Here is a 57,671-nt window from a genome sequence, read left to right as displayed (position 1 = left end):
TCTTAAGAATCAGCCTTTAACTAGAGAACAAAAGGATGAGCTGTTTTCTGAAAAATTCAGTTATGTCCGTAAGTATTTTGATAGTCTGGAATCAGAAAATCGAAATACTACCAAGCAGGATGAGTTATTATACAGTATTTGTAGGCCAGAGCGTTTCTTAGACCTCATTAGAAACTTTACCTTGTATGATGACGGTATCAAAAAGATAGCTCGTTACCAGCAGTATTTCGCAGTCAAACATACATTGAATCGTGTTACTGGATTTGATAATACTGGAAAAAGACGTGGTGGTGTTATATGGCATACTCAGGGTTCAGGAAAATCTTTAACCATGGTAATGCTAGCTCAACTGATAGCTTCCAATGATAAGATATCCAATCCTAAAATATTATTAGTTACTGATAGGATTGACCTTGATGACCAGATTTCAGATACCTTCAAAAAATGTCAGAAGGAAGTGAAACAAGCAAGAACTGGTTCGCATCTTACCGAGCTTATTCATGATAATAGTGATGCCATTATCACCACAATTATTAATAAGTTTGAGGCTGCAGTAAAGCAATCAAAAAAACCATTTGAATCTCCTAATATCTTTATATTGATTGATGAGGGTCACAGAACTCAGTATGGTACTTTCAACGTTAGCATGGAGCGAGTTTTTCCAAATGCTTGTTTTTTAGCATTTACGGGTACACCACTAATGAAGAAGGAAAGAAGCACAGCTAATAAGTTTGGTGGTTACATTGGCACTCCTTATACCGTACAAGATGCAGTTGAAGATGGTGCAGTTGTTCCTTTACTCTATGAGGGTAGACATAATATAATTAAGTTAAACGAAGACCCCATAAATAGATATTTTGATAAGGTATCGGAGCCATTGAGTGATTATGGTAAGGCATCCTTAAAGCGAAAGTTTAATACCGTAGACCAATTAAACAAAGCGGAGCAAGTAATCTATGCTAGAGCTTGGGATATCAGTGAACATTACAACGAATTCTTTCAGACAAGTGGTGATAAGTATAAACCAAAGGCACAATTAGTTGCACCATCTGTAAAGGCCGCCCTCCTATATAAAGAGTACCTTGATGATATTGGAAAAGTTTCCAGTGAGGTAATTGTAACCAGGACCGACCAACGTGAAGGAACTGAGGATGGTTTCCATAATGTTAATCCCGAAAAGGAACGTGAAGACAAGTACTTCGATGCCATGACTGACAAATATGGTGATTTGGATAACTTTGAAAAGAGTGTTATCAGTCAGTTTAAAAAGCGAGAGCATCCCGAAATAATTATTGTTGTAATGAAATTACTCACAGGTTTCGATGCCCCAAATAACACCATTTTGTATCTATGTAGGTCGTTAAGAGAACATACATTACTTCAAGCTGTGGCGAGAGTGAACCGTGTATTTCCTGGTAAAGATTATGGATATATTATCGATTATTATGGGAATCTCGAGAATTTAGATAATGCTCTTAGTACGTATTCTGGATTATCAGACTTCAATGAACAGGACCTAGAAGGAGCTCTTACACAAATGGGGGAAGAAGTAAAGAAATTACCTCAGGCCCATTCCGAATTGTGGGATATTTTTCGGAATCTTAAAGATAAGAATTTGGAACCTACAGCTTATGAAGAATTACTTCAACCAGATGATATCAGGAACAAGTTTTATGAGAAGCTGAGTTATTTTTCACGTATTCTGAAAATGGCCCTTTCGTCAATAGATTTTGTACGTAACACTGAGGAAACGAAGATTAATAAATATAAAGCTGATGCGAATTTCTTTTTGAAATTACGAGTTGATGTCAAAAGAAGATATAATGATGAATTATCATACCGAGAATTTGAACCACAAATTCAGAAACTAATTAATAAACACATTTCCACTGAAGGTGATATTATGAAGGTGACCGAACTGGTGAATATATTTGATAAAGAGGAACGACAAGCAGAAATAGAGAAAATTACGGGTAAAGCAGCCCAAGCAGACCATATAGCTAGTAGAACCATTAAGGCTATCAATGTGAAGATGCAAGAGGACCCAGTATATTACAAAAAGTTGGCAGATTTGATTAAGGATACCATAGCAGAATATCACCATAAGCGTATCACAGAGTCAGAGTTCTTAAAACGTACTCAAAACTATGAAGATAAATTTTTCAATGGTCGTTCTGAAGATGCTCCTGAAGCTATAGCCAACAACGATGCTGCGATGGCTTTTTACAATTTCAGCAAATCCATTTATGATAATGGCACTGAAGCATCAGAAGCATTCCATATCGAGATAAGCCTAGCTACAGATAAAACAGTGAAGGACAATATTTACATCAATGGTAAGAAAATGGTTGAGTGGCACAGGGACAATGATGTTGTTGGAAAAATCAATATAACTTTGGGTGAAGTTTTCTACGAAATAGTTCAGAAGTATGACATGGACTCAGATTGGGACAAAATGGATAACCTAATTGAGGAGAATATTAAAGTTGCAATATTGAAGTATAAGTAATGGTAAAAGAACAAATCCAATATGGACAGTCAACCATTGAATATGACCTTGACTTTTCCGAACGTAAGACTTTGGGTATAAAGGTGCATCCAGATAAAAGTGTTCACGTAATTGCTCCGATAGATTCAGATAAGAATAGCATCAAAGAAAAAGTCCGCACCAAGGCAGCTTGGATTTTGAGGCAACAAGATTTCTTTTTATCGTTCCACCCGTTAACACCTTCACGCAAGTATGTGAGCGGTGAGACTCATATGTATTTGGGTAAACAATACCGCTTGAAACTAATAGAAGATAATACGGAATCAGTAAAGCTGAGTGCTGGTTGGATTAAAGTTTCCTTGAAGGATAAAACCAACCAGGTGCGTATCAAAGGTTTGCTTAGGGCCTGGTATAAGTCCAAAGCTGAAGTCCACTTTAACCAGCTATTCCAAGAAAAATTACACTTAACGGAAAAGCTTACGGAAGAATCACCATCACTTAAATATCGATGGATGGACAAACGTTGGGGAAGTTGTGACCACAACGGAACTGTGCACTTAAACCTCGAGCTTATCAAGGCTCCGAAGGTTTGTATTGAGTACGTTATCGTTCATGAAATATGTCATCTTGCTCATCTTAATCATAGCTCAGCCTTTTACGAGTTGTTGAGCAAGTTATATCCTAATTGGAGGGAGACTAAGGATAGGTTGGAGAAGTTGATGGTGTAATATCATACTTTTAAAGAGAGGAGATTTTTAATAAAATATGAGAGTAGTCCTAAAACACTTTGGGCCTCTTAGCAATAAAGCAGATAATAAGCATTTCAGAAATATTTAAAAGTTATAATTTCATGATTAATAGTCTTAGTTTTTCACAGAGAATGGGATATACTCCCAAGGCCAAAGAGATTCAAATCAATTCTATTGATGAAGATTTACGAAATAGGCTCTGGAATACAGTCAAATTTTATTATTGGGATGTAATCGAAGATATCCAAGTTAGAAAACGTGTAAATGTACTTCCTAAAATTTCCAACCTAATATGGCATCATTTCTTAAAACTTCCAGTTGATTCAAAACCGCAATATCCTATTATAGACCTAAGGAATCAATTTTTTAATGATTTCACTTGGAATAAAATATACGATTTCATTGAGTTCCTCCTTAAAGTTGATTTTGAATTTCTTTGTAAAGAAGACATTATGGAGGCAGTGAATATTGTTTTGGAAGAGGAATTTGCTGGTTACAGGTTGAACGAGGGGATATTTGTTCCCATAACTAATGAAATTGAATTGGGAGAAGTTAAAGAGGTATCCACCATGGTAATAAATTTTCCTCAATTTCATTCCGTAGGATTGCACATGTCAAGTGCACTTGAGAAATTATCCGATAGGGATAACCCTGATTACAGAAATTCTATCAAGGAATCTATATCTGCTGTAGAGGCTTTGTGCAGGCAATTGACCTCGGAAAACACCCTAGGAAAAGCTCTCTCAAAACTGGAATCGAAAGGAGTGAATATTAACAACGAATTTAAAAAAGGCTTAGAGAAATTATATGGATACACGAATACTAAAGAAAGTGGAATCAGACACGCAATTATTGGAAATCATATCGAACCAAAATTTGAAGAAGCTAAATTTATGCTGGTGAGTTGCAGTGCATTTGTAAATTACCTAATCGGCATTTCAAGAGAAAACAATATTTAAGCAAAATAATTATGGAAAATAAAATTATAAAAATTGATTTAAAGGAGTTTGAAGGTAAAACAATTTACGATTTCAAAATAAAAATAGCCGAAATATTAGGGAATATGAAAATCCATTATACAATTCCTTCACCTAATGGACCACGAAAAGATTATGTACAACCTTATTCCAGTTTTGATGTAACAGGTAATGAAAATCATTATTTAATTGAAAAAATAGAGAATTAGTATTTTCTATGTTCAAAATTAGATTAAAGTCATAATGTGTAACAGTTGTTGTTTTGTTTTGTAGTGTAAATCCTCACTTTATAATGTTCAAAAATAACTATCCTAAATTTGTACAATAAATTATAATTATCTATCTTTGATGGAAACGACCTCCAATGAAAAAAGCACGTTATAACCGTATCTCTTCACCAAACCAAAATCTTGAACGTCAATTAGTCCGTAATCATCCAGATGAATTAATCTTTAACGATGTTGTAAGTGGTGCCGTTGCATTTAATGAACGGGATAAGGGGAAGGAATTAGTAAAAGCTATTAAAGATGGTACAATCAATTTTGTAAGTGTTACAGCTGTTGACCGTCTTGGAAGAAATCTTTACGATGTATTAACTACGTTAGAATATTTTACGGAAAATAATGTAATACTTCGAGTTGATAATTTAGGTCTCGAATCCATGGCTAATGGTAAGCCTAATCCAGTTTTTAAATTAATACTTAGCGTGTTAGCGAATGTTTCTGAGATGGAGCGCACTAACCTAAGAGAGCGTCAGTTAGAAGGTATTTCTATCGCCAAAGCTAAAGGTGTCTACAAGGGTCGTGAACGTGGTAGTTCCATGAGTAAGGACGAATTCCTAACCAAACATAAACATGTCGTAAAAGAGGTGGTATCTCATCCTGAGTTATCCATTCGTAAATTGGCCAAGATAACTGGAGCCAGTATAGGAACTGTACAGAATGTAAAGAAGATGATGATAGTGTGATTTTAGAAAACAAAGATTTTATAAGTTTAAGTCTTAATAAACTTGTAAATTATTAAAAGTTAGATGTCAGAAATACAGAGAATTACATTAAATTTAATAAGTTTTTCTAAAATTATTCAAAATGAAATGTAAATCTTTTTTTTTGACCTTCCTCTTAGTTAGTTTAACTAGTTCAATAGTTGCCCAAATGATTTGCCAAGAGCAATCAATGTGGTGTTGGGCTGCTTGTATCCAAAGCTCTCTTTCGCAAGCTAATGTTTACAAGACCCAAAGTGATATTGTATCAAGATTGGTAGGTTGGCCTCAAGATAGACCCGCAAACAATGAGGATGTTATCGCAGTATTACGCTCATTCAATTTCAGAGCTTGGGAAGTGCAACGACCAGCTAATCCTTTAGAATTATATAATACCTTAAATGAAGGATGGAAGATTATTGCTTTCGTAAATCCTAGTAGAAATCCACAATTAGGACATTATATAATGCTCCAAGGCATTGCTCAAGATGGAAGTATTATGGTTAGCGACCCTGCTCCGACTCCAGGATGTCAGAGTTATAATCAGAATATTAGCGATTTATATGAAAGATGGAATTGGGGAGCTTCAATTGTAGTAGGCACTCCGTCATATTAATTTTATTAGAAGTATTTGGGAAATTTAAGGATTTACAACATCACCAAAATCTTATATTTTTGATATATCGACCATCTCAACAAAGTCATGAATAGTATACAAAACACCAATCTTTTCACCATTCTTTAATAAAGACTTTGCACTGGTAATAATTTTTTCAAGCTTACTAATATCACTAATTTTAAAAAACTTATTTTTAATGTATAAAATTTCTTTATGGTCTCTTTTAGGACTAACTCCGAAAAAAGTAAATAAGGTTCCAAACAATATTCTTTTTTGGATTTTAATTTCCTTTTTCTTCTTTTTTGAAAGCTCAGCTTTTCTTTTAGCTTCGATTCTATCCTTATAAAATATCGATATATTTGAACTATGTGCTTTGGATAATCCCCAGGATTTTCCTAAAAATTTATGCGCTGATTTACTACCATTATTACTCATATTTCTATTTGAAATTTATGGAATTTAGGAAAAACGGAATATCTAATATAATTAATCATTAGAATTTCTCAAAAACACCCAAACCAAATAAAGCAAAAACGTATTTTACGGGGTCATCTTGGTCGAGTTGCCTTAAAGCCTTATCGAGTTCTATTACTGCCTTAGCACCATTCTGTTTTCGGTTAAGTAATCCTAATTTCCTTGCTACATTACCAGAATGAACATCCAAAGGACATTATAATGCGCTAGTAGGTATGGAAGACCATAACCCGAAATCTACACCAGCATCATCTTTCCTGATTAACCACCTCAAAAACATATTAATCCTCTTGGCGGAAGAACCTTTTAATGGGTTACTGATATGTTTTTGTGTGCGGGGAAGGTGGTCCGCTTCAAAAATTAGTTATTTGAGTTTGGTTATCGCAGGTTGAAGAGTTCCTGGTTCTTGGTACTTAGTAAAAATTCATACTAAACCATTTTGAGATGAGTAAACATATTTTAAACCATTTATGAAACCTATGAAATCATCTCCATTGAAGGTGCGGTGAGCAAAATACAATAGCGATTCCAACTGGCATTCTGTATGGTGCAACACTTAGAAGAGCTGCTCGATTGGTGGTTGCAGTCTTGGTGTCGCTCAAAATGTTGATGTTGGACCCAGTTACTTAGGTAAAAATTCAAATGCAAATCTTGTAATAATTTTTTAATGCAAAATAAAAATGTAGCACACACTTATGTACTACATTTTTAAACTTAAGAATTACCAAGTTGTATTACGCAGCATCATTTTTATGAATCAAAATTTCCAGAACTCTTAACCAAGTTTTTTTATCAATTTCTGGCTGCTGCTTCAATCCTAACAGTTTGCGCTTAATCGCTAAGGCTGAAATTAAATCTCGAGTGTTCTCTTTATTACCCCAATCTTTCATCGCAATATGTTCAACATAATCCCAAACAATATCATTATTCCAGACTGATTCTGCATTAATCACGTCATTGCTTATTTGTGCATGTCTGTTGCTCCATTCTGAACAACTTATACCACCTTCTCCAATAATCCATATACCTATGGTCATTTTATTTACTAATTATTCCTCCATTAGTCACATCTTTTATAATCCTTGAAAATGTATTCTATTTCCTGACGATTCATTGTATATTCCATTTGGAAATCTATTTGAATGTACTCATCATCTATGCAGTAAAAATCGCAGTTGTGTAAAAAATCATCCACATCTAAACCTTCAAAATTCACGCAATAAAACCCTGTGATATAATTAAAATTTATAGTATCAATAAAACTATCTTGTGTTAATTTCTTACCAACAAATTTTAATTGAACATACCTGTTCGCCTGCCTTATAATATTTATTGATTTACTTGTAAAATCCAAATTAATACTAAATTCTGTTTGGATATTAACTTCATCCTTCCCTATTTCAAAGTTCATGATGTTCTCATCCAAATCATTAGGACAATTGTTGAAATAATCCATTAACAACGCTTTTAAATTTTCTTCGTTTAACCTTTTTGACATTTATTTATGTTTAAAAAATATATCAACCCATTGGAATTGATTTCTAATCCTAAAGCTACTACACATTTTTTCAAATAACAACCATACATTATTGTGGTACAGGAAGTTAGCATGTTTTCATTACTACCAAATATTATTTAAAATATATAACTAATTGAATGTTAGCTAATTGTCAATTTTGGATATCTTCGTTTTAGCAATAAAAAATTAATAAATATTTATTTCTTGCTAATTTAAAAAGGTTTATAGTATTAAATGCAGTTCAAAATGGTCCGAAGTCGGACTAAAATTTTTCAAAAACACCCAAACCAAATAAAGCGAAATCATATTTCACAGGGTCATCTGGGTCCAGCTGCCTTAAAGCCTTATCGAGTTCTATTACTGCCTTAGCATCATTCTGTTTTCGGTTAAGTAACCCTAATTTCCGTGCTACGTTACCAGAATGCACATCCAAAGGACAAGATAATGCGCTAGTAGGTATGGAAGACCATAACCCAAAATCTACACCAGCATCATCTTTTCGAATAAGCCACCTCAAAAACATATTAATCCTCTTGGCGGCAGAACCTTTTAATGGGTTACTGATATGTTTTTGTGTGCGGGGAAGTTGGTCCGCTTCAAAAAAGAGCTCCTTGAATTTAGTGATGGTGGGTTGTAATGTATCTGTTTCTTGGTAATCGGTGAATACCCCTTCTAAACCTCCATGATTAATATAAATGTGTTGTAACCCCTTTATAAAACCAATAAAATCATTACCGTTAAAGGTTCGATGAACAAATCCAGTTAACGATTCAAGCTGTTGGTCCGTGTGTCCCATTACGAAATCGTGAGGTGAAGAACCCATCAATTCAACCATTCGATTAGCATTCTTGATTATGCTCTTGCGGTTACCCCAAGCTATAGTTGCAGCCAAGAAACCAGAAATTTCGATATCTTCTTTAAGACTAAACTGGTGCGGTATCGATATCGGGTCAGAATCAATAAAGCTTGGGTTATTATATTCAACAACTTTTGAATCTAAAAATTGTTTTAATTCGTGTTGATTCATCGTTCTACTATTGCAATAATGGTTAGCACAAATTATTTTACCTTAATTATTAATACTTATGATGAACAATTTCTATTATGACCTTTTCTTCAATTTAAATTTAAATTTATATTTATATTCAACTTTTTAAAGTTTTAATATACTTAATTAATTGTTATGAATAATCAAAACCAGATGCTTCAAAGAGTCCACGAATCTAAATTAAAGATTGTTCCAGATTTTCGGCTTCAAGTAACTACCGTTTATTTTGAAGGGAAACTTTTTAATGGAATTTCATTTGAAAATTATCCGAACGGTAAAATAAAATTTGAAACCTATTATGTAAATGGTAAAAAAAACGGGAAAGATATTTCTTGGTTCAATGAGGGAACGTTAAAATCTGAATCAATAAATAAAAACGGGCATCCAAATGGTATTTGTAAAGGTTGGCATAAAAATGGGATTTTAGCATACAGCTGGCCATATAAACAAAATATCCCAGATGGTATTTGGAAATCGTGGTATGAGAATGGGCTTTTAAAATATGAAAGGTCATACCTGAATGCTAAAGCTCATGGTACCTGGAAAGAATGGCAAAATGATGGAAGTTTAGTATCTGAAGAAGCATGGAGTTTTGGTGAAAGAATCGGCAAAACAAAGTGGTACAACCAAGAAAGGAAGGAAGAGTCAGATATCTGGGATGATGCTATAGAAGAGGCTATGGAAGATGCTTTAGAAGATGATATAGAAGATGGAATAGAAAATGAATATTTTGAGGATGGTAATATAAAATCCGAAGTAATATGGAAGGAAGAAAAGATAGTTTCTTATAAAGAATGGTTCCAAAATGGCCAAATCTATTCGCATACTAATTATAAATATGATGAATTAGGCGGATTATTTCAACAATGGTTTTCAAGTGGACAGTTGGCAGTAGAATGCAGAATCAAGCATGATTTTCGCGACGGCTACTATAAAGAATGGCATGAAAACGGTCAAATATATCAGGAAACTTCATATACAATGGATAAATTGGAAGGAATATTTAGGGAATGGTACAAAGGGGGAAGTATAATGTTAGAGTTAACTTTCATAAATGGTGAAAAAAACGGTATTTATAAAAAATATTATGAGAATGGTTTATTAGAGAGAGAAGGATTTTTAAAAAATGATAAACCACATGGAGTATTTACATTATATAATGAAATGGGAGAACAGGTAAAGAAAAAGATTTATGACCAAGGAGAAATCACTTATGAGAAAATTTATTAAAGCATATTATTTGAGTTAAATATTAATCACCCTGTTTACCCTCAAGAACATGTTCTTAAGGTGGATGATACGCGAAGATAATACAGGAGTAGATTTTGGGATTTGGAAAAATATTTCACCTTCCTTATTATCCTGCCCTTTAGATGTGCATTCTGGTAATGTAGCAAGAAAACTAGGCTTGTTAAGTAGGAAACAGAACGATGCAAAAGCTGTTCGAGAACTCGATCTTTCCTTGAGGGTATTGGATAAAAAAGACCCTGTGAAATACGATTTTGCCTTATTTGGACTAGGAGTTTTCGAAAAATTCTAGTTTCAAACTAGATTCCCGTAACTATTTCTCCATCCACCATCGTCAATTTTCTATCGGCCATGTTAGCCAATTCTTCATTGTGTGTAACTATTACAAAGGTTTGGTGAAATTCTTCTCTAAGTTGAAAAAACAGCTTATGTAAATTTTCGGCAGACTCACTGTCTAAGTTACCAGAAGGTTCATCGGCATAGATTACAGCAGGATTATTAATTAAAGATCGCGCAACAGCAATCCTTTGTTGTTCCCCACCACTTAATTCAGAAGGCTTATGATGCGCTCTAGGAGATAAATTTAAGAATTCCAACAACTCGTAAGCTCGCTTCTCTGCAGTGGCTTTAGAAGTTCCTTTTATAAAAGCAGGAATACAAATATTTTCTAAAGCGGTGAATTCTGGTAATAACTGATGAAATTGAAAAATAAAACCTACTTGTTCATTTCTAAATTTAGAGAGCATTTTAGAATTCTGCGAATAAATATCTATACCATTCACTTTTAAAGTGCTGTCAGGTTTTTTGTCTGGTTGATCTAATGTGCCTAAAATATGCAAAAGAGTTGTTTTACCAGCTCCAGAAGCCCCTACAATAGACACTATTTCGCTTTTTGCAATATGCAGATTAACCCCTTTGAGGACGTGAAGGTCCCCATAGTATTTATGAATGTTGTTTGCGTATATCATGAATTTTTAAAACTAATAATTCGTTGATCTTTAAAGTATATAAAATTGAGTATTTATCCTTTAAAAATATTTTTCACATTGTTATAATCTATAAAATAAACGAGTCTCAAAGATAAATTTTGTCTAAGATCTTGATTGAATAAATTTTGTGAACTTTCAGTAAACTCTATATCACTCTGCTTATCAAAATTAAATATTGAGTTTCTATATAATAGAATAGCCTCACTTCCCGGAGCAAATTGCCAACTATAACTTAGATCTAAATTCCAAATATTGAAATTTGCGTTAGGGTTATTGTTTTGTGTAACTTGATATTCTATTGGTGCTAAATCCCCATTATCCAAAAGCGAACTGAATTTGCTGTCTTCAAAATTTGCTACAGACCAAAAATTTCTAAAACTTAAATTCAAAGCTTGTTTGGTGCTAAAATTATAACTTGCCTGGATAGCATTTTCTATGCTTTTCACATCTCTAAGCCCAAATATTTCACGCCTAGGCTCTAAAGTCACAAAACTATTTCTATTTGTTGATGTGGAATATCTAAAGTTATAAATCATAGAAAATTGATCACTAAATCTAAATCTCGGACTTACATTAATTCTGAAATTTTCTCTGTCAGAATCAAAAAAGCTTACATAATTCATACTCACATCATAAGCAAATTTCTGTCTATAATCTGAAGATATAAAGCCATCTATTACTGTATAACCAGGATAATTTACAAATTTTCCTTCTCTTCTGGGTTCAAAGAAGTCTTTAGACTCCGTATTTAATTTTATAAAACTTCCAAAGGCAAACCTGCTTAAGGTAACTGCGAAAAAGTTGGTTCCAATTGCGCTTTCTGTTTCAATATTAGGTTTGTATCTTCTTCGATGATCTCCAAAAAGCCTAATACTAAATTTATTAAGGATCTTAGTAGGTTCAAAAATTTCGTAGGAGATATTAGTTCCAAAATTATTATAGTTATTTCTAAAATTTAGACCAAGATCATTGATGTCGTAGGTCTCATTGGCAAAATCATGATCTATTCCATATCTAAAATTTCCTTTTGTTCTATCAAAAGAAAATTCAGAAGCAAAACCAGTTATATTTTGTCCAGGGTTATTTACGTTACTCATTTTCGCCTCACCGGCATAATTGAAGGAGTTGGTTTTATTATTGATATCAAATAAAAATCCGGTTACATTTCCATCTCTAGCATGTCCATTCCTGGTTACATTTGTATTTATAAGGGTGATAGATGAATTTTGATTGTATTGTTGGTCTAGGACTATAATATTATAATTAGCAAAAGGCTCGGTAATAATTGTTCTATTTAAACCAGTTAAAGTATCTCCAATTATTGCTTCAGTTTCACTGGTAATGGCATTAAAAAATCCCACTCCCAATCCATTCTCTGTTCTTCCAGATATTTTTATAGCATTCAACAAATCCGTATTTTCAGGATTCTCAACCAAGATTTCATTTTCTAATATCGCGGCTTGGGCATTATTAAAACCAAGTGGAGTATCTCCAATACGTCTGGAATAAAATAAATTCCCTTTTGTAAATAGTTCGGTTCCTTCAGTAAAAAACGCTCTGTTTTCACCAAAAGCTTGCTCAAACGGTCCTAAGTTTAACTCTACGGCATCAAAGGCTGTCTGCCCAAAATCTGGAATTAAGGTTGCATCGAGAGTAAAAGCATCAGAAATACCATATTTAATATCTAATCCGGCACTAAAATTACTAATTGTATTATTCTGAAAATTGTCTACTTCAGCAGAGGCATAGGGGTAAAAGCTTAATCTAACAGGGGGGTCAATGTTCTTTATCCCTTTTAGAAGCCCATTGTATTGAGTGTCTTTCCCAATAGATTTATCTATATAATTCCAGGTATATACTTCATTTAAATGCAAAATATTCCTCAGAAACTGAATGCTCCAAAGTTGCTCATCTTTTTTAGGAAATCTTAATGCGGCATACGGGATTTTTAACTCTGCATACCAACCTTTATCATTAAAGGAAATTTCACCTTCCCAAACTACATTATAACTGTAATCTTCATTATTACCAGACATTTTAGCATCGGCAATAGCGCCGGCAGAAGTAATTAAAAAACGTGTCTGGTTTTCTCCATCGTTATAAGTATTAATATCTATTAGAAAAAAATCAGATTGTTCTACGTTATCACGTTGAGTGAATTGTCGTAATATTCTATTTGGCTCATTATCCAACATCGTCGCTGCAACATAAATAGCTTCGTCATCGTAGGCTAATTTTACAAAAGTTTTGTGAGTTTCTCTTATGGGTGTTCCATCACCAGGTTGTACCATTACAAAGTTACTTGCCTCCGGAAGTTCCTCCCAAATGGAATCGTCCAAGATTCCGTCTATTTTTGGAGCATTAAAAATTCTTTGGGCATTATAACTTTTTTTAGAAATTTTATCTTGCTTACTGTTTTGGGCTTGTAATTTTATGAAGGATAAACAGACGAATAGTATAAAAATTGTTCTAAGAAACATAAATTAAATCTAATAAATAAAAAGAACCGTTGGGGTTACAAGATTACAAAAGAAATGGAATTAATTTTCAACAGAACCCAATTAATCGTTAAAAAATCTTGTTTTTTTATTAATTCACTAATTTTAATTAACATTTGTAAAGTATGGAAAATATAGAATCTAAAATAGCTACTCTTGCGGGAGGATGTTTTTGGTGTACAGAAGCTGTTTTTGAAAGAATAGAAGGAGTAAGCACTGTAATTCCTGGTTTTACTGGGGGGCAAATAAAAAATCCAGCTTATAGAGAAATTATATCTGGGAGAACTGGACATGCGGAAGCTATTGAAGTTCATTTTGATCCAGCAGTTATTTCTTTTAAAGAGCTATTGCTAATATTCTTTAGCACACACGATCCAACTACTTTAAATAGACAACAGTATGATAAGGGCACTCAATATAGAAGTGCTATATTTTATCATTCTGAAGATCAAAAACAGGAGGCTGAGGCAATTGTTAAGACACTTGAGGATCAGGAGGTTTTTAAAGATCCTATAGTAACCGAAATCACCCAAGCTTCCCCATTTTATGAAGCTGAAGCTGAACATAAAGAATATTACTCCAAGCATAGACAACAACAATACTGTCAGGTTATTATAGATCCAAAGATCAAAAAACTAAGACAATTATTTTCTGATAAATTAAAAAAGGCCAAAATATAGTATGTATCGATTTTTTGAAGAATATAACGAAGAAGTTACTGAGGGACTTACTGATAACTTCAAACAAATTATCCATGGGCTAGGGGAGGATACTTCTCGTGAGGGTATTCTTAAAACTCCAGAGAGAGCTGCGAAAGCTATGCAGTTTTTAACTCAAGGCTATGATGCAGATCCTGTGAAGATTTTGAATGATGCCATGTTTAATGAAAGCTATGACGAGATGGTTGTTGTAAAGGATATAGAGTTGTATTCCTTATGTGAACACCATATGTTGCCATTTTTCGGAAAAGCGCATATTGCGTATATCCCAAATGGTAAAATTGTAGGCTTGAGTAAAATACCAAGGGTAGTAGATGTTTTTGCCAGAAGATTGCAAGTGCAGGAACGTCTTACACATGATATTTTAGAATGTATCAATAATACCTTACAACCACAGGGTGTTGCGGTTGTTATAGAGGCGCAGCATATGTGTATGATGATGCGCGGAGTGCAAAAACAAAACAGCGTTACAACTACTTCAGGATTTAGAGGACAATTCAAAAAAATTGAAACCCGTAATGAGTTTTTAAAACTCATAAGTTCCGATCTTAAATAATTGGCATTTTTTTTGCTTTATTCTATGTATAAAACTTAAAACTGATGAAGACCTTAAAAAATAAATTATTAATAAAAGGATTAATGTACGATGCTATTGGGATGGTAACCATGGCAATTCCATTAGTAGGTCCTTTTTTAGATATAGCTTGGGCACCGTTTGCTGCAAATAAAATGTCTGAAATGTACCCAGGTAAAAAAGGGAAAATAGCTTCTGTGCTTGTATTTATAGAAGAGATATTGCCTTTTACAGATGTAATTCCAACTTTCACACTCATGTGGTTCTATACTTTTGTTTGGAAGAAGGAATCAATTCAAGAGGAGTACGTAATGGAAGCAGAAATTGTGCAATAAACAAACTTAAAAAAGATGAAATATAAGCCTCCAAAGAGTTAATCTTGGAGGCTTTTATGTTGTTAAAATTTGGTTTGAATTCCAATAGAGATGTTTCTGCCCATATTCGCAATTCCGTCTGTCTTTAATCTGGAAAGGTGGGAAACATAATTTTTGTCGAATAGATTATTTCCACTAATTCTTATTTCCAAAGGGACTTTCTCAATCATAATAGTACCACCAAACCCTGCACTAACTAAAGTGTATCCTGATGTGCTGGTTTCAAAATCACTAATCTTATTTTGTGCTCCGGTACTTTTCACAGTAATAAATGAATAATTATTGGAGAACCATTTAAAGGAATCAAATTCTGTTCTTAATGTGTTAGTGATAGAAGTAGCAGGAATAAAAGGCAGACTTTCCCCATTATCTTTTTCACCGATCACAAGAGCCAAACTACTTTCTAAATGCAACCAATCTATGGGGTGTGGATGTAGGTGAAAACCGGCCTCACCTCCATATAATTTAGCATCGTCTTGTGTATAAACAAATACGCTACTTTCGTCTATAAGTTCATTGGTGGGAGCGATAAAAATATACTGGTTGATTTTATTGTAAAATGCATTTCCAAAGAGTTCAAAATGCTCGTTACGATATTCTAATGATAAATCCAACTGAATATTTTGCTCATTTTCCAAATTAGCATTTCCAATTTCAAACCTATTAGTTCCTTCATGAACCCCGTTAGAACTAAGCTCAGCAAGATTAGGTGCTCTAAAACCAGAAGCAGCATTAATTCTTGTTGTCAAATTTTCAAACAAATCGAATTTGATTCCCAAGGAACCATTATAACTTGTGAAATCACGATCTATAGCTTGAAAATATCCAGGCTCTCCAACAGTTCCGTTTTCTTGAGTGTTGATATTTCTGGTGTCAAATCTTAAGCCAGCTTGAATATCTATTTTCTCCAAATGATAATGAGTAGTTCCCAGAACTCCAAAATCGCGAATGGAAGCATCTGGAATCAATAACTCTTCTCCAAAATTCTCATTAGTCTGAAATAATCCCTGTACACCAAAAATAGTTTCAAAATTACCCCAAACTGGCGCATTATATTTAAGGTCGTAATTTAAGGTCTCTAAGTGCATTTCTAATGCGGGATCTGGAGACTCTTCTTCAAATTCTTTCCTATTATTAAACAAATAACCAACTTTAAGATCTATACTAGACTCTGGAAGAAATATCTTATTACTAAGACTTACAATATGATTGTCCAGTTTTTGATATGGAGAAATAATGTCTTTAGAAGTGGTTTGTTCTCCAATTTCCCCAGGAATTCCAATATTTGTATTGTTGTAATTGTATCTGAAATCTCCCTTATATTTAGTGTCTTGAAAACCAATTCCAGCTTTTAGATCCTTCTCTTGGAAACGAGAGTTGGTAACACGAACGCCATCACCTGTTTCATAATCACTATGTACAGCATAATTTCCCCGCACTAAATAGCTCCATTTCTCTCCTGAAGTTTTTAAGCCTAGGTTTGCTTCAGAGCCAACAGTATTGCTAAAATAATTATAACTAGCATCTATAGAGGTACTATCAGATTCAGCGTATTTTTCAGGATTCAAATATAACACCCCACCAAGGGCGTCGCTTCCATATAACAAAGATGCAGGACCCTTGATGACTTCTACACTTTCTACCCCGCTAGCACTAACACCTAGTCCATGTTCATCTCCAAATTGTTGGTTTTCCAAACGAACCCCTTGGGCATAAACCAAAACCCTGTTTGCGCTTAGACCTCTTATCACCGGTTTACCAATTCCTGCACCGGTAGTTATACTTTCTACACCAGCTATTTGGGTAATTCCTTCAGCTAAGGTTACAGCACCTGCTTTTTTGAGATCTTCTAAAGATTCTCGCTCTACTTTTACCACATTTTCACTTTGTAATTTATGAAAAGGAGTAGAAACAATTACTTCCTCCATTTCAATAGCCGAAGGTTGTAATTCTATAATTACAGGATTTCCTGAAGGAGAGCTGAAACTGAAGGTTTTTGTGGTATAACCAATAAATGAAACCACCATTTTAAATTCCCCATCTGGAATATTAGATAACTTAAAATCTCCATCTAGATTGGTGATGGTTCCTTTTTCTAATTTTGAAACATAAACATTAGCACCAATTATAGGTTGTTTTGTTTCGAGATCTATTAGTTTACCCGTAATGGTATTTTGTGAATATACTGAAGCGCATACTATTAATAATAGTACACTTAAGAATGATTTTATCATTTTAATAAATTATGAGATTCAAAATTGCAACATTTTATATGCTGCCAGAAACTAATTATGCAATTTGGAAAGAGGAAGGAGGACCTCTTAACGAAAAAGATAGTTTCTGAAAATCACTTAAAAATTCGTAATAATTAAAGAATTTTTTGTTTGGAGGTAACACTTCATCTAACTCATAACTAAAAAAATGAAATGCAATTATAGGGCTTGGATGAAAATCACATAGCTCACAGTCTAATGTAGTTTTATGAAGGTGAGTAGTGCTATGATCATCACAGGCAAAATTAGGATCGTGTGCAAATACATGATTAAAATTCAGAAAGGAGGGAAGTAACAAAATGAGTGTTAATCCTAGTATACCATATTTCTGAATAGTACTCAAATTACTCCTGATTTAAATAACGTCCGAAGCCTAGTCTTGTAAGCATCTTTTTTTCGAAGGTCCAGAAAAATTGAAACTGACCGAATAACCACCCAAAAAGAACTAATAATATTTGATAAATAGGGAAAATTAAGAGAATGCGTAAGCTCCAGAAAATATACCAAGGAGAAGTTTCGCGGTATATTCCGAAGAATTCACACACAGGGGCTGCTAATTTTGTAGCAGAAGAGCCTGTAATGGCAAAAACCAATAAAATAATAATAAGTTGAAAATTAGTATCTATTCCCCAACGTTCTTTTAATTTATTCATATTGCAAATATATCACATCACTGTGCAATTAAAAAAAACTTGAGCTTATATTCGTGTTGGTACTGAAAATCGTTGATTATACTCCCTAGAGAAAAACACGAAATAATTATATAGCATATAGTTCACTTCGTATCCGTAATCCACGAAATTATCATAATTAATTGCTTGTATATATAAATTTGGGTTATAATTGAAAGGTTGATTTACACGACTATTATATTCCTGAACCAAAAATATGTTCTTATTTTCAAGATAAGATTGTGAATGATACCCTCTAGGTTTTGCAATGCTATTTATAAATAAGTTAAAGCCGGGTTCAATTACAATAATTTCATATTCCAAGCTATCATTAGCAATACGAACAGTGTCGTTGGCATTAGCAGTGATTTCCTTTTTATTGAAATCCCGATTCTTAGTGGAACTACAGCTATATATAAAAAGCCCTAAAACCAGTATGTATAGTAAATTTTTCATTTTTTTTATTTAAAAACTACAAAAATTATTCCTAATCTATTTTCCACCTAGCATTCCGCCGAGAATTCCACCGCCACCTTTTTTATTTCTGCCAAAAATCATTCCTGTTACATCATCAATCACACTTCCGTCCCCATCTTTATCTAATAAAGTTTCTATTAAAGAAGAATCATGCGCTCCAGATGATCCCATTACAGAATCAAGTAAGCTTCCTAATCCCGAAGATTGTACATTTTCCTTGCTTTTTTGACTTGCCAGAACACTCATAAGTAAGGGCGCCGCCATTTTGATAATGCTGGAAACAGAAGACTCATTCATATTTAGAGTGCTTCCTATAGTCTTAGTTATCATTTCCTGTTTTCCCCCTAATAGGTGTCCTAAGATTTTTTCTCCTTCAGAAGACATATCTGAAGCCTTAACAGATTTCAAATTACTTAATAAAGCATCGCCATGCTTATCATCATTTAATGCTTTGTTTAAGCTTTCTACACCAGTGTCACTTTTCATATTCTTCTTCATTGCACCCAACAAAATAGGTAAGGCCATACCAAGAGCTGCAGAAATATTCTCTTTATTTTCCGAAGTACTATTACTTGCTTTTGCAATAAAATCTTCGCCCATAGAAGTGTTCAATAAATCTAAAATAGATGCCATGAGGTTTGTTTTAATTTAGGAATACAATTTACAATTTTTATCTAGGAGCACTCCTTAAGGAAATAATAAATCCTTCTAAAACATCAAATTCTAGAAGGATTATTGATTTTTATAAACTTAAAATTATACTTTTTCGTTCTTTAAAATAGCTATTATTTGTTCAGCCAATTCCATTCCAATTCTATCTTGTGCTTCCAAAGTTGCGGCACCAATATGTGGAGTCAAGGAAATTCTTTCGTTCATTAAGATCTTAATAGAAGGGGTGGGTTCATTTTCATAGACATCAAGTCCGGCGAATGCTACTTTGCCATGTTCCAACCCGTCTAATAAGGCTTCTTCATTTATAAGTCCACCTCTGGAAGTATTTATAATCCCAACACCATGTTTCATTTGTTCAAATTCCTTCTTACCTAAAACAGGTTTAGCTTGTGCAGGAACATGAATTGTTATAAAATCTGAATGTTTTATAAGATCTGCGACCGGTTCTGTCTTAATAGGTAAGGTCACTACTTGATCGTTGTAAAATTTAAGAGTGATATCTAGTTCTCCAACATGGTTATCACTTGCTATAACTTTCATTCCTACACCCAGTGCTAGTTTTGCTACTTCTTTCCCAATTCTACCTATGCCAATAATCCCAAGAGTTTTCCCTTTAAGTTCTGTTCCTGCGGAATAATTCTTTTTTAAGTCTTTAAAATGAGAATCCCCAGAAAGGGGCATATTTCTATTGGAGTCATGCAGATATCTTACCCCTCCAAAAAGATGGGCAAAAACCAATTCTGCTACAGATTCTGAACCAGCGGAGGGAGTGTTTATTACTTTTAGATCTTTACTTCTAGCGTAAGAAACATCGATATTATCCATTCCAACACCACCCCGACCAATTATTTTAAGACTAGGGCAGGAGTCAATAAGATCTTTTCTTACTTGAGTAGCGCTTCTAACTAAAAGTACATTTATCTTTTCTTCATTTATAAATTTCGTCAATTGCTCTTGAGCAACTTTTGTAGAGATCACTTCAAATCCGGCATTTTCAAGTGCTTTAATACCACTTTTTGAAATCCCATCGTTTGCTAAAATTTTCATGCTTTCTTTTCTATTTTTTGAATTCTTATAGCTTAATATGCTAAAATAATTTTATGCTTTTCTTTCCAGATCACTCATAACATCTACTAAAACCTGAACGCTTTCTAATGGCAATGCATTGTACATAGATGCTCTGTAGCCTCCAACACTTCTATGACCATTTAATCCATTTATCCCAGCTTCTTTAAGCATGGTTTCAAAATCTTCTTTCAAAGATTCATCTGTTAGGTTAAAAGTTGCATTCATGATAGAGCGATCTTCTGTAGCAGTATATCCTTTAAATAAAGGGTTAATATCTATTTCTGAATAAAGTAAAGCTGCTTTCTTTTCGTTTTTCTCTTCAATAGCTTTAATTCCGCCTTGAGCTTTTAACCATTTTAAAGTTAGATATGACACATATACAGGATAAACGGCAGGTGTATTAAACATACTATCTTTTTCTATATGAACTTTATAATCTAACATAGAAGGTATTTGTCTTGTAACTTTCCCTAATAGGTCTTCTTTAACAATGACGAGGGTAGTTCCTGCTGGGCCCATATTTTTTTGTGCCCCTGCATAGATTAAATCGAATTTTGAAAAATCCAGTTCTCTAGAGAAAATATCACTACTCATATCGCACACCATTGGTTTAGGGGTGCTTGGAAAAACCTTCATTTGAGTTCCAAAAATGGTATTATTACTCGTACAATGAAAATAATCTACATCTGTAGGGATCATATACCCTTTTGGGATAAAATTGAATTTCTTATCTTCAGAAGAAGCTACTACATTAACCTCTCCAAATAATCTAGCTTCTTTTATCGCTTTAGCGGACCAAGTGCCTGTGTTTAAGTAAGCAGCTTTTTTTTCTAAAAGATTGTAAGCAACCATTAAAAATTCCAAACTTGCACCTCCTTGAAGAAAGAGCGCCTTATAACCTTTACCTTCCAAGCCTAGTAATTCTAAGGCAAGTTGTCTTGCATCTTCCATTACGGCTACAAAATCTTTACTTCTATGTGATATTTCCAGGATAGATAACCCAGTATTATTAAAGTCTAAAACTGCTTGTGAAGCCTCTTGAATAACCTCTTGCGGAAGAATACATGGACCTGCACTAAAGTTGTGTTTTTTCATAAAAATATAGTTTGTAACAAAGATGCTAAAAGTTCCTGTGAATTTGTGTTATTAAAATTATAATTGGTGGGTTAGAAGCCTAAATGAGAATTTTAAAATTCAGGCATTATGAGGAATTCCAAAAATAAGATTTTAAATATTCTCTAGAAATTCTAAGGTGTCAATATTATCTGCGTAATCCCATAATTGTGGGTATTGCGTTTTACCAAAAGGGATTTCAGTTTCCATAAAATCATTGGCAACAACACACTGTAAATTTTCTTTATTCTCTTGGATTGTAGCTTTTAAGGCTTCTAAATCTGAATATTTTTCATAGAAGACGGTTGCAATTGGAGATCCAAAACTTTGATCTTCCTTCAATACTAAAAATCCATTATCCAACATTTTAAATTCACTCATTAAGTAAACAGCCTTGTTATAATCGTAATTATTAGCATATTTCGCATGATTCATTAAGCTTGCCCATGGGGCTATAGCTTTATAAAAAGCATCGAAATCATAATTCTCTGGCACATATAATTTAGAAACACTTCTACAGCCTAAACCAAAATATTTAAAAATATCGTGTCCTAAGGCTATTAATTCTTCAGTTGTTTCCTTACCGGTTAAGATCGCAACAGAATTTCTGTTTTTCCTGATGATGGATTTTTTATTCGCAAAATAATATTCAAAATACCTGGAAGTATTATTACTTCCGGTAGCGATTACAGCTTCAAAATTATTCATCCTGTTCTCAGTAAATTCGATCTTATCCTTATATTTCGAATCTAAAGAAATAAGATAATTTGCCAGAATAGGAAGCAATATCATGTCATTAGAAGATTGTTTTACCAATACTTTATGCCCTGAAATTAATACAGAAATAAAATCGTGAAAACCAACCAAAGGAATATTTCCAGCCATTATGATTCCCACTGTTTTAGGATCTACAGCATCAAAATTATAAGGCTTGATCCACTTATCTAAATTGGTGCTTTTAAGAGATTCACTCCAGCCCTCCAGTGCGAAAAGTATATTTTCTGGAGTAAACCAACCATTGTGATGTATGGCTCTTTCTATTTGCTCTTTAAAATCCTCGAAAAAGTCAGCATTATTAATCACATCCTTGTGCTGTTCTATTCCATCTCTTCGAAATTGGTTTAAAAACTTACCTAGTTCTATAAAATTTGATTTTCGCAGTTGGATTGACATAAGGCTTATTTGGTTATGAATTGTTTTGGCTTTAAATTTGTGCTGGCGAAATTAAAAGTTATAGAATTAAAATCGCCTATAAATCAATGAAAAATTGAATCCAAATTACTGGAGATTTATTGATTACAATTTAAATTTACTAATAATAGAGTTATGGCAATTATAATAACAGATGAATGTATAAACTGTGGTGCTTGTGAGCCAGAGTGTCCAAATACTGCAATTTATGAAGGTGCAGATGATTGGAGATATGCCGATGGAACGGACCTAGAAGGAAATGTGGTTTTACCAGATGGAAAAAAAGTGGAAGCTAATGAAGCTCAAGAGCCCATTAGTGACGAGATCTATTACATAGTTCCAGATAAGTGTACAGAATGTAAAGGTTTTCATGATGAGCCACAGTGTGCAGCAGTATGCCCGGTAGATTGTTGTGTGCCAGATGATAGCCATGTAGAGACCGAAGAGGAACTTTTAGGGAAACAACGATTTATGCATGAAGAATAAGCAAGTTGCATACAATTAAAAACACCAAACCCCACAAGAACGTGGGGTTTGGTGTTTTTAAGATCTTAAGTAAATTATTCTCTATTTAATTGACGCTGAATTTTTTCAATTGCATTTTGAATAGATTTTTCAGGTTCTATAATATTATCATTTCCCCAAAAATTGGCATCAGCAAATCCAGAGATGTCGTCTACCATGACTACAGATGGTCTTATGTAATTCATATCTTTTCTTGATTCCTTATTAGTATAATCTTCCCAATTTGTAACCACCATTTCACTATTCAAAGTATATCTGGAATTAAATAATTTCCTGTCCCAGTTTACTACGAATTCTAAGAGAGCATTTCCATATCCATAATACCATTTCCCATCACTCTCTATATAATTAATTTCGTAATTAACATCCACAGGATAAACCGTAGCTCTTGAGGGCTTTCTTTTTACAAACATTTCGGATGCAGTGTCTCTATCATCTACATTTAGCTTATAAGATGCTTTCAATAAAGTATTTGTTTCGGTATCTATAAAAAGTTTACCATAATACCAGGGTAGGGATTTATTGATCTCCTCAAAATCAACAACATAAACATATCTTTTGCCCATTTTTGTAGGCTGATCAAAACTAAATCTGAATTCCTCTAAATTACCGGCGTCAAAAACAAATTCAGTATATTTCATTAGATCTACATACAAAGTATTAAAGGGACCACCTCTTAATTTTATGGCCAATGTGTCTAATCTGTCATAATCGGTGCTTTTTCTAGCCTTATAAATTGCAACGTCATCCTTTTTAGCAGAACTGTTAGGTTGTTTATAGATCTTCACTACAGCTTCAGAAAGAGAAGCGTTTCTTCTTCCCTTTTTAATGATCTCTCTATAGAAAGCAGTCATTAAAGTAGGATTATCAAAGTAATTATCACCTCTTTTTTCAAGCATAGCTCTAATGAGTTTTTTGGCATCTGTTGCTTTGAAAATGCTAACCTCAGATAGAACTTCTAAAGACTCTTCTAAAGTTATGCGGGTATATTCTTTTGAAAAGGAACTCAAAGGAACTGTCTTACTCTTATAGCCTAAAAAGGAAATCGTTACTTGAGAACTCATAAGGTCTGCGGGGATCTTTAAAGAAAATTCACCTTCGCTATTTGTAATAGTGGAAATATTGCTACCATTTACAGTAAGATGCGCCGAAATAATAGGGTCGCCACTTCTATTATCTACTACTTCTCCTTTAAATTCTACATATTGAAATTTGTTTGTTTCAATGCTTTGCTGAAAAGAATAGGAATAAGTAGCTCTAGGTGTTAAGCATATGAGGGCTAATAATAATATATATGTAATCGGACTTAATTGAAAGTCATTAAAATTTGTTTTCATAGCAAGATTATTAGATTCACTCAATTGAATACGTACTAATATATCGATTTTTACTAAATTATTATAGTTATTGAATGGATTAATACTTAGGGCAAAAGAAAATTTTTAAAATTCTTTTTATTTCAGACTTTTAAGCCCTAATCGAGAGTTTAATTCCCCGAGTTTCTCTATTTTTTCAGAAGAAAAAAAACATGATCTTAGTATTTATAACATTTGATTTTTTTAGGTAAAATTCATGGAAGAAATAATTTATAAAACCTGTACTTCAAAAAAAGAATTGGAAGGAATTCTGCAGTTACAAAATACAAATCATTATTCTAAACTGTCAAAGGAAGAAATCGCTTCTGAAGGATTCTTAACCTGTACTCATAATTTAGAATTATTAACTGAATTTAATTGTATTGCGCCACATGTAATAGCTATCTCTCATAATACAGTGGTAGCCTACCTCTTAGCAATGACAGCAATAGCAGAAGAGAAAATGCTCCTTTTAAGACCAATGTTTTTAGAATTTAAAAAATTGGTTTATAGTAGTAAAAAAATTGAAGAATATAATTACCTGATAGTAGGTCAAGTTTGCGTTGGGAAAGGATTTAGAGGGCAAGGTGTTTTAGAAAAGTGTTATCAACTGTATCAAACTATTTATAAGGATAGATTCGAATTTGCTATAACAGAAATTGATGTAAGAAACCAACGCTCTTTAAATGCTCATTTAAAATTGGGCTTTAGAGAAATTCATAGATACTCTTCTCCAGATGGAAAAGAGTGGTGTATTGTACTTCTAGATTGGAATAAATATAAAAAAGAGGCTAATCCAAAGATTAGCCTCTTTTAAATAATGTAATGGTAGATTTACTTTTTGAAAAATCTTCTGGTATGAATTTTTCCTTTATCAGTTTCCATTTGAATGATTAATAATCCTTTTTTGAGATTAGAAACATCCACACTTGCCGCATGTCCTGGCACGTCATATAAGACACCTAGCAGTTTTTTCCCTTCCAGATTGTATACAACAACAGATTTTATATGAGAATTAGACATCCTCATATTAATATTGTTAGAAGTAGGGTTAGGTGATAAAGACAACGTGATATCTTCTTTTCCTCCTTCTATTTGTGGGCCATTATGCCATGAAAAAGAATCATCTATTGGACTGGACATTCCTTTAGCAACACCATGATCGTGTTTATCAGCTCCGGAAGCATGCGGAGTACTGGTTTGTGCGCTTAGAGAGAAAATCCCTATTAAACTAAATGCAACTGTAACATACATTTTTCGTTGTAATTTTTTCATCATAATTAGGTTTTTTTGGTTGGTATTGTTTTTAATTGATTTGGCTAAGCAATCAAAAACAATTAACAAATATAACTTAAATTCTTATAAATCAGACATAAGGAGTTTTTTATCGATGAAATACATGTTTGTTTGAAAAATTTAACTTTTTAAATGTAATTAATTCGAATATCGCAGTAATTATTTTGATTGCTTTTCCATTTCGTCATAATATGATACTGAGTTCATCGTTATACGATTACCTAACAGATAATTTAAAATAGGATGAACAAATATATTTTGAGTTTATTAATTATTTTGATTTTGAAACCTTTTATAAGTTTCTCACAAGAGAATATTGAAGGTAAATCTGTAACAGATCTCGTTCTTTATCAATTAAATAAGGAAAGAGCTCTACTCAGAGAAAATGTAGATAGTAAGATAAAATTAATGGATGCCAAGATCACCAATCTGGACGAAAGCATTCGCACTACAAATTCTTCTTCAGAAAAAGTAGATAAACTTTTAGAGCGCGTTCAAATACTTGAAGAGAGACAATTAGAACTGGATAAGAATCTAATTAGTGTATATAAATACAATTATAGTTCTGCGGTATTAAACCTGGCTTCGATGGAACGTGAGATCAAACCCTTAAATCTATTTAATAGTTCTAGAGATTTTTACACGACCTTAGACAAAGTCAGTAATCCTATGAATTACGAGGGATATGCAGCTTGGTTCAAGGAGTTTGAAAAATATATTGAAGAAAATAAAAAAGATGAAGCAAGACTGGATGCGCTAAGCCATATAATTCAGGTAACAGGGAATTTGGCTGAAGGAACTCCATTTACAGGGATGTTTGCGGGAAGCCTTTTCGACGGAATAGGTAGTTTCATAAATAGCCTGGGAAGAAGAGACAGAGATTTGCAGGAGAAAAGTATAAAAATGTTCAAACTAACAACTTCTGTTTCTCAGTTCACCCACGATAAAGACCTTATTGAAACTGAATGGAATTCTATTGGCAAAAGCTTGGATGAACTTAAGGAACTTCAGGAGAAATCTATGAATGAAAATATCGTTAACATTTTAGGGATCAATAAAACCGAATTTAAAAAGCGATTTACAGATGAAACAGACGCTAAGAAAAGAACACAGTATATACTGGATATTTCAAAAATTGCTGAAGATAAAATTGTAGAAGAACGCAACAAGAACGGGGAGAACTGGAAACAAGATTTCTATAATCAGATGGTGACGGTTCAGAATTTAAAAATACGATTTGGCACCTTAACTTTTAGAATTCTTGAGAATTTAGATAAATATAAGGTTTTGATTAAAAAATATAAGCAAGACGAATATTTAAAAGATAAGGTAGATCAATTAGATTTAAAACTGAATTTGGTACGGAACAGTTTTGAAGCAACTTTTAATCCACAAGATTATATAAAAGCTTCTAATGAGATGTATATTGTGGAGTAATTCCTTATAATAAGTGTTATAAAGCAAAAGGCGAGAACTAATGTTCTCGCCTTTTTTATAAAAATCATATATTGAATTAGAACTGGATATTCAATTTGGCATAGTAATATGCTCCCCCAAATCCCATTTGTACAGAATCCCAATATCCTCCACCTTCAACAAAATCGTCTTGTTGATCTGGATATACGTTAAAAAGGTTGTTACTACCAATATTTAATTTTAGGTTATCAGTTAATTCGTAACCTAAATTTAAATCGGTAGTGATCTTTGGACTGTAAGTATCTGTAGCCGCCGCGATCTGATTCTCAAAACTCCCATAATCTGCTACGTCTTCAAATGTTTGGAAGTCCAATAATTCCACTTCACTAAATCTATTAATACCAAGAGCGACATTAAACTTGTTGATGTCATAATTTAAATTCAATATAAACTTGCTATCTGGGGCAGATGCTAATAAAAATGCTTTATCACGTTCCCCAAAGAAAGTTTGTTCATCTAAAACACCATTTTTAACATCAGTAATTGTCATGTTGTTAATATTTCCAATAAGGCTAGAAGTAAAAGTTCCCTCTCCTAATTGTGTTTTGTGAGAAAGAACGATATCCAATCCTACAGTTTCAGTATCTGCTCCATTTGCAAAGAATTGTGCAGCTTCTACATTTTCTATTTGTGGAGCATCAAAATTTCCTGTAAGAACTATACGATCTTGAATGTCTATATAATATCCATCTACGGTAGCGGTGAAACTTCCAACATTAGCTGTAAATCCTAGGGAAGCATTGAATGCAGTTTCTTCTTGTAAAGGTCCAATCCCAAAAGAGGCTGTTACAGGACTATTATTAGGGGATAACAAAGATTCCACAGCTTCCCCACCAACAAAGTTTGTAAATTTTAAGTTGTAATAGATCTGAGCTAGGGATGGTGCTCTAAACCCTGTACTTACAGAACCCCTAACATTTACGGCATCTGTAACTTTATATCTTGCAGCCAATTTCCCGTTTAGGGTGCTTCCAAAATCGCTATAGTCTTCAAATCTGGCTGCTGCAGCAACTAAGAATCTATCGGTTAAATCAAATTCGCCATCTACATAGAAAGAAACGTTAGATCTACTTCTGTCCACTTCGTTGGCTGGACCATATCCAGGGAATCCTTGAGATCCACCAGGTCCAGCTGGTAATAAAGCTGTAATTGGAGTTGGAATAGGATCTTCATTCTCGTCTAAAATAGGATCACCACTTTCATTTCTAACGATATCATCATAAGCAGTGTTAATATTCCCGGTACCATCATAAGTGGCATAAGAACCTTCTTCGCCTGCGAAGATCACGAAATTTTCCGTTTTATATTCGGCTCCAAAAGCAAAGTTTACGCCCTCCAGTATATCTTCATAATATTTTGAGAAATCAAGATTAACTGTATTCTGGCTCAAGCTATGACCACCTGCATCAAAATTAGTGGGTGAGTTATCTTGTAGGGAGGCATTTAGAGTTCCCTTAATATAATAATGGAAGAAGTTCTTTCCCCAAGTATTACTCACATCTATTTTCCAACCGCTTTCAGTTTCAGTTCTAAAACCAGCAGCTACAGAGTTATCTGTAATAATTGAGGTTATTCTAGGAGTAAAACCATCAGGATAGATGCTCGTTACATTTCTATCTGTAGCACTATCTCTTGTAAAAGCATAGGCATCGGTATCTCTATAATTTCTACCTCCAAAAGCGTAGAATTCAGAATTATCTGTTAGAGGAACTGCTACATTTCCGAAGAAATTAAATCCATCTATGGCTGCCTCTCCAAAACCTCTTCTAAAATCGAAACCAGGTCTTAAAGTTTTATTTTTGCTGATGTATTCTGTTGTGAAGTTGGCAAATCCTTCCTCTCCAATAGCCACACCATAATTTGCAGTTACTTTAACAGAACCCCCATCAAAAGATTTATCGTCTCCAATTTGGTTTCCATCTCTTTCCGTATCTAATCTATTTCCATCTGTATTTGCGGTTCCTTCAGGAAAATCTCCTTCTGCATTGGTGTTGTAGAATCCGTAATTTATATTTCCTGTAAAATTTCCTACATCATCATTTAATACCAAGTTAATTACTCCCGCAATAGCATCAGATCCATATTGTGCAGAAGCTCCATCTCTTAAGATCTCAATTCTTTTAATTGCTGAAGCAGGGATTGCATTTAAATCTGTTCCTGTATTTCCTCTTCCTCGGGTTCCAAATATATTAATAAGAGAAGATTGGTGTCTTCTTTTACCATTTATCAAGACCAAGGTTTGATCTGGACCTAAACCCCTTAATGAGGCAGGATCAATATGATCTGCTCCATCAGACCCAGATTGCTTGTTAGCATTGAAAGAAGGTGCTGCATATTGCAACAATTCATTTACTTCAATACGTCCTGTTTGAGTGGTAACAGAACTTACATCTATCACATCTATTGCAACTGGAGTATCTGTTGCAGTACGGTTAGGATTTCTAGATCCAGTTAATTGTATTTCTCCTAAAGAAACTCCATCTGCAAGAGTTACGTTTATTGTAGTTCTTGATCCTACAACTTCTTCATTTTCCTCAAAACCAACATAACTAAAAACCAGGGTAGCAGCTTCACTAACATTTATAGCATAGTTTCCATCGAAATCTGTAGTAGTTCCATTATTAGTGTTCTTTTCAAAAATGTTCACACCGGGCAATGGCACACCGGTGTTATCTGTTACAGTTCCTGTGACTTGCTGAGCCATCAAAAACCCAGGAGCACATAAAAAGGTAAAAATCAGTAAAATTTTGTTCATGATTAATTGGTTTTAATTGGTTAGAGTATTGAATATAACACATTTACCAACAAGGATCGAAAAAACCTCTGAAAGGATATATAGCCCAGTACATTATGAAAGTTTGATTATTGAATTAAAATTCGGTTTTTATATACTTAAAAGTATTGCTTAGAGACCCATAATTATCAATTTTATCCAATAATTTGAAATAAAAAAAACCGCCTCAATTATGAAGCGGTTTCAGTTTATAAATTAGGAAATATGCAACTAGCTCAAAAAAATAGCTTATCCACATTTAGAAGATCCACAATCTTTACAGGTTAAACAACCTTCCTGATATATTAGATTTGTAGAGCTGCAATTGGTACATTTTTGTCCTTTTGCTTCGGTGCCGTCTGCTACATAACGTTTTAAAGCGCGGGCTACCCCATTTTTCCACGTGTTAATAGACTCGCTGTTTAATTGCAAACTATTAATAAGGTCTACAGCGTTGTCTATTGGCATGCCATGTCTTAAGGTACTAGAGATTAATTTTGCATAGTTCCAGAATTCAGGATCAAATTTATGAGATAGACCCTCAATAGTGGTTTTATAACCTCTTTGGTTCTTATACTGGAAATCATATCTTGAATTTCCCTGCTCATTTTTATTTTTAATAATCAAACCGTTATCTACCCATCTTGGGATTAGAATTCCGTCATCATCATCTGCCAAACCTGTAAAGATTTCATAAGGTTTGTCATCTATAAGTCCAATAAAGGCGATCCATTTCTCTTTATTATTTTGGAATCTGATTACATCTGCCTTCAACTCAACCGGTCTCTTGGTTGAAAATCGAGTATTACTTTCTGTAGTTTCCTTTTTCGCTTCATTAGAAATAAGGACACCGCTTCTAGAGCCATCTCTGTAAACGGTCACTCCTTTACAACCAACTTTCCATGCTTCCATATAAAGTTTTCCAACAAGCTCCTCTGTAGCGTCATTTGGTAAATTGACGGTTACACTTATTGAGTGATCTACCCATTTTTGAACAGCTCCTTGCATTCTCACTTTACTCAACCAATCTATATCATTGGAGGTGGATTGATAATAAGGAGATTTTTTAACTAATTCATCCAGATCTTTTTGAGTATAATCATTACTTATTTCATGACCATTTACTTGCATCCATTCTTTAAAACGGTGATGAAATACAACATATTCCTCCCAAGAATCTCCGGTTTCATCTACATAATCTACGCTTACATTTTTATCATTTGGATTTACTTTTCTTCGTCTCTTATAAACAGGCATAAACACAGGTTCAATCCCAGAGGTGGTTTGGGTCATTAAACTTGTGGTTCCTGTGGGAGCAATAGTTAACATCGCAATGTTTCTTCTACCGTGTTCCAGCATTTCATAATACAGCTGTTCATCTGCTTCTTTTATACGCTGAATAAATGGATTGTTTTTTTCTTTATCTGAATCATAAAAAGCAAAAGCTCCTCGTTCTTTAGCCATATTAACAGATCCTCTATAAGCTTCTAAGGCTAAAGTTTTATGAACTTTTACCGAAAACTCAATCCCTTCCGGACTTCCATATGCAATTCCTAAAGCTGCAAGCATATCGCCTTCTGCAGTGATTCCTATTCCTGTACGTCTGCCTTCATTAGCCTTCTTCTTAATTTCTAACCAAAGATTTCTTTCTACCCTTTTTATCTCTTCATTTTCTGGATCTGCATTAATTTTTCGAAGAATATCTTCAATTTTCTCTAATTCTAGATCGATAATGTCATCCATCATTCGCTGTGCTGCAGCAACATGTTTTTTAAACAATTTAAAGTCAAAAGATGCTTCTGAAGTAAATGGATTTTCAACATAAGAGAAAAGATTAATAGCTAAAAGCCTGCAAGAGTCATAAGGACAAAGAGGTATTTCCCCACACGGGTTAGTGGAAACAGTTTTATAACCAAGATCTGAATAACAATCTGGCACTGATTCATTAATGATGGTATCCCAAAATAAAATCCCAGGCTCGGCAGATTTCCATGCATTATGAACAATCTTGTTCCATAATACCAAAGAATCTATCTCCTTAGATTGTTTAGGATTTTCACTATGTATCGGAAATTTTTGCACATAAGGAGCTCTGTTTTCTACAGATTTCATGAATTCATCGTCTATCCGAACCGATACATTAGCGCCAGTTACCTTTCCCTGCTCCATTTTGGCATCTATAAAGTTTTCAGAATCTGGATGATTTATGGAGATTGACAGCATTAAAGCACCGCGTCTTCCATCTTGGGCAACTTCTCTGGTAGAGTTTGAGTATCTTTCCATGAAAGGCACAATTCCGGTAGAGGTAAGGGCAGAATTTTTTACAGGAGAACCTTTAGGTCTAATATGCGAAAGATCATGTCCAACCCCACCACGACGTTTCATTAACTGTACTTGTTCTTGATCAATTTTCATAATACTTCCATAGGAATCGCTTTCTCCATCGTTACCGATTACAAAGCAATTAGAAAGTGAGCCCACTTGAAATTTATTTCCTATTCCCGCCATTGGGCTACCCTGTGGTACTATATATTTAAAGTTCTTGATTAATCCCATAATTTCCTCTTCACTCATAGGATTAGGATATTTTGCTTCAATTCTGGCAATTTCTTTGGCAATTCTCAAATGCATATCTTGAGGAGATCGCTCATAAATATTATCGTAAGAATCTTTTAAAGCGTATTTGTTTATCCAAACTCTGGCTGCTAGTTCATCTCCTTCAAAATATTTTTTGGAGGCTTCAAAAGCTTCGTCCTGAGTATAGGTTTTGTTCTGGGTGGGATTGGTTTCAACTTTCATTAATTATAATTGTAAGTGGTTAAAGGCTGTACTTTCGATATTGTAAATGTAGTTAAAACCTATTGATTTTTTAAAACGTAAAATTAATAAAGTTTACAGCTAAACTTATTTAACATACTGATTATCAATAATATAATTATTTGTGAACAAAAGATTGTTCACAAATTTATTTTTTTATAAAATTTATAAAGTTTAAAAAATACCGAAATTTGTTTTCAATTTGATCCCTGAATTCCGTGATAAATTGTTCAAAATAGCTTCCTTTTTTAAAAGTTGAAGTAGAACTGCAAAGATGAAATTAGAGATTTAAATTATCCTTGATTCGAGAAATATTTTTATTATTTTTTAGATGATTATTACTTAATTGAGGCTGTCTTTTCTCGGTTCAAATCTCTATATTTGCAGCCGCAAAAACATAGCATTAAATTATATTTTATGAAAGCAGGAATTGTAGGATTACCAAATGTGGGGAAATCAACACTCTTTAATTGTTTATCTAATGCAAAAGCACAAAGTGCAAACTTTCCTTTTTGTACTATAGAACCTAATATTGGAGTTGTGAATGTTCCGGACATGCGACTTCAAAAATTAGAATCTTTGGTTAATCCAGAGCGTGTACTACCTGCAACAGTCGATATAGTAGATATTGCTGGACTCGTAAAAGGTGCGAGTAAGGGCGAAGGTTTAGGAAATCAATTTTTAGGAAACATTCGGGAGACAGATGCAATTCTACATGTTTTGCGTTGTTTTGAAGATGATAATATCATACACGTTGATGGTTCTGTAGATCCTGTTAGGGATAAAGAGACCATAGATATGGAGCTTCAGCTAAAAGATCTTGAAACTATAGATAAGAAATTAGAAAAAGTAAAGAGAGCTTCTAGAACTGGTAATAAGGAGGCTCAAAAAGAGGAAGGAGCGTTACTGAAGGTGAAAGCTGGATTGGAAGCAGGCAAATCTGTTCGAGCTCTGGATCTTACCGATTCTGAAAGAGAAGAATTTATTAAGAATCTTCAACTTATTACAGATAAACCGGTAATGTATGTGTGTAATGTAGATGAAAAAGCAGCTGTAGATGGGAATGCATTTGTAGAGCAGGTGAAAGTAGCGGTAAAAGATGAAAATGCTGAGGTAATCGTTTTGGCAGTAGGTACTGAAGCTGATATTACTGAGCTTGATGATTACGAAGAAAGAAAAATGTTTCTTCAGGATATAGGATTGGATGAACCGGGTTCAGCAAAACTTATTCGCGGAGCCTACAGACTTCTTAAGTTACAAACCTATTTTACTGCAGGAGTTAAAGAAGTGAGAGCTTGGACCATTCCAGTTGGATCTAGTGCTCCTCAAGCTGCAGGAGTGATACATACAGATTTCGAAAAAGGTTTTATTCGTGCTGAGGTAATTGCCTATGAGGATTTTGTTTCTTTAGGTAGCGAAGCCAAAGTAAAAGAAGCTGGAAAAATGAAAGTTGAAGGAAAGGAATATATAGTTAAAGATGGTGATGTAATGCATTTTAGATTCAACGTATAATTCAAAAATAAAATATCACCAGAATTTAAATCTTGCAGCAATGTGAGATTTTCTGTTTTTAGTCAAGAAGAATATTTGATTCCGGATTGTCAAGTTTTTTGTAGGTTATTATCTTTAACTAACGATATTTAAGTTTTTCGTTATCCTATGTTTATGCCAAACTTCGAATTCAGTTTGACAAAGCAGAAAAAATGTCAGTGGAGCAGAATCTCTTCGATAAGAGATCCCTCCTCCGTGGGGATGACAACTTACTTTAATTCAGAACTTGATTCAGCATCTCATCCCGTTATTTCTCTGGAAAAATAATTGGCAATTCTTATTAAAATATTCTTAATTTCTTTGTTAATTACTTTGTTGGCTACCTATTTCAATTTTTTAATGTAAGCCTTATATTAGCGACTCAATGCCACAAACTATTTATGATAGAAGAAACTAAGTATACCGAAGATAATATTCGTTCTTTAGACTGGAAGGAGCATATTAGAATGCGCCCCGGAATGTATATTGGAAAGCTTGGTGACGGTTCTACTGCAGATGATGGGATTTATATTCTTCTAAAAGAGGTTTTAGATAATAGTATAGATGAGTTTGTGATGGGAACAGGTAAGACCATTGAGATCTCTGTTCAAAACCAACGTGTAATTGTTCGGGATTACGGTCGTGGTATTCCATTAGGTAAAGTGGTAGATGTAGTGTCTAAAATGAATACGGGTGGGAAGTATGACTCCCGGGCATTTAAGAAATCTGTTGGATTAAACGGAGTGGGAACAAAAGCAGTAAATGCATTGTCGTCCAATTTCAAAGTAGAATCTACCAGAGATGGAAGATCTAAATCGGCAGAATTTGAGCAGGGAAATTTGATAAATGAAGAAGAACTTGATGAAACTTCAAGACGTCGTGGAACAAAGGTTTCCTTTACTCCAGACGAATCTATTTTCAAAAATTTTAAATACCGGAATGAGTATATCGAAAAAATGCTCAAAAATTATGTGTATTTAAATCCTGGACTTACCATCATGTTTAATGGTGAGAAATTTTATTCTGAAAATGGATTAAAAGATCTTCTGGGAGATAGTATTAATGAAGATGATCAATTATATCCAATTATCCATCTAAGGGGTGAAGATATAGAGCTTGCACTTACACACAGTAAAACTCAATATTCTGAAGAATACCATTCATTTGTAAATGGACAAAATACTTCTCAAGGAGGAACGCATTTAGCCGCTTACAGGGAATCTTTAGTAAGAACGATCCGTGAATACTTCGGTAAGAACTACGAATCTTCAGATATTCGAAAATCTGTTGTTACAGCAATTAGTATAAAAGTAATGGAGCCTGTCTTTGAAAGTCAGACCAAAACTAAATTAGGTTCCACAGATATGGGAGGTGATTTACCAACCGTAAGAACACACATTAACGATTTTCTAAAAAAATACCTGGATAACTATCTTCATAAGAATCCGGAGACTGCAGATAAATTACAAAGAAAGATTTTACAGGCAGAACGCGAGCGGAAGGAATTATCGGGAATTAGAAAATTAGCTAAGGATAGAGCGAAAAAATCAAGTTTACACAATAAAAAACTTAGAGATTGTAGAATTCATTTAGGGGATAGTAAGAAAGAGAAATATTTAGAATCTACTTTATTTATTACCGAGGGAGATTCTGCGAGTGGTAGTATCACTAAATCCAGAGATGTGAACACTCAAGCTGTTTTTAGTTTAAAAGGGAAACCTTTAAATAGCTATGGACTTTCTAAAAAGATCGTTTACGAGAACGAAGAATTTAATTTATTGCAAGCAGCCTTAAATATAGAAGAATCTATTGCAGATCTAAGATATAACAATATCGTAATTGCAACAGATGCCGATGTAGATGGAATGCACATTAGGTTGTTATTAATAACATTTTTCCTTCAATTCTTTCCAGAGCTTATAAAAGAAAATCATTTATATATTCTACAAACTCCGTTATTTAGGGTTCGGAATAAAAAGGAAACAATATATTGCTACAGCCAGTTGGAAAAACAACAAGCTGAAGAGAAATTGAGCGGGAAAGCAGAAATCACCCGATTTAAAGGACTTGGAGAGATATCTCCAGACGAATTCAAGCATTTTATTGGGGAAAATATTAGATTGGATCCTGTAATGTTAGATAAAGAAATGTCTATTGAAGAATTGTTAGGGTTTTATATGGGTAAAAATACGCCAGACAGGCAGGAATTTATAATAGATAATTTAAAAGTCGAACTCGATTTGATAGAGGAATAGCCTATGAGGTTTAAAAATACTAGTGAAACTAAGCTTGTTCCATCTATCTACATGATAATTGTCGCAGCTTTTGTAACAAATATCTTTGTGAATTTAGAGTTAATGGCTTCAGACAATGAAAGCACTATTACTTTCAGTCATTTTCTACCAAATATTTTACTTATTATTTTCGGAATTTATTTCCACAGGATCGGGCAGCTTTTCGATTTTGATAGTGATGGGGAAACGCTGAATTTTAAGAACAATGGATTGTTTTTTTCCAAATTCATGGAATACCGAGTAAAAAGAGCAGAATTTCCAAAAGGAAAACTAATAGATTTTAAAGTTATAGATCTCTTTTTTTATGCCACGCTCAGAATTTATATTAGGAGTAGAAGAAAGAAAGGGCCAAGAAAATACACCTTCAATATTACCTTTTTAAATAAAAAGAAGAAACGAGGAATGATCGAGTCGCTTAGAAAAGTGCTTGAGAAAAACAAAGTAGAGTCTTAATGGATTTAGAATATCAAGATAATTCCCAAGAAGCACCAGAAGAACAGGAGCAGTCTAAAGAAAAACTTATTCGGGTTACAGGAATGTACAAGGATTGGTTTTTAGATTATGCTTCTTATGTAATTTTAGAACGTGCTGTTCCGGCTGTAGAAGATGGATTTAAACCAGTACAGCGCCGGATTATGCATTCTATGAAAGATCTGGATGACGGGAGATATAATAAAGTTGCAAATATAGTTGGGCATACCATGCAGTATCATCCTCACGGTGATGCGAGTATTGGAGATGCCATGGTGCAGGTTGGGCAAAAAGAACTTCTTATAGATATGCAGGGAAACTGGGGAAATGTTTTTACCGGAGATCGCGCAGCTGCCCCTAGGTATATTGAAGCTAGGCTGTCCAAATTTGCTTTGGAAGTTATTTATAATCCAAAAATTACCAATTGGCAGCTTTCTTATGATGGTAGAAAAAAGGAACCAGTAAATCTACCTGTAAGATTTCCATTATTGCTCGCTCAAGGCGCTGAAGGAATTGCAGTAGGATTAAGTACCCGTATTTTACCACATAATTTTATTGAACTTATAGATGCTTCCATTAAACATTTAAAGGGGAAGAGTTTTAAACTATTTCCAGATTTTCCAACCTCAGGAGAAGCAGATGTTTCAAATTATAATGATGGGAAACGTGGCGGAAAAGTAAGGGTTCGCGCAAAGATATCCCAATACGATAAGAATACACTGGCTATAACAGAGATACCGTTTGGTACTACAACTACCACTTTAATAGAATCTGTTTTAAAAGCCAACGATAAAGGGAAGATCAAAATAAAGAAGATCGAGGATAACACTGCAGAGCATGTGGAGATCTTAATCTACTTACCGCCAAATGTATCTCCAGATAAAATGATAGATGCTTTATACGCGTTTACTACCTGCGAGAATTCTATTTCGCCTTTGGGTTGTGTAATTATAGATAATAAACCAATATTTCTGGGAGTAACAGAAATGCTGAAACGATCTACAGATCATACTCTCAGTCTGCTTAAGAGTGATCTGGAGATAAGATTAGAGGAGTTTGAAGAGCAATGGCATTTTGCATCATTAGAACGAATTTTTATAGAAAACCGGGTCTATCGTGATATTGAAGAAGAAGAGACTTGGCAAGGAGTTATAAATGCGATAGATAAGGGTTTAAAACCACATACCACACATTTAAAACGTGCAGTTACCGAAGATGACATTACTAGATTAACAGAAATCCGAATTAAGAGGATATCTAAATTCGATATAGATAAAGCGCAACAAAAGATTGATGCCCTAGAAGATGAAATAGCACAAGTGAAACATCATTTAGATCATCTTGTAGACTTTGCTATTGCCTATTTTGCAAGGTTGAAAAAGGAGTATGGAGCAGGAAGGGAGCGCAAAACAGAGCTTAAACTATTTGAAGACATAGAGGCTTCTAAAGTGGCTATGCACAACACAAAGCTTTATGTAAATAGAAAAGAAGGGTTTATTGGAACCTCTTTAAAAAAGGATGAATTTGTTGCAGACTGTTCAGATATAGATGATATCATTTGTTTTACTGCAGATGGTATAATGATGGTTACCAAAGTAGATTCCAAAACATTTATAGGAAAAGATATTGTTCATGTGGCTGTCTTCAAAAAGAAAGATAAGCGGACTATCTATAATTTGATCTATCGTGATGGAAAAGGCGGTTCTTCTTATATAAAACGCTTTGCAGTGACTTCTATAACCAGAGATCGGGAATATCCTGTTTCTCAGGGTAAAAAAGAGTCCAAAATCTTATATTTTTCAGCAAATCCTAATGGTGAAGCTGAGGTTGTTACTGTGTATCTTAGACAAGTAGGCAGTATTAAGAAGCTTAAATTTGAAGTAGACTTTGCAGATATGGCAATAAAAGGCCGAAATGTAAAAGGAAATATCGTCACCAAATATGCAGTTAAGAAAATAGAGTTGAAGGAGGAAGGAGTTTCTACACTTAAACCTCGGAGAATTTGGTTTGATGATAGTGTGAAGAGGTTAAATGTAGATGAACGTGGAGATTTATTAGGTGAATTCAAGGGAGAGGATAGGCTATTGCTAGTTACTCAAGATGGAGTTGCTAAAACCATTAAGCCAGAATTAACCACTAGATTTGATGATGAATTTATAGTTCTGGAAAAATGGGTCCCTAAAAAACCTATCTCAGCAGTTTATTGGGAAGCAGATAAGGAGCGTTATTATGTGAAGCGATTCTTAATTGAACATGAAGATAGAGAAGAGCAGTTTATAGGAGATCACGAAAAGTCTTATTTAGAATTGGTTTCTACAGATTATATTCCGCAAGTAGAGCTTGTTTTCTCTAAAATCAGAGGAAAAGAACTTAGAGAAAATCAAATAATTAATATTGAAGAATTTATTTCAGTAAAAGGAGTTAAGGCTCTTGGTAATCAATTAACTACAGAAAAAATAAAGCAAATTAATTTATTGGATCCTGCGCCTTATGAGGTAGAGGAAGTAATTCTCGAAGATTTGGAAGTTCAGGAGGAGGAAGTTGTCGAAGGAGAGGAAAATAAGAAGCAAGAAAGCAACCCTTCAGGGATAGTGTATAAAGAGAAAAATAATGGAGAGGAAAGTCAAACAAAATTATTTGATGAGTAATGGGTTTGTTTAAAGAATTCAAGGAGTTTGCCGTTAAAGGCAATATGATAGACATGGCGGTGGGTATCATAATTGGTACTGCCTTTAATAAAGTTGTGGACGTTCTAGTGAAACAAGTAGTATTACCGCCTCTTTCCCTGCTCACAGATGGTGTTAATTTCGCAGACAGAAGAATTATACTTCGGGATGGAATTGATGCTGCTCAAGTTGGTGCTGTGGAATTAAAAGAGATAGCTATAGGCTATGGCGCCTTGGTAGAAGCTATGCTGGATTTTGTGATCATTGGATTTACCATTTTTCTTGTGGTCAAGTTCATGAATAACTTCAGAAGAAAAGCGCAAGACCCTAAAGATAAAACTGTTGAAACTCCTAAGGAAATTCAGTTGCTGTCTGATCTAACAGTTTTAATGCAAGAGCAAAACGATCTTCTAAAAAACAGAAAAATCGAATAATATATCAGTTTTGTTTATTTAATCCCTCATTGAGGGTTCAATTCCCCGAGGCCTGCCCGAAACATTCAGGCGGGCTTGCCTCGAATTTTCAAAAGTATTTTCCTCCCGGACCATCGGGACATACCTAGTGGGCCCGCCCGTACCGTTCGGGCGGGCTTGCCCCGAGGGTCTTGATTTATTTTCAGCTGGTTAGAGGAATTGTTTTAACATCTCTGTGAGTTCAGAGCAAGTTCCTAAAGGATGCTTCCAGATAGTTTTATATTCTGCTGCTGTCGCACTGAGCTTGTCGAAGTGTGTTTAATCATCTCAGCGAGACTAGAGAAAGACCATGAAACGAGTTCAGGGTGACGAAGTGGTTGATCGCTTGCCAGACGAAACCAGGCATATCCAAAATCGCTAATTAATCTTTAACCTTGGTTACGGTACCTTTCTTTTTCTTTGGATCTCCAACCAAACCATATTCAAAAGTATAGGAATCATTTTTTGTGGTAAGTATCTTAATATGCAAAGGTTTTCTTTCTGCCATATTTTTAGGGTGTAGATTCTTTATTATATACTCGCAATCATTGAGCCATCTTACAGAGGAAGTGTCTACAGAGCCTTTAAAAGTGTCTACTTCTAGCGTGTCATTCCTAGTGAATGTAGAAGTGACCAGTTCTCCATTTAAATAAGATTCAAATTTAAATGTTCCTGTATGGAATTGTTTGCATTCTTTCTCTGGGGAATAGCAAGAGACTAGCAGAAAAAATATACAGAGGCAAAGGAGGAGTTTTTTCATTTAAATAAGTTTTGAACGATTATTGAGTTCGTTTTATTCACGGAAGTGAAATTGATCATTTATATTAAATGCCCATTATAGGCTTTCATACCGCAAAAATAAAGATAATATAGCCTAATTATCAATTTTCGAAGGCCTCAAAAGTGCCATCCTCATAAAAAAGCACCACTCTTTTAATCGTTTTTGCTGAAAAGCTACTTCCAGGAAGGCTCTCGGGTTTAATAGAACTTTCAATTGGTTGTTCGCTTTTTTGTTTTTCATCCCGAATTAATTGGGCAGGAGTCTCTGATTTACTTGAGGGAACCACTTTCTCATCTTCCGATTTAGGGAAACTTCCTTTCCCATTTAAGAGCCAATATAATTCTACTTCAGGATAGGTTTGCACAATTTTAAGCACAAAATCTAGACTAGGTTTATTCCTTCCAGATAATATATGGGAGATAGAAGAGCGACCAACTTGGATAGCATCTGCAAAAGCAGCTGCCGAAATATCATAATAATCTAGGATTATTTCTAGTCTTTTTGAGAATTCATCACTGTTTACCATTGTAAATTTTATATTGAACTTTGCGTGTTTACAAATGTAAAACAATGTAAGTGATATAGCAAGTTACAATTGTAATTTAACTTATTTAGCATCAACTTTACGTTTAGGTAATTATATTTAATAATCTAAAAATAAAGTATTTAAGTATATAAATATTTAGTAATGGAATTTTTCCACTTTCCTTCCTGATAGATTTTAATAATTTGTTTACTAATGTAAACAGACTGGTTAGTTTGAACTGTTTACATTTGTAAATTAATGATTATTTACTTTTGTAAACATGATAAATATACTTTCATCTATATTAAATAATTACGAAACTTTCAAAGAGGCTTCTCTAACTGGTAGATATATAAATGCGACTCATATTTCTAATCCACTAAAAAAAGCGGCCTCGAATTTTGAGGTAAAAGTTTTAGGGGAATCAACTTTAGGGGAACCTATTCATTTAATTAAAGTTGGTTCTGGAAAACTGAAAATTCTCATGTGGTCTCAAATGCACGGAAATGAATCCACTACTACAAAAGCTGTATTTGATATGCTGAATGTTTTTAGCGATCATTCGCAGGATTCCGTAGTAAAAGATATATTGAGTAATTGTACTTTATATATAATCCCTATGCTAAATCCAGATGGGGCTAGATCTTATACTCGTGTAAATGCAAATGAGATCGATCTAAATAGAGATGCAAAAAACTTAACTCAGGTGGAAAGCCAAGTTTTAAGAAAGACATTTGATGATCTTCAGCCAGATTTCTGCTTCAATCTTCATGATCAGCGAACTATATTTAGTGCTGGTGCAAATGAAATTCCAGCTACTTTATCTTTTCTAACCCCTTCAGAAGATGTTGAAAGGTCTGTAACCAAGTCCCGAGGTGAGTCTATGAAAGTTATAGGCGCTATCTATGAAGACCTCTCTAAGCTTATCCCTAACAGGATTGGAAGATATGATGATGGTTATAATGCCAATTGCACGGGGGATACTTTCCAGAGCCTGGGAGTACCAACCATTTTATTTGAGGCTGGTCATTCGAAGGGCGATTACGCTCGGGACAAAACAAGAGAATATGTCTTATACGCTCTTTTTTCAGGCTTAAATGCGGTTGCAGCTCAAGCTTATAAGAAAATTGAAACTTCAACTTATTTTAATATCCCGGAAAACGAGAAACTGTTTTACGATCTGATTTTGAGAAATGCAGAGATTAACGGAAAGAATGTTGATATAGCCATTCAGTTTAAAGAAATTTTAAAAGATGAAGAGGTGTTATTTTTACCATTCGTAGAAAACATTTCCCCAAAATTAGAGTTCTTTGGACACAAGGAAATTAACTGCGATTTTAAGAACGTTACTCTTCCAGACCATAATTTACTCACCGAAAACGTTATAGTAGATAAAATTCTTGTTAATTATGAAGTATTAATGATAAATTAGGAAAAAAATTAAATTTCTTTGCTAATCGTCTAGTGAAATTGTGTTAATTTTGTGTTTCATTAAAAGACTTTAAGAATCATGGCAAAATATAAATTAGACGAAACCGATCATCAGATTCTGGATATGTTAATCGAGAACACGCGTACCCCGTTTACTGATATTGCTAAAAAACTGAATATTTCTGCAGGAACCGTGCATGTACGTGTTAAAAAGATGGAAGAGGCGCAAATAATTTTGGGATCTACATTGACACTGAACTACGAAAAATTAGGATATGCATTTATAGCTTACGTAGGGATATTTTTGAAGAACACTTCTCAAACAAAATTTGTTTTAGAGCGAATAAACGATATTCCATTTGTAACTGTTGCCCACGTAACTACAGGAAAATTTAATGTTTTCTGTAAAATACGTGCTAAAAACACACAGCATGCAAAAGAGATAATATTTCAATTAGATGATATTGAAGGAGTTTATAGAACAGAAACTATGATATCCTTAGAAGAAAGCATGAACGACAAAAAGCGTTTAATGCATTCTATATTTAAAGAATTGTAAATCTTTTATTTTTTTCATAAAACCCTTTATTCCATTTGGACTAAAGGGTTTTTTTATACCTTGAAGTTTTAAAAATTTTATTTAAATTATGACAACATCACAATTACTGACCTCAGAATATAACCCCTTTTATCAAACGTATATAGATAAATTGCCTGATGAAGATTTGATTTCAATTTTAAAAGATCAGAAAAAGGAATTTGTGATTTTCTTAAAAGGTCTACAAGAAGAAGATTTAAAACATTCTTATGCAGAAGGGAAATGGACCGTTGCACAGTCTATTCAACATGTTATTGATACAGAGCGAATCTTCCAGTATAGAGCCTTAACTATTGCACGTGAAGACCTAACACCTATAGCGGGATTTGATCAAGATGCTTACGTTCCAGTATCTAAAGCAGAAAGAAGAAGTCTTAGCAGTCTTATTAAAGAATTTGAAGTTGTAAGAGATGCTGGCATAGCTCTTTTTGAAAGCTTTGAGGAAGAGATGTATTGTAAAATTGGAGAAGCAAGTAAATCGCAATTAAGCCCGCGTGCCGCTGGATTTATTTTAGCAGGACATCAAAAACACCATTTGGTCCTATTTAAATCTCATTATGGATTATGAAAAAACTGAAGACCTTTTGGAAGCTTTTAAAAAAGGCATATGTAAGTTGGAATGGTAACGATCCATGGGCGAGAAGTGCCATTATTGCGTATTACACCCTATTTTCATTACCTTCTTTGCTTATAATTGTAGTAAGTATTGCAGGCTATTTTTTTGGTAGAGAAGCGGTTCAAGGTCGGATTACTGGTCAAATAGCAGAATTTATAGGTGAGGATTCCGCAATGATCGTAGAAAATATGATAAGCAATGCTGCCTTGAGCAGTAATTCTACTTTTGCGGTTATTTTTGGGATATTCATGCTAATATTTGGAGCGACAGGAGTTTTTTTTCAGCTTAAAAAAGCGATGAATAATATCTGGAATGTTGCTGAAAAGGAGGGTACTTATTTTAGGATGTTTATAGATAGAGTGATTTCTTTTGGGATGATCTTAGTTATAGGATTTTTAATGCTTTTGGGATTAATTGTTTCAGCAATCATTAGAATGTTAAGCGATTATATAGAAAGTTATGCCCCTGCTGTAACTGCCTTAGGTCTCGATTTAGTGAATTCATTTCTTTCTCTTGTATTTATCACCTTACTTTTTGGCTCCATCTTTAAATTGTTGCCAGATATAAAGATTAGATGGAAAGTTACTCTTTATGGCGCAACCTTAACAACTATACTTTTTTTAATAGGAGAATATCTTATTGGAATCTATTTTGGTAGAACAGATCCAGCTTCAGTTTATGGAGGAGCTTCCTCCATGGTTCTTATTTTACTATGGGTAAATTATACTTGCTTAATTATGTTCTTTGGGGCAGAATTCACTGTTCAATATGCACAATATAAAAAGGAAAAAATAATTCCTACAGAATTCGGTGAACCTGCAATTAATCAGGAATTAGTCAAACTGGAAGAAAAAAAGCAAAAATTAAAGGAAGACGATAAAATTATGAAAGATTTGGAATCTAATTCTTCCAACGATAATTAACAAAATAAAATTCTATTTAGCAGAGGTTTAACCAAAACTCATCATATTTTATAAACCTCTTAATAAATATTGAAAGTCAGTAAAAGTATCTTTGGATCAATTATAAGTTTAATATTTAAATCAACGATTATGAAAAAGAGAATAGCAATTTTGGCAACAGATGGATTTGAAGAAAGTGAATTAAAATCTCCTAAAGAAGCAATGGAAAAGGAAGGATTTCAAGTTGAAATAGTTAGTTTGAAATCTGGAAATATTAAATCTTGGGCAGATGGAAATTGGTCTAAAGAGTATAAAGTAGATAAGACTTTAAGTGAAGTAACTGCTAAAGATTATAATGCGCTTATGTTGCCTGGAGGAGTTATTAACCCGGATATATTGAGAAGAGATGAGGATGCTCTCAACTTTGTAAGAGATTTCTTTAAGCAAAAGAAACCAGTAGCTGCAATATGTCATGCTCCTTGGATCTTAATAGAAGCAGATGTAGTTGAAGGTAGGAAAATGACTTCTTTTAATTCTATCAAAAAAGATCTTATGAATGCAGGTGCAAATTGGGTAGATGAAGAAGTAGTTGTGGATGAAGCCTTAGTTACAAGTAGAAACCCAGATGATCTTCCGGCTTTTAATGCCAAGCTTATTGAAGAGATAAATGAAGGAAAGCACGATATGCAACATGCTTAAATCTTAATACATATAAAAGAGTAAAAAGCGACCTATTTCTAAACAGGCCGCTTTTTTATTGAATTATCTATCTAGATCTTCATCATCATCTTCCTCACCGTTATCTTTTTCGGGAATTTCAGATATTGGCTCATTGAAATCGGAATCATCATAATCATCTTCGTCGTAGTTTGCCATACTATTCTCTAACTTGGTACTTACCTTAACCAAGTATATGGAATCTTCTGTTCGCACTTCTACCGCCTCAACAGTTTCATTTTTAGCGTTTTTAAATGAAATTACATGGTCATCATCATATCCATCAGGATATTTGTCTACCAATAGGCTTAAAATTTCTGGAGTTAACTTTTTGTAATCTACAATGACTCTTTTCATAACTAAGATTTGATGATGCAATTATAGTAAAAATAGCATTATTTTCAAGCGGTCAAATTAATTTTCAAATTAATTTTTTAAATAATAATTCATGGCCTCTATTAACTGGTCATTTGGCACAATTACATCTAATTCTGCTTTCCCAATATCCTTCAAAAGAACAAAATTTATGTTTCCGTGTGAATTTTTCTTGTCAAATTTCAGAAGATCAAGCACCACTTCATAATCTTCTTCTAAGAGATTTATCTTCGGAAATAATTCATTGATTTTATTGGTGATATTCTCTAATTTTTTTTCAGGAAAACCACATATCTTATAAGAAAGATGGGTAGCCATGATCATACCAGCTGCAACTGCCTCCCCATGAAGTAAAGTGATTTTATTAGGATTGGTTAAAAAATAGGATTCTATTGCGTGACCTAAGGTATGGCCATAGTTTAGTGTTTTTCTAACACTTTTTTCTGTAGGATCTTCCTGGACAATTCTAGATTTTATTTCTATAGATTCTATAATAAGGCTGTCAAGATCCTCTAATGTAAGAGCTTCCAGGTTGGTGGCTTTTTCCCAATATGCTTCATTTGCAATGAGGCCATGTTTTAAAATTTCAGCCAAACCGCTACGCATTTCATTTGCAGGTAGCGTAGATAAATAATTAGAATCTATTAAAACCATTTCCGGCTGATTAATAACACCTATTTGATTTTTTAAATTCCCGAGGTCTACTCCGCATTTACCGCCAACCGACGCATCGACCATTGCCAGTAGGCTAGTGGGGACATTAATATAAGATATACCTCTTTTAAAAGTACTTGCAACAAATCCACCAAGATCTGTAACTACGCCGCCACCTAAATTAATCAGCAGGCTTTTTCTATCTGCGCCGAGCTCAGAAAGGGTTTCCCAGATTCCAGAACATGTTTCAATATTTTTGTGTTCTTCTCCGGCTTCCATTTCAATTACTTCAATTGTAATAGTTGTTTCTAGCTGCTGAAGAAAAATATTCAGGCAATTATTGTGGGTATTAGAGTCCACCAAAACAAAGATCATGGACGGTTTGGAAGCTCTTAGGTAATTAGATAATTCGGCGCACCCGTTTTCTGCATAAAAAATTGGAGCTTGACTAGCTAAAACAGCCATAATTAAAAAGGTTTTATTCAAATTTATAGATATCGAAAATAAGCAGAAAATAATTAAATTATCCTAACTCAATAATTATATTTGTCGCATTAATATCCTATGTATGATCACACAAAAAATCTTTGACGATACCGAGACAGCTTTTAAATTAAAATCGAACGATGATCTTAATAGAGCGCTGTTTTTATTTAACATGATCAATAGGCCAACCTTAGTTAAGATTGGCACTTATCTTACCAACATATCTTTGAAACTGCATTTACCGGTAGAAGGTCTTATTAAAAGCACCATTTTTAAGCAATTTAGCGGTGGTGAGACTATGGAAGATTGTATGAAGGTGATCGAAAAAATGTATACTAAGAAAGTTCATAGTATTTTGGATTATTCTGTAGAAGGAAAAGTGGAGGAGGCGCAATTTGACTCTGCCATGAAAAAGAAGATCAGTATTATTGAATTTGCCGCAGAAAAGAAAGAACTTCCTTTTGCTGTTTTTAAACCAACTGGAGTTGGAAGATTAGAAATATGGGAAAAAGTATCTTCTAAAGAAACTTTAAGCACAGAGGAAGAAGAAGAATGGGCTCGCGTTAAAAATAGAGTAGATCTTATTTGTGGCGCTGCCTATAAGAATGATATTAGTGTTTTGGCAGATGGGGAGGAATCCTGGATGCAAGATGCCGCAGATGATCTTATGGAAGAGATGATGGAGAAATACAATCAGGAAAAAGCGATTGTGTTTAATACGCTTCAATGTTATAGATGGGATAGAGGAAATTATTTACAAGCCTTACATTCAAAAGCAAAAGCCGCAGGTTATAAAATTGGTGCAAAGATCGTACGCGGGGCTTACATGGAAAAAGAAAATCAACGTGCGAATAAAATGGGATATCCAACTCCTATATGTGAAAGTAAAGAAGCTACAGATGTAAGCTTTAACGGTGTTTTATCTTACTGTTTGGGACAAATAGATGATATCTCCTTATTTGTAGGAACTCACAATGAAATGAGTAATTATCTTGCCTTACAAGTTATGGAGGATAAGAACATTTCCATTAATGACTCCCGAGTGTGGTTTAGTCAATTGTATGGCATGAGTGATCATATTAGTTTAAACCTTGCTAAAAAAGGCTATAATACGGCAAAACTAGTGCCTTTTGGTCCAGTTAGGGAAGTGGTTCCCTATTTAATTAGAAGAGCGCAGGAAAACACTTCGGTAAGAGGACAAACCGGTAGAGAATTAGCTTTACTTATAGAAGAAAGAAAGCGCCGCAAAGGAGAACCTACTAAGGGTAACCGAGAATAATTTAAACCCTATGAGTTTCGTTTCTAAGTTCATTTATTTTAAAGTATTTAAATGGGGAATTCAGGGTGCTTTCGATTCAAATATTAAAAAATGCGTGTTTGTTGTAGCTCCCCACACCAGTTGGTGGGATTTTTCTTTGGGAGTTTTAACCCGGAACATCCTAGATATCGAAATTAATTTTGTTGGAAAAAAGGAATTGTTCAAACCTCCATTTGGCTGGTATTTTAAATGGATGGGTGGAGCACCCGTGGATAGGGTTTCTAAAGAAAAGAAAGTTGAGGCAATTGCCGCTATTTTTGAATCTAAGAAAATTTTCAGGCTAGCTTTATCTCCAGAAGGGACTAGACAGAAATCTGAAAGATGGAGGACAGGATTCTATTATATTGCTGAAGCAGCCAATGTTCCCATTATAATGGTCGCTTTTGATTATGGAAAAAAGCTAACAATATTTTCTAAACCTTTTTATACTACAGGTGATATTGAAAAAGATCTTCTAAAAATCAAAAGTTTTTATGGAGGTGTTCAAGGGAAATTTCCTGAACAATTTTAGAACCTGAAGTACTTTTAGTCTTCAGATTCGTCCATGGTGTGATATACGTTTTGCACATCATCATCTTCGTCCAAACGTTCCAATAATTTCTCTACATCTGCAGTTTCATCTGTAGATAATTTCTTAGTTACTTGGGGAATTCTTTCGAATCCAGATGACAAAATCTCTATTTCTCTATTCTCTAATTCTTTCTGAATGGCTCCAAAACTTTCAAAAGGAGCATAAATTAATATCCCATCTTCATCTTCAAAAACTTCTTCTGCTCCAAAATCAATTAATTCCAGCTCTAATTCTTCAGCATCTTGCCCTTCCGCAGGAATTCTGAAATTACAGGTATGATCGAACATGAATTCTACAGAACCTGAAGTTCCTAGATTTCCATCACTCTTACTAAAGTGCATTCGCACGTTGGCAACTGTTCTATTATTATTATCTGTAGCTGTTTCAACCAGAACAGCGATCCCATGAGGAGCATATCCTTCAAAAAGCACTATTTTATAATCCCCTTGATCTTTATCACTCGCACGTTTAATAGCACGATCGATATTATCTTTAGGCATGTTCACACTTTTCGCATTCTGAATAACTGCACGAAGTCTGGAATTACTATCTGGATCGGGGCCGCCTTCTTTTACAGCCATTACTATGTCTTTCCCAATTCTAGTAAATGCTTTAGCCATTGCAGACCAACGCTTCATTTTACGTGCTTTTCTAAATTCGAATGCTCTTCCCATAAATATTATAAATCTGGTGTAAAAATAAAAAAACGTTCCATTTCTAGCTAGAAAAATGGAACGACAATTAAATTAATTATAGGTCAGTAGTTAAATGCATATACTTTCACACTACTAATTAATTGATTATTAATAATGTAAAGACATTATTTAGTCAGTTCGAACGTCCCGATTTCTCGGGAGAGAACTATTGGAATGAAAAATTAGGTTTCGACTTTAGCTTGTATTGAGCGAAGTCGAAATGCTCAACCTGACATTTGCAGGACTATTGGCATTAGAATATGAAACTATCTACTGACCTCTATAATTAATTATAATTTATTCTGCATTCACAATTCCTTCAATTGCTTTAGCCAGTTTAAAATCCTTTTCGGTAACACCGCCAGCATCATGAGTAGAAAGTGAAATTTCTAATTGATTATAAACATTGTTCCAATCTGGATGATGTTGTTGTGCTTCAGCTTCAAAAGCAATTCTCGTCATTAAAGTAAAAGCTTCCTTAAAGTTTTCGAATTCAAAAGAAGTCTGCAAAGCATTATCAGTATAGCTCCATCCTTCTAGAGATTCCAATTTTTCGTTTATTTCTTTTTCAGATAATTTTTTCATAATAAAATTTTTAATTCCTTTAGGCTTGTTTTAAGTTTTTTACAATTGTTTCTCATTTCAGATCTTGTGGGCTTCCCCCCGAGGTTCTTGATTTTTAACGATATTCAGGATTCTCAAAAGCCCATCTTTTACCGTTTTTCCATTCCTCAGGTAAATTACCATAAGCAGGAAATCCTCCAAATTGCTTTAGCAGACTTGCTAAATGCATTAGATTATAAGTCATAAAGGTAGTATTCCTATTGGTGAAATCACTTTCTTTGGCATTAGATTCTTCATCTAGATAACTTGGTCCAGGACCAACTTCTCCAATCCATCCGGCATCTGCTTGAGGTGGAATGGAATAGCCTAAATGCTGTAGGGAGTATAACATATTCATAGCACAATGTTTTATTCCATCTTCGTTTCCAGTGATTAAACAGCCACCTACTTTCCCATAATAAATATATTGCCCTTTTTCATTTTGTTGAGCACTCATTGCATACAAACGTTCTACTATTTTGGTGCATATAGAAGATTTAGCGCCTAACCAGATTGGAGTGCAAAGCACTAAAATATCTGCTGCTATAATTTTATTGAATAGTTCTGGCCAATCATCTTTTTCTTCTCCTTCTTTGGTCATGTCTGGCTGGATTCCATTAGGAAGGGTATAATCTGCAGCACGAATTACTTCTACCACCACGCCTTCCTTTTCCATAATAGTTTTTGAAACTTCTATAAGTCCTCTAGTGTGACTTTGTTTTGGTGACTTTTTAAGCGTACAGTTTATAAATACCGCTTTAAGATCTTTAAATTGTGGAGTATTCATTTGTTTTGGTTTTCTTAAAGTTACTAAATAGCAGGGAACTCTTGAAAAATGCTTTATAGTTTAGGGAAAGCTTAACAAATTTAGATCACCACAGAGGAGTTGATGACGTGCTGTAGAGAAATGCGTAGATTTTTTGGTAAGAGATTGTCTTTTGGTAAAACAGCTAGAAAACGATCGTAATTAGAATCATATACTTGCTTTAGAAGTGGGTTTTTATACCCCAAAGCGGTAGCAATATCCTTTACTAGGTCATGCTGATGGGTGAGATCCTCACTTCCTAAATGAAATACTCCTTCTTTTTTTCTATTGATTATATAATGAATTTGCTGAGTAAGCCGCGTAATATCTGTTGCATTAACCACAACATTCGGAAAAACCTCTATAGCTTCACCAAATTCAATTTTATTTTTAATTTCCAAAGTTCTGGGAGAATGAGCACCAAAAACCATTGGTAATCTCAATATATTATATTTATTATTTGGAAGTCTAAGCAGAGCGTTTTCAATTTTAATTTTGAATCTGCCATAAATACTTTGAGACAAAGTTTTATCATACTCGTAAGAAGGATAGTTGGTAAAGGCATCAAAAACGTTTGCTGAAGAGATAAAAAGCAATTTGCTATTGTTCCTTAAAATATAATCTATTATTGAAAAATGCGTGTTTACCTGAGCATTAAATCCTCCCCGGAGCGCAGAAACAATAACCGTTGGCCTAAGATTTTCCAGTAAAATATCAATGTTTTCAGATTCCATATCAAATTCATAAAACTTATGATTTGCTTCAAAGAAATCTGAATTGGTATGATAGGTACCATAAGTATCAAAATAGGAGCAGAGCTCCTTATACAGGGCATTCCCTATAAAGCCGCTTGCTCCTAATATCAGTACTTTTTCCAATGGGTTTATCCTTTATAGAAAGGCAGTTTCACTAATGAAGCAGGAACTGCTTTTTTTCTTATTTGAATATAGATCTTATCTTTAGCCTTAGCCATTTCTGTTGGGATGTAACCCATTCCAATTCCTTTATCCAGGGATGGAGACATGGTTCCAGAAGTAACATATCCAATTGCTTTTCCTTCAGCATCCACTATATCATATCCATGTCTTGGAATTCCTCTCTCATCCATTTCAAAGGCGATCAGTTTTCTTTTTGGACCTTCTTCTTTCTGTTTTTGTAACGCTTCAGCATTAATAAAATCTTTAGTGAATTTAGTGATCCATCCCAATCCTGCTTCAATTGGAGAAGTTGTATCGTCTATATCGTTTCCGTAAAGGCAATATCCCATTTCCAATCTTAAAGTATCTCTTGCTGCCAATCCAATAGGTTTGATACCAAAATCGGCTCCTGCTTTAAATACGTTATTCCAGATGGTTTCTGCATCCTCATTTTTTAAATAAATTTCAAAACCACCACTACCAGTATATCCTGTAGCAGATATAATTACATTTTTCACTCCTGCAAATTCAGCAACTTCAAAAGTGTAAAATTTAAGATCTTTTAAATTCACATCGGTTAAAGATTGCATTGCTTCTGCAGCTTTAGGTCCTTGAATAGCTAGTAAAGAAAATTCATCTGAAAGATCTTTCATAGTTGCATCCATCGTATTGTGCTGTGCAATCCAGTTCCAATCCTTCTCTATATTAGAAGCATTTACAACCAAGATGTATTTATCTTCATTCATTCTGTAGATAATAAGGTCGTCTACAATTCCTCCATCTTCATTAGGCATGCACGAGTATTGCGCTTTCCCATCTATCAGTTTAGATGCATCGTTAGAACTGATCTTTTGTATAAGTTCTAGCGCATGTTCTCCAGAGATCAAAAATTCCCCCATATGAGAAACATCAAAAACCCCCACATCTTTACGAACAGTTTCATGTTCTATATTAACGCCTTCATAAGAAACAGGCATGTCGAAGCCTGCAAATGGAACCATTTTAGCGTTTAGGGAATGATGTATGTCGTTAAGGGCTATTTTTTTCATCTCTTTTATAATTTGCGCAAATTTATTTATTTCAATTTGAATAGTGGTGCAAATAAACATAATTCTTAAGAATCTATATCTTATATATTATTGCAGAGGTAGAAATTTTATATTTGTAAGAACGAGATAAAGAACCCACAGAATGAAGATATTTGATATAGAGCAGCTTGCTAAAGCTGATAAAGTGACCATAGAAAAACAAGAAATAAGTTCTACTGAATTAATGGAACGTGCCGCAACCTTGGTTTTCAACGATATTCATTCCAAACTGAATGGAGCCCAAATTCCAATTAAGATCTTTTGCGGAATCGGAAATAATGGAGGAGATGGCTTAGTAATCGGGAGACTTTTATTAGAACACGGGTATCAAGTGATTGCTTATGTGGTTAATTACAGCAATAAAAGATCTCAAGATTTTCTCTTGAATTACGATAGAATAAAAGAAGTTAGCAATAACTGGCCAAGCTCAATTAAAGGGGAAGATGATTTTCCTGAAATTTCAGAAAAAGATTTCATTATAGATGCCATGTTTGGGATTGGGCTCAACAGACCTCTAGAAGATTGGGTTGGAAAATTAGTGCGGCACATAAATAGATCTAAAGCCTTTATTGTTGCTATAGATATGCCTTCGGGAATGTTTGCTGATAAAATGCCAAATGAAAAACGGCCCGCCATTAAAGCAAATGTTACCATTACATTTCAATCTCCAAAGCTTATATTTTTCTTGCCGCAGGCGGCAGAGTATATAGGTGATCTGCAAGTAATAGATATAGGATTAGATAGAGAATATCTGGCTAAAACCGCTGTAAACAAACAATTAATTAATAAGCCTGAAGCTCAATTACTATATAAACCCAGAATAAATTTTGCTCATAAAGGCGATTATGGCCATGCGCTTATTATTGGTGGAAGCTATGGGAAAATAGGTAGTATTTCACTTACTGCAAAAGCTACCTTAAAGACTGGTGCTGGAATGGTAACTATCTTTTCTCCAAAATGCGGATACCAAATTCTACAAAGCACTGTGCCGGAAGCAATGGTACTTACAGATGAAAATGAAGAAACTCTTAGTAATATAGAATTCGATCTATCTCCAGATGTGATTTGTTTCGGGATGGGAGCAGGTACTTCCAAAGAAACAACTGCAGCTTTTAAGGATTTATTGATCAACACTAAAAAACCAATGGTTATTGATGCCGATGGTATTAATATTCTTTCAAAAGAAAAAGAGCTAATAAAAGAATTGCCAGAGAATACTGTTTTAACACCACATCCCGGAGAATTAGAACGTCTTATTGGGAAATGGAAAGACGATTTTGACAAACTATATAAGGTTAAAAAATTCAGCAAAGAACATAAGCTGATCGTGGTTATAAAAGGAGCGCATACTATTATCGTTTTTAATGATGATCTATATATAAATAACACAGGAAATCCAGGCATGGCTACTGCAGGAAGCGGAGATGTGCTCTCTGGAGTAATAACTTCGCTTATATCTCAAAAATACGAGCCTTTGATAGCTGCTGTTTTTGGAGTTTATTTACATGGGAAAACAGGAGATATTTTGGCAGAAGAAATGAGTTATGAAGGTTTAATAGCCGGAGATATTGCAGATAATATTGGGAAGTCATTTTTAGATTTATTTAAAAAGGAAATGCAATCTGAAGGTAATTGAAGAATTTTCAGTTATTTTAGCACTTGTTTAACTTTTGCTGCAGTTCTAAGCTTGCAAGATTTAAGCTCAATTATTCTTTAAGAATTCTTAAGAACCCTGATGTTATTGATTTCTTTTCTTCCTAAAATGCCAAATTGTTTATGAGTTCATATCACTATATAAGTTCTGCCGTTCTTGATCTACATGTTATTCAGGATATTCTTGAAAATAAAATGAAACTGGAATTGAGTGAAGAATCCAGAGTAAATATTGTGAAATCGCGTAAATATCTAGACGAAAAGATTAAACAAAGCGATGTTCCTGTTTATGGAATTAATACTGGTTTTGGATCTCTTTGTAATGTAAAGATCTCAAATGAGCACCTAACACAACTTCAGGAAAATTTAGTCATGTCTCATGCATGTGGTACAGGTGCTTTAGTGTCTAAACCTATAATCCGTTTGATGTTATTATTGAAGATTCAGTCCTTAAGCTATGGACATAGCGGGATTGCATTGGAAACAGTTCAAAGATTAATCGATTTTTATAATGAAGATATTTTACCAGTGGTCTACGAACAGGGTTCTTTAGGAGCTTCTGGTGATCTTGCGCCTTTAGCCCATTTGTCTTTGCCGCTTTTGGGAAAGGGAGAGGTTTATTTTGAAGGGGAGCAATTGGATGCTGCAACTGTACTCAAGAAGTTTGATTGGGAACCAATAAAAATGCAATCTAAAGAAGGTTTGGCTTTGCTAAATGGAACTCAATTTATGAGTGCTCATGGAGTTTATGCTTTGATAGAATCTTATAGGTTATGTTACTTGGCAGATTTAATTGGTGCTATTTCTATAGATGCCTTTAATTGTAATATGTCTCCTTATAATGAGCTTGTACATATGGTACGTCCTCACCGAGGACAAGTGAAAACTGCTGAAAGAATTAGAGGGTTTTTAAAGGAAAGTGAAATAGCAATGGAGGAGAAGGCAAGTGTACAAGATCCTTATTCTTTTAGGTGTATTCCGCAGGTGCACGGAGCAAGTAAAGACACCTTATCTTTTGTAAGAAATACGATAAAAACCGAAATCAACTCGGTTACAGACAATCCTAATATTTTTATAGAAGCAGATAAGATCATTTCCGGAGGAAATTTTCATGGTCAACCTTTGGCTCTAGCTCTAGATTACATTGCAATTGCAATGGCAGAGATTGGGAATATATCTGAAAGAAGGATCTATCAATTAGTTTCGGGATTAAGAGATCTCCCAACATTCTTAGTTGAAAACCCAGGCTTAAATAGCGGATTCATGATTCCGCAATATACTGCGGCCAGTATTGTGAGTCAGAATAAACAATATGCCACTCCTGCTAGTATAGATTCTATAGTTTCCTCTAATGGACAGGAAGATCATGTGAGTATGGGCTCCAATGGCGCCACTAAACTTTTAAAAGTGGTAGATAATATTTCTACTATTCTGGCTATAGAACTGTTTAATGCTTCTCAAGCATTGCATTATAGAGAGCCACAAAAAACATCACCATTTCTTCAGGAAGTAGTCACGGATTTTAGAAAAGTAGTGCCAATTTTATTGGAAGATCAAATAATGTCTACGCATATTAAAGCAGCCAAAAACTTTGTAGATAATTTTAAAATTGAACAACAGGCGTTGTTTGATTAAATAAGTTGGTGCTTCATCCAATTTACTGCTTCCTCCAGTGTTTCAAAAACTTCAAAAGAACTGCTGTTTCTAAAAAATTGTTTTTCTATAATACAATTCTGCTTTACTACTGGATTTCTAGAGACTATTGCTATTGCAATAAGATTAGAAACATTAGCCGATTCTAAATGTATCATAGGATTTACAGAATAAGAGTTCACTCTATTCGAAATATATCCGTAGGGGTTATTGTTAAATCGTTCCCGAGCTAATTCTAATATTTCTTGATTATGGGGAATGTCGAAAAGGATACCTTCGTTCAGTTCGGCTATTTGAATATTCTCAAAAAAAGTTACCGATCCGAATTGAAGCTCTAGAGCAGAATTTATCATAAATTATTAGGGACTATTATGAATTCAAATTTAATAATTTAAGGAGGAAAATCAAATGTTTTTTGTTCACAAAACAAATTTATTTAATTAACTGAAATTCAGTCATATATAATTTTTGTCTTTAAAATTATCCTGATTTTTAAATTAATTGAACCAAAAAAAAACAGCCAATAAATATTACTTTATGGCTGCCTTCCTTTAAAAAATATAATTATTTAACCTCGTTTTCTTCAGTCGCTTTTTCAATTTTAATTGTAAGCTTTTCACTTTCTTTATCAAGATCCATATAAATGGTATCACCTTCTTGAAGATGAGAAGTTATTATTTCTTCAGCTAAAGCATCTTCAATATATTTTTGAATAGCTCTATTTAAAGGTCTTGCTCCATAATCTTTATCGAATCCTTTATCTGCTATGTAATCTTTTGCACTTTCACTTAATACCAAAGTGTACCCTATAATTCCAATTCTGGAATAGAGTTTTTCTAATTCGATATCAATGATCTTGTGAATATCATCTCTATCTAGAGAATTAAAGATCACTACATCATCT

General features: G+C 34.0%; 56 protein-coding genes and 2 pseudogenes (2 of these 58 running past the window's edge). 28 read left to right on the top strand and 30 right to left on the bottom strand.

The genetic code is table 11. The annotated features are described in order from the left end of the window. From ES724_RS03305 to ES724_RS03280, 6 genes are all read left to right on the top strand, one after another. Positions 1-2,509, top strand: partial view of a type I restriction endonuclease subunit R gene (locus tag ES724_RS03305; protein WP_146929529.1) — the 3' portion only. It extends 743 nt beyond the left edge of the window; the window shows 2,509 of its 3,252 coding nt (coding positions 744-3,252); the start codon falls outside the window, past its left edge; the stop codon is at positions 2,507-2,509. Next, on the top strand, positions 2,509-3,216 hold the full coding sequence (locus ES724_RS03300; protein WP_146929526.1) for a M48 family metallopeptidase: 708 nt from the start codon (positions 2,509-2,511) through the stop codon (positions 3,214-3,216). The genes ES724_RS03305 and ES724_RS03300 overlap by 1 nt, the downstream gene beginning before the upstream one ends. A 59-nt stretch (positions 3,217-3,275) precedes the next feature. Continuing rightward, positions 3,276-4,196 carry an AbiJ-NTD4 domain-containing protein gene (locus ES724_RS03295; RefSeq protein WP_146929523.1) on the top strand — a complete coding sequence of 307 codons (921 nt, stop codon included), beginning with the start codon at positions 3,276-3,278 and terminating at the stop codon, positions 4,194-4,196. A gap of 11 nt (positions 4,197-4,207) precedes the next feature. Beyond that, the gene (locus ES724_RS03290) at positions 4,208-4,423 is read left to right on the top strand and encodes a hypothetical protein (RefSeq protein ID WP_146929520.1); all 216 of its coding nucleotides are present in this window, start codon (positions 4,208-4,210) and stop codon (positions 4,421-4,423) included. A gap of 155 nt (positions 4,424-4,578) precedes the next feature. Then, positions 4,579-5,181, top strand: a complete 603-nt coding sequence (locus tag ES724_RS03285) for a recombinase family protein (RefSeq protein WP_146929517.1) — start codon at positions 4,579-4,581, stop codon at positions 5,179-5,181. Between the two features lie 142 nt (positions 5,182-5,323). Continuing rightward, a complete protein-coding gene (locus ES724_RS03280; protein ID WP_170249843.1) occupies positions 5,324-5,812 on the top strand; it encodes a papain-like cysteine protease family protein in 489 nt (162 codons plus the stop codon). A gap of 51 nt (positions 5,813-5,863) precedes the next feature. Here ES724_RS03280 and ES724_RS03275 read toward each other — a convergent pair whose 3' ends face one another. From ES724_RS03275 to ES724_RS03255, 5 genes and pseudogenes are all read right to left on the bottom strand, one after another. Beyond that, complete coding sequence (locus ES724_RS03275; protein WP_146929511.1) at positions 5,864-6,250, bottom strand: hypothetical protein; 387 nt, start codon at positions 6,248-6,250, stop codon at positions 5,864-5,866. A gap of 58 nt (positions 6,251-6,308) precedes the next feature. After that, positions 6,309-6,845: pseudogene (locus tag ES724_RS03270) on the bottom strand (TIGR02757 family protein); the annotation flags it as partial. Between the two features lie 178 nt (positions 6,846-7,023). Further along, positions 7,024-7,326, bottom strand: a complete 303-nt coding sequence (locus ES724_RS03265; RefSeq protein WP_146929508.1) for a hypothetical protein — start codon at positions 7,324-7,326, stop codon at positions 7,024-7,026. 23 nt (positions 7,327-7,349) lie between these two features. Continuing rightward, complete coding sequence (locus ES724_RS03260) at positions 7,350-7,787, bottom strand: hypothetical protein (RefSeq protein WP_146929505.1); 438 nt, start codon at positions 7,785-7,787, stop codon at positions 7,350-7,352. A gap of 283 nt (positions 7,788-8,070) precedes the next feature. After that, positions 8,071-8,835, bottom strand: coding sequence for a TIGR02757 family protein (locus ES724_RS03255; protein ID WP_146929502.1), 765 nt, complete (start codon positions 8,833-8,835; stop codon positions 8,071-8,073). 156 nt (positions 8,836-8,991) lie between these two features. Between ES724_RS03255 and ES724_RS03250 the strand changes: the two genes are divergently transcribed. After that, a complete protein-coding gene (locus ES724_RS03250; protein WP_146929500.1) occupies positions 8,992-10,086 on the top strand; it encodes a toxin-antitoxin system YwqK family antitoxin in 1,095 nt (364 codons plus the stop codon). A gap of 46 nt (positions 10,087-10,132) precedes the next feature. After that, positions 10,133-10,396 (top strand): annotated as a pseudogene (locus ES724_RS03245) (DUF2400 family protein); the annotation flags it as partial. A gap of 7 nt (positions 10,397-10,403) precedes the next feature. Here the strand turns inward: ES724_RS03245 and ES724_RS03240 are convergent. Both ES724_RS03240 and ES724_RS03235 read right to left on the bottom strand, forming a co-directional pair. After that, positions 10,404-11,072: an ABC transporter ATP-binding protein gene (locus tag ES724_RS03240; RefSeq protein ID WP_146929497.1), complete on the bottom strand. Its 669-nt coding sequence runs from the start codon at positions 11,070-11,072 to the stop codon at positions 10,404-10,406. A 53-nt stretch (positions 11,073-11,125) separates the two neighbouring features. Next, entirely contained in the window at positions 11,126-13,573 is a 2,448-nt protein-coding gene (locus tag ES724_RS03235; protein ID WP_146929494.1) for a DUF5916 domain-containing protein, read from the bottom strand. Positions 13,574-13,716: 143 nt separating this feature from the next. On the opposite strand from ES724_RS03235, the gene msrA reads away from it, so the two are divergent. The 3 genes from msrA to ES724_RS03220 are packed head-to-tail and all read left to right on the top strand — an operon-like array spanning position 13,717 to position 15,219. Beyond that, the gene (gene msrA, locus ES724_RS03230) at positions 13,717-14,271 is read left to right on the top strand and encodes a peptide-methionine (S)-S-oxide reductase MsrA (RefSeq protein ID WP_146929491.1); all 555 of its coding nucleotides are present in this window, start codon (positions 13,717-13,719) and stop codon (positions 14,269-14,271) included. Position 14,272: 1 nt separating this feature from the next. Further along, positions 14,273-14,866 carry a GTP cyclohydrolase I FolE gene (folE, locus tag ES724_RS03225; protein WP_146929488.1) on the top strand — a complete coding sequence of 198 codons (594 nt, stop codon included), beginning with the start codon at positions 14,273-14,275 and terminating at the stop codon, positions 14,864-14,866. Positions 14,867-14,910: 44 nt separating this feature from the next. After that, the gene (locus tag ES724_RS03220) at positions 14,911-15,219 is read left to right on the top strand and encodes a hypothetical protein (protein WP_146929485.1); all 309 of its coding nucleotides are present in this window, start codon (positions 14,911-14,913) and stop codon (positions 15,217-15,219) included. A gap of 62 nt (positions 15,220-15,281) precedes the next feature. On the opposite strand, the gene ES724_RS03215 is transcribed toward ES724_RS03220, so the two are convergent. The 8 genes from ES724_RS03215 to ES724_RS03180 all read right to left on the bottom strand — a co-directional run bounded on the left by ES724_RS03215 (position 15,282) and on the right by ES724_RS03180 (position 22,705). Continuing rightward, positions 15,282-17,492: a TonB-dependent receptor gene (locus ES724_RS03215; protein WP_146929482.1), complete on the bottom strand. Its 2,211-nt coding sequence runs from the start codon at positions 17,490-17,492 to the stop codon at positions 15,282-15,284. A gap of 55 nt (positions 17,493-17,547) precedes the next feature. After that, complete coding sequence (locus tag ES724_RS03210; RefSeq protein WP_146929479.1) at positions 17,548-17,874, bottom strand: hypothetical protein; 327 nt, start codon at positions 17,872-17,874, stop codon at positions 17,548-17,550. 1 nt (position 17,875) lies between these two features. After that, entirely contained in the window at positions 17,876-18,184 is a 309-nt protein-coding gene (locus tag ES724_RS03205) for a DUF6787 family protein (RefSeq protein WP_146929476.1), read from the bottom strand. Between the two features lie 45 nt (positions 18,185-18,229). After that, a complete protein-coding gene (locus ES724_RS03200) occupies positions 18,230-18,658 on the bottom strand; it encodes a DUF6146 family protein (RefSeq protein WP_146929473.1) in 429 nt (142 codons plus the stop codon). A gap of 36 nt (positions 18,659-18,694) precedes the next feature. Then, positions 18,695-19,312 (bottom strand): DUF937 domain-containing protein, encoded by a 618-nt coding sequence (locus tag ES724_RS03195; RefSeq protein ID WP_146929470.1) that lies wholly within the window; start codon positions 19,310-19,312, stop codon positions 18,695-18,697. 123 nt (positions 19,313-19,435) lie between these two features. Further along, positions 19,436-20,398: a D-2-hydroxyacid dehydrogenase gene (locus ES724_RS03190; protein WP_146929467.1), complete on the bottom strand. Its 963-nt coding sequence runs from the start codon at positions 20,396-20,398 to the stop codon at positions 19,436-19,438. 51 nt (positions 20,399-20,449) lie between these two features. Beyond that, positions 20,450-21,514: a 3-phosphoserine/phosphohydroxythreonine transaminase gene (serC, locus tag ES724_RS03185; RefSeq protein WP_146929464.1), complete on the bottom strand. Its 1,065-nt coding sequence runs from the start codon at positions 21,512-21,514 to the stop codon at positions 20,450-20,452. Positions 21,515-21,646: 132 nt separating this feature from the next. Further along, positions 21,647-22,705 carry an acyl-CoA reductase gene (locus ES724_RS03180; RefSeq protein WP_146929461.1) on the bottom strand — a complete coding sequence of 353 codons (1,059 nt, stop codon included), beginning with the start codon at positions 22,703-22,705 and terminating at the stop codon, positions 21,647-21,649. 153 nt (positions 22,706-22,858) lie between these two features. On the opposite strand from ES724_RS03180, the gene ES724_RS03175 reads away from it, so the two are divergent. Then, complete coding sequence (locus ES724_RS03175) at positions 22,859-23,209, top strand: 4Fe-4S dicluster domain-containing protein (RefSeq protein WP_026838399.1); 351 nt, start codon at positions 22,859-22,861, stop codon at positions 23,207-23,209. Between the two features lie 74 nt (positions 23,210-23,283). Here the strand turns inward: ES724_RS03175 and ES724_RS03170 are convergent, their stop codons facing one another. After that, positions 23,284-24,585 (bottom strand): carboxypeptidase-like regulatory domain-containing protein, encoded by a 1,302-nt coding sequence (locus tag ES724_RS03170; protein ID WP_146929458.1) that lies wholly within the window; start codon positions 24,583-24,585, stop codon positions 23,284-23,286. A gap of 235 nt (positions 24,586-24,820) precedes the next feature. Between ES724_RS03170 and ES724_RS03165 the strand changes: the two genes are divergently transcribed. Further along, positions 24,821-25,420 carry a GNAT family N-acetyltransferase gene (locus ES724_RS03165; protein WP_146929455.1) on the top strand — a complete coding sequence of 200 codons (600 nt, stop codon included), beginning with the start codon at positions 24,821-24,823 and terminating at the stop codon, positions 25,418-25,420. Positions 25,421-25,437: 17 nt separating this feature from the next. Here the strand turns inward: ES724_RS03165 and ES724_RS03160 are convergent, their stop codons facing one another. Then, positions 25,438-25,881: a T9SS type A sorting domain-containing protein gene (locus ES724_RS03160; protein ID WP_146929452.1), complete on the bottom strand. Its 444-nt coding sequence runs from the start codon at positions 25,879-25,881 to the stop codon at positions 25,438-25,440. A gap of 261 nt (positions 25,882-26,142) precedes the next feature. On the opposite strand from ES724_RS03160, the gene ES724_RS03155 reads away from it, so the two are divergent. After that, positions 26,143-27,336, top strand: a complete 1,194-nt coding sequence (locus ES724_RS03155; RefSeq protein ID WP_146929449.1) for a hypothetical protein — start codon at positions 26,143-26,145, stop codon at positions 27,334-27,336. Between the two features lie 76 nt (positions 27,337-27,412). Here the strand turns inward: ES724_RS03155 and ES724_RS03150 are convergent, their stop codons facing one another. Together ES724_RS03150 and ES724_RS03145 are read right to left on the bottom strand one after the other, a co-directional pair. After that, positions 27,413-30,130, bottom strand: coding sequence for a TonB-dependent receptor (locus ES724_RS03150; protein ID WP_146929446.1), 2,718 nt, complete (start codon positions 30,128-30,130; stop codon positions 27,413-27,415). 267 nt (positions 30,131-30,397) lie between these two features. After that, positions 30,398-32,947: an adenosylcobalamin-dependent ribonucleoside-diphosphate reductase gene (locus tag ES724_RS03145; protein WP_146929443.1), complete on the bottom strand. Its 2,550-nt coding sequence runs from the start codon at positions 32,945-32,947 to the stop codon at positions 30,398-30,400. 435 nt (positions 32,948-33,382) lie between these two features. Between ES724_RS03145 and ychF the strand changes: the two genes are divergently transcribed. The 5 genes from ychF to mscL all read left to right on the top strand — a co-directional run bounded on the left by ychF (position 33,383) and on the right by mscL (position 40,360). Beyond that, positions 33,383-34,477, top strand: a complete 1,095-nt coding sequence (gene ychF, locus ES724_RS03140; protein ID WP_146929440.1) for a redox-regulated ATPase YchF — start codon at positions 33,383-33,385, stop codon at positions 34,475-34,477. Positions 34,478-34,896: 419 nt separating this feature from the next. Next, positions 34,897-36,750 carry a DNA topoisomerase IV subunit B gene (locus ES724_RS03135; protein WP_026838408.1) on the top strand — a complete coding sequence of 618 codons (1,854 nt, stop codon included), beginning with the start codon at positions 34,897-34,899 and terminating at the stop codon, positions 36,748-36,750. A gap of 3 nt (positions 36,751-36,753) precedes the next feature. Further along, a complete protein-coding gene (locus ES724_RS03130) occupies positions 36,754-37,242 on the top strand; it encodes a hypothetical protein (RefSeq protein ID WP_146929437.1) in 489 nt (162 codons plus the stop codon). Further along, complete coding sequence (locus tag ES724_RS03125) at positions 37,242-39,908, top strand: DNA gyrase/topoisomerase IV subunit A (protein ID WP_146929435.1); 2,667 nt, start codon at positions 37,242-37,244, stop codon at positions 39,906-39,908. Before ES724_RS03130 ends, ES724_RS03125 begins: the two co-directional genes overlap by 1 nt. After that, the gene (gene mscL / locus ES724_RS03120) at positions 39,908-40,360 is read left to right on the top strand and encodes a large conductance mechanosensitive channel protein MscL (protein WP_146929432.1); all 453 of its coding nucleotides are present in this window, start codon (positions 39,908-39,910) and stop codon (positions 40,358-40,360) included. The genes ES724_RS03125 and mscL overlap by 1 nt, the downstream gene beginning before the upstream one ends. 400 nt (positions 40,361-40,760) lie before the next feature. On the opposite strand, the gene ES724_RS03115 is transcribed toward mscL, so the two are convergent. Continuing rightward, positions 40,761-41,138 (bottom strand): hypothetical protein, encoded by a 378-nt coding sequence (locus tag ES724_RS03115; protein ID WP_026838412.1) that lies wholly within the window; start codon positions 41,136-41,138, stop codon positions 40,761-40,763. 121 nt (positions 41,139-41,259) lie between these two features. Beyond that, a complete protein-coding gene (locus ES724_RS03110; RefSeq protein WP_146929429.1) occupies positions 41,260-41,685 on the bottom strand; it encodes a helix-turn-helix transcriptional regulator in 426 nt (141 codons plus the stop codon). Between the two features lie 280 nt (positions 41,686-41,965). On the opposite strand from ES724_RS03110, the gene ES724_RS03105 reads away from it, so the two are divergent. The 5 genes from ES724_RS03105 (at position 41,966) to ES724_RS03085 (ending at position 45,931) form a co-directional block, all read left to right on the top strand. Continuing rightward, positions 41,966-43,117, top strand: a complete 1,152-nt coding sequence (locus ES724_RS03105; protein ID WP_146929426.1) for a M14 family zinc carboxypeptidase — start codon at positions 41,966-41,968, stop codon at positions 43,115-43,117. Positions 43,118-43,195: 78 nt separating this feature from the next. Further along, positions 43,196-43,675: an Lrp/AsnC family transcriptional regulator gene (locus ES724_RS03100; RefSeq protein ID WP_010232169.1), complete on the top strand. Its 480-nt coding sequence runs from the start codon at positions 43,196-43,198 to the stop codon at positions 43,673-43,675. 88 nt (positions 43,676-43,763) lie between these two features. Continuing rightward, positions 43,764-44,282, top strand: a complete 519-nt coding sequence (locus ES724_RS03095) for a DinB family protein (protein WP_026838415.1) — start codon at positions 43,764-43,766, stop codon at positions 44,280-44,282. Continuing rightward, positions 44,279-45,253, top strand: a complete 975-nt coding sequence (locus ES724_RS03090; protein WP_034886191.1) for a YihY/virulence factor BrkB family protein — start codon at positions 44,279-44,281, stop codon at positions 45,251-45,253. Before ES724_RS03095 ends, ES724_RS03090 begins: the two co-directional genes overlap by 4 nt. Before the next feature lie 129 nt (positions 45,254-45,382). Beyond that, positions 45,383-45,931: a type 1 glutamine amidotransferase domain-containing protein gene (locus tag ES724_RS03085; protein WP_026838416.1), complete on the top strand. Its 549-nt coding sequence runs from the start codon at positions 45,383-45,385 to the stop codon at positions 45,929-45,931. 63 nt (positions 45,932-45,994) lie between these two features. Here ES724_RS03085 and ES724_RS03080 read toward each other — a convergent pair whose 3' ends face one another. Then, entirely contained in the window at positions 45,995-46,306 is a 312-nt protein-coding gene (locus tag ES724_RS03080) for a hypothetical protein (RefSeq protein ID WP_026838417.1), read from the bottom strand. A 69-nt stretch (positions 46,307-46,375) separates the two neighbouring features. Beyond that, positions 46,376-47,443, bottom strand: coding sequence for a 3-dehydroquinate synthase (gene aroB / locus ES724_RS03075; RefSeq protein WP_146929423.1), 1,068 nt, complete (start codon positions 47,441-47,443; stop codon positions 46,376-46,378). 103 nt (positions 47,444-47,546) lie between these two features. Between aroB and ES724_RS03070 the strand changes: the two genes are divergently transcribed. Both ES724_RS03070 and ES724_RS03065 read left to right on the top strand, forming a co-directional pair. Next, on the top strand, positions 47,547-48,743 hold the full coding sequence (locus ES724_RS03070) for a proline dehydrogenase family protein (protein WP_146929420.1): 1,197 nt from the start codon (positions 47,547-47,549) through the stop codon (positions 48,741-48,743). Between the two features lie 10 nt (positions 48,744-48,753). After that, positions 48,754-49,293: a 1-acyl-sn-glycerol-3-phosphate acyltransferase gene (locus tag ES724_RS03065; protein ID WP_146929417.1), complete on the top strand. Its 540-nt coding sequence runs from the start codon at positions 48,754-48,756 to the stop codon at positions 49,291-49,293. Between the two features lie 14 nt (positions 49,294-49,307). Here ES724_RS03065 and ES724_RS03060 read toward each other — a convergent pair whose 3' ends face one another. The 5 genes from ES724_RS03060 to gcvT form a co-directional block, all read right to left on the bottom strand. Further along, entirely contained in the window at positions 49,308-50,027 is a 720-nt protein-coding gene (locus ES724_RS03060) for a YebC/PmpR family DNA-binding transcriptional regulator (protein ID WP_146929414.1), read from the bottom strand. A 318-nt stretch (positions 50,028-50,345) separates the two neighbouring features. Beyond that, entirely contained in the window at positions 50,346-50,633 is a 288-nt protein-coding gene (locus ES724_RS03055; RefSeq protein WP_146929411.1) for a 4a-hydroxytetrahydrobiopterin dehydratase, read from the bottom strand. Between the two features lie 94 nt (positions 50,634-50,727). Then, entirely contained in the window at positions 50,728-51,438 is a 711-nt protein-coding gene (locus ES724_RS03050; protein ID WP_146929408.1) for a flavodoxin family protein, read from the bottom strand. 80 nt (positions 51,439-51,518) lie between these two features. Continuing rightward, a complete protein-coding gene (locus ES724_RS03045; RefSeq protein WP_146929405.1) occupies positions 51,519-52,334 on the bottom strand; it encodes a sugar nucleotide-binding protein in 816 nt (271 codons plus the stop codon). Positions 52,335-52,339: 5 nt separating this feature from the next. Beyond that, the gene (gene gcvT, locus ES724_RS03040) at positions 52,340-53,422 is read right to left on the bottom strand and encodes a glycine cleavage system aminomethyltransferase GcvT (RefSeq protein ID WP_146929403.1); all 1,083 of its coding nucleotides are present in this window, start codon (positions 53,420-53,422) and stop codon (positions 52,340-52,342) included. A 142-nt stretch (positions 53,423-53,564) separates the two neighbouring features. Between gcvT and ES724_RS03035 the strand changes: the two genes are divergently transcribed. Both ES724_RS03035 and hutH read left to right on the top strand, forming a co-directional pair. Beyond that, positions 53,565-55,097: an NAD(P)H-hydrate dehydratase gene (locus tag ES724_RS03035; RefSeq protein WP_146929400.1), complete on the top strand. Its 1,533-nt coding sequence runs from the start codon at positions 53,565-53,567 to the stop codon at positions 55,095-55,097. A gap of 140 nt (positions 55,098-55,237) precedes the next feature. Beyond that, the gene (hutH, locus tag ES724_RS03030; protein WP_146929397.1) at positions 55,238-56,749 is read left to right on the top strand and encodes a histidine ammonia-lyase; all 1,512 of its coding nucleotides are present in this window, start codon (positions 55,238-55,240) and stop codon (positions 56,747-56,749) included. On the opposite strand, the gene ES724_RS03025 is transcribed toward hutH, so the two are convergent. Both ES724_RS03025 and ES724_RS03020 read right to left on the bottom strand, forming a co-directional pair. After that, positions 56,746-57,120, bottom strand: coding sequence for a hypothetical protein (locus ES724_RS03025; RefSeq protein ID WP_146929394.1), 375 nt, complete (start codon positions 57,118-57,120; stop codon positions 56,746-56,748). The two genes, hutH and ES724_RS03025, sit on opposite strands and share 4 nt — an antisense overlap. A 211-nt stretch (positions 57,121-57,331) precedes the next feature. Further along, positions 57,332-57,671, bottom strand: partial view of an ATP-dependent Clp protease ATP-binding subunit gene (locus ES724_RS03020; protein WP_146929939.1) — the 3' portion only. It continues 2,210 nt past the right edge of the window; the window shows 340 of its 2,550 coding nt (coding positions 2,211-2,550); the start codon falls outside the window, past its right edge; the stop codon is at positions 57,332-57,334.

The organism is Gillisia hiemivivida (assembly GCF_007997295.1).
Lineage (GTDB): Bacteria > Bacteroidota > Bacteroidia > Flavobacteriales > Flavobacteriaceae > Gillisia > Gillisia hiemivivida.
This window is presented reverse-complemented; position numbering and strand designations above follow the sequence as displayed.

What these genes read in the sequence shown, in the direction of transcription:
- ES724_RS03300 (WP_146929526.1), top strand. Translation starts at nt 2,509, where the DNA reads ATGGTAAAAGAACAAATCCAATATGGACAGTCAACCATTGAATATGAC.
- ES724_RS03290 (WP_146929520.1), top strand. Translation starts at nt 4,208, where the DNA reads ATGGAAAATAAAATTATAAAAATTGATTTAAAGGAGTTTGAAGGTAAA.
- ES724_RS03285 (WP_146929517.1), top strand. Translation starts at nt 4,579, where the DNA reads ATGAAAAAAGCACGTTATAACCGTATCTCTTCACCAAACCAAAATCTT.
- ES724_RS03275 (WP_146929511.1), bottom strand. Translation starts at nt 6,250, where the DNA reads ATGAGTAATAATGGTAGTAAATCAGCGCATAAATTTTTAGGAAAATCC.
- ES724_RS03265 (WP_146929508.1), bottom strand. Translation starts at nt 7,326, where the DNA reads ATGACCATAGGTATATGGATTATTGGAGAAGGTGGTATAAGTTGTTCA.
- ES724_RS03260 (WP_146929505.1), bottom strand. Translation starts at nt 7,787, where the DNA reads ATGTCAAAAAGGTTAAACGAAGAAAATTTAAAAGCGTTGTTAATGGAT.
- ES724_RS03255 (WP_146929502.1), bottom strand. Translation starts at nt 8,835, where the DNA reads ATGAATCAACACGAATTAAAACAATTTTTAGATTCAAAAGTTGTTGAA.
- ES724_RS03250 (WP_146929500.1), top strand. Translation starts at nt 8,992, where the DNA reads ATGAATAATCAAAACCAGATGCTTCAAAGAGTCCACGAATCTAAATTA.
- ES724_RS03240 (WP_146929497.1), bottom strand. Translation starts at nt 11,072, where the DNA reads ATGATATACGCAAACAACATTCATAAATACTATGGGGACCTTCACGTC.
- ES724_RS03235 (WP_146929494.1), bottom strand. Translation starts at nt 13,573, where the DNA reads ATGTTTCTTAGAACAATTTTTATACTATTCGTCTGTTTATCCTTCATA.
- msrA (WP_146929491.1), top strand. Translation starts at nt 13,717, where the DNA reads ATGGAAAATATAGAATCTAAAATAGCTACTCTTGCGGGAGGATGTTTT.
- folE (WP_146929488.1), top strand. Translation starts at nt 14,273, where the DNA reads ATGTATCGATTTTTTGAAGAATATAACGAAGAAGTTACTGAGGGACTT.
- ES724_RS03220 (WP_146929485.1), top strand. Translation starts at nt 14,911, where the DNA reads ATGAAGACCTTAAAAAATAAATTATTAATAAAAGGATTAATGTACGAT.
- ES724_RS03215 (WP_146929482.1), bottom strand. Translation starts at nt 17,492, where the DNA reads ATGATAAAATCATTCTTAAGTGTACTATTATTAATAGTATGCGCTTCA.
- ES724_RS03205 (WP_146929476.1), bottom strand. Translation starts at nt 18,184, where the DNA reads ATGAATAAATTAAAAGAACGTTGGGGAATAGATACTAATTTTCAACTT.
- ES724_RS03200 (WP_146929473.1), bottom strand. Translation starts at nt 18,658, where the DNA reads ATGAAAAATTTACTATACATACTGGTTTTAGGGCTTTTTATATATAGC.
- ES724_RS03195 (WP_146929470.1), bottom strand. Translation starts at nt 19,312, where the DNA reads ATGGCATCTATTTTAGATTTATTGAACACTTCTATGGGCGAAGATTTT.
- ES724_RS03190 (WP_146929467.1), bottom strand. Translation starts at nt 20,398, where the DNA reads ATGAAAATTTTAGCAAACGATGGGATTTCAAAAAGTGGTATTAAAGCA.
- serC (WP_146929464.1), bottom strand. Translation starts at nt 21,514, where the DNA reads ATGAAAAAACACAACTTTAGTGCAGGTCCATGTATTCTTCCGCAAGAG.
- ES724_RS03180 (WP_146929461.1), bottom strand. Translation starts at nt 22,705, where the DNA reads ATGTCAATCCAACTGCGAAAATCAAATTTTATAGAACTAGGTAAGTTT.
- ES724_RS03175 (WP_026838399.1), top strand. Translation starts at nt 22,859, where the DNA reads ATGGCAATTATAATAACAGATGAATGTATAAACTGTGGTGCTTGTGAG.
- ES724_RS03170 (WP_146929458.1), bottom strand. Translation starts at nt 24,585, where the DNA reads ATGAAAACAAATTTTAATGACTTTCAATTAAGTCCGATTACATATATA.
- ES724_RS03165 (WP_146929455.1), top strand. Translation starts at nt 24,821, where the DNA reads ATGGAAGAAATAATTTATAAAACCTGTACTTCAAAAAAAGAATTGGAA.
- ES724_RS03160 (WP_146929452.1), bottom strand. Translation starts at nt 25,881, where the DNA reads ATGATGAAAAAATTACAACGAAAAATGTATGTTACAGTTGCATTTAGT.
- ES724_RS03155 (WP_146929449.1), top strand. Translation starts at nt 26,143, where the DNA reads ATGAACAAATATATTTTGAGTTTATTAATTATTTTGATTTTGAAACCT.
- ES724_RS03150 (WP_146929446.1), bottom strand. Translation starts at nt 30,130, where the DNA reads ATGAACAAAATTTTACTGATTTTTACCTTTTTATGTGCTCCTGGGTTT.
- ES724_RS03145 (WP_146929443.1), bottom strand. Translation starts at nt 32,947, where the DNA reads ATGAAAGTTGAAACCAATCCCACCCAGAACAAAACCTATACTCAGGAC.
- ychF (WP_146929440.1), top strand. Translation starts at nt 33,383, where the DNA reads ATGAAAGCAGGAATTGTAGGATTACCAAATGTGGGGAAATCAACACTC.
- ES724_RS03135 (WP_026838408.1), top strand. Translation starts at nt 34,897, where the DNA reads ATGATAGAAGAAACTAAGTATACCGAAGATAATATTCGTTCTTTAGAC.
- ES724_RS03130 (WP_146929437.1), top strand. Translation starts at nt 36,754, where the DNA reads ATGAGGTTTAAAAATACTAGTGAAACTAAGCTTGTTCCATCTATCTAC.
- ES724_RS03125 (WP_146929435.1), top strand. Translation starts at nt 37,242, where the DNA reads ATGGATTTAGAATATCAAGATAATTCCCAAGAAGCACCAGAAGAACAG.
- mscL (WP_146929432.1), top strand. Translation starts at nt 39,908, where the DNA reads ATGGGTTTGTTTAAAGAATTCAAGGAGTTTGCCGTTAAAGGCAATATG.
- ES724_RS03115 (WP_026838412.1), bottom strand. Translation starts at nt 41,138, where the DNA reads ATGAAAAAACTCCTCCTTTGCCTCTGTATATTTTTTCTGCTAGTCTCT.
- ES724_RS03110 (WP_146929429.1), bottom strand. Translation starts at nt 41,685, where the DNA reads ATGGTAAACAGTGATGAATTCTCAAAAAGACTAGAAATAATCCTAGAT.
- ES724_RS03105 (WP_146929426.1), top strand. Translation starts at nt 41,966, where the DNA reads ATGATAAATATACTTTCATCTATATTAAATAATTACGAAACTTTCAAA.
- ES724_RS03100 (WP_010232169.1), top strand. Translation starts at nt 43,196, where the DNA reads ATGGCAAAATATAAATTAGACGAAACCGATCATCAGATTCTGGATATG.
- ES724_RS03095 (WP_026838415.1), top strand. Translation starts at nt 43,764, where the DNA reads ATGACAACATCACAATTACTGACCTCAGAATATAACCCCTTTTATCAA.
- ES724_RS03090 (WP_034886191.1), top strand. Translation starts at nt 44,279, where the DNA reads ATGAAAAAACTGAAGACCTTTTGGAAGCTTTTAAAAAAGGCATATGTA.
- ES724_RS03085 (WP_026838416.1), top strand. Translation starts at nt 45,383, where the DNA reads ATGAAAAAGAGAATAGCAATTTTGGCAACAGATGGATTTGAAGAAAGT.
- ES724_RS03080 (WP_026838417.1), bottom strand. Translation starts at nt 46,306, where the DNA reads ATGAAAAGAGTCATTGTAGATTACAAAAAGTTAACTCCAGAAATTTTA.
- aroB (WP_146929423.1), bottom strand. Translation starts at nt 47,443, where the DNA reads ATGGCTGTTTTAGCTAGTCAAGCTCCAATTTTTTATGCAGAAAACGGG.
- ES724_RS03070 (WP_146929420.1), top strand. Translation starts at nt 47,547, where the DNA reads ATGATCACACAAAAAATCTTTGACGATACCGAGACAGCTTTTAAATTA.
- ES724_RS03065 (WP_146929417.1), top strand. Translation starts at nt 48,754, where the DNA reads ATGAGTTTCGTTTCTAAGTTCATTTATTTTAAAGTATTTAAATGGGGA.
- ES724_RS03060 (WP_146929414.1), bottom strand. Translation starts at nt 50,027, where the DNA reads ATGGGAAGAGCATTCGAATTTAGAAAAGCACGTAAAATGAAGCGTTGG.
- ES724_RS03055 (WP_146929411.1), bottom strand. Translation starts at nt 50,633, where the DNA reads ATGAAAAAATTATCTGAAAAAGAAATAAACGAAAAATTGGAATCTCTA.
- ES724_RS03050 (WP_146929408.1), bottom strand. Translation starts at nt 51,438, where the DNA reads ATGAATACTCCACAATTTAAAGATCTTAAAGCGGTATTTATAAACTGT.
- gcvT (WP_146929403.1), bottom strand. Translation starts at nt 53,422, where the DNA reads ATGAAAAAAATAGCCCTTAACGACATACATCATTCCCTAAACGCTAAA.
- ES724_RS03035 (WP_146929400.1), top strand. Translation starts at nt 53,565, where the DNA reads ATGAAGATATTTGATATAGAGCAGCTTGCTAAAGCTGATAAAGTGACC.
- hutH (WP_146929397.1), top strand. Translation starts at nt 55,238, where the DNA reads ATGAGTTCATATCACTATATAAGTTCTGCCGTTCTTGATCTACATGTT.
- ES724_RS03025 (WP_146929394.1), bottom strand. Translation starts at nt 57,120, where the DNA reads ATGATAAATTCTGCTCTAGAGCTTCAATTCGGATCGGTAACTTTTTTT.